This window comes from Serratia sp. 2880STDY5682894 (assembly GCF_001537385.1).
Classification (GTDB): Bacteria; Pseudomonadota; Gammaproteobacteria; order Enterobacterales; family Enterobacteriaceae; genus Serratia; species Serratia nevei.
In genome coordinates this window covers 113,049-170,719 of the sequence record NZ_FCJA01000008.1, presented here as the reverse complement: position 1 = coordinate 170,719, position 57,671 = coordinate 113,049, and the positions used below count along the sequence as shown (strand labels likewise).

The 57,671-nt window shown below is 60.3% G+C and carries 49 protein-coding genes, 1 tRNA gene and 1 pseudogene (2 of these 51 cut by a window edge); 39 read left to right on the top strand and 12 right to left on the bottom strand.

Annotated elements, in window-relative coordinates; genetic code table 11:
- The 3 genes from AWX27_RS24680 to AWX27_RS25475 form a co-directional block, all read right to left on the bottom strand.
- Nucleotides 1-130, bottom strand: partial view of a DUF262 domain-containing protein gene (locus tag AWX27_RS24680; protein WP_080432959.1) — the 5' end (the start) only. It extends 1,619 nt beyond the left edge of the window; only the first 130 of its 1,749 coding nucleotides appear in the window; the start codon lies at nucleotides 128-130; the stop codon falls past the left edge of the window.
- A 2-nt stretch (nucleotides 131-132) separates the two neighbouring features.
- Nucleotides 133-1,473 (bottom strand): DNA cytosine methyltransferase, encoded by a 1,341-nt coding sequence (locus AWX27_RS18395; protein WP_060424287.1) that lies wholly within the window; start codon nucleotides 1,471-1,473, stop codon nucleotides 133-135.
- A gap of 663 nt (nucleotides 1,474-2,136) precedes the next feature.
- Entirely contained in the window at nucleotides 2,137-2,262 is a 126-nt protein-coding gene (locus AWX27_RS25475; protein WP_154618192.1) for a putative zinc ribbon protein, read from the bottom strand.
- 145 nt (nucleotides 2,263-2,407) lie between these two features.
- Between AWX27_RS25475 and AWX27_RS24675 the strand changes: the two are divergent.
- The 4 genes and pseudogenes from AWX27_RS24675 to AWX27_RS24665 all read left to right on the top strand — a co-directional run.
- Nucleotides 2,408-2,605, top strand: a pseudogene (locus AWX27_RS24675) (JAB domain-containing protein); the annotation flags it as partial.
- Nucleotides 2,606-2,613: 8 nt separating this feature from the next.
- Nucleotides 2,614-2,835, top strand: coding sequence for a DUF987 domain-containing protein (locus AWX27_RS24670; RefSeq protein WP_023315134.1), 222 nt, complete (start codon nucleotides 2,614-2,616; stop codon nucleotides 2,833-2,835).
- A 31-nt stretch (nucleotides 2,836-2,866) separates the two neighbouring features.
- Complete coding sequence (locus AWX27_RS18385; protein ID WP_032294516.1) at nucleotides 2,867-3,223, top strand: type IV toxin-antitoxin system YeeU family antitoxin; 357 nt, start codon at nucleotides 2,867-2,869, stop codon at nucleotides 3,221-3,223.
- Nucleotides 3,224-3,264: 41 nt separating this feature from the next.
- Nucleotides 3,265-3,585 carry a TA system toxin CbtA family protein gene (locus tag AWX27_RS24665; RefSeq protein ID WP_061069384.1) on the top strand — a complete coding sequence of 107 codons (321 nt, stop codon included), beginning with the start codon at nucleotides 3,265-3,267 and terminating at the stop codon, nucleotides 3,583-3,585.
- 173 nt (nucleotides 3,586-3,758) lie between these two features.
- On the opposite strand, the gene AWX27_RS18375 is transcribed toward AWX27_RS24665, so the two are convergent.
- Together AWX27_RS18375 and AWX27_RS18370 are read right to left on the bottom strand one after the other, a co-directional pair.
- Nucleotides 3,759-4,118, bottom strand: coding sequence for a TonB family protein (locus AWX27_RS18375; RefSeq protein WP_052133472.1), 360 nt, complete (start codon nucleotides 4,116-4,118; stop codon nucleotides 3,759-3,761).
- Nucleotides 4,119-4,346: 228 nt separating this feature from the next.
- The gene (locus AWX27_RS18370) at nucleotides 4,347-5,249 is read right to left on the bottom strand and encodes a LysR family transcriptional regulator (RefSeq protein ID WP_060424403.1); all 903 of its coding nucleotides are present in this window, start codon (nucleotides 5,247-5,249) and stop codon (nucleotides 4,347-4,349) included.
- A 140-nt stretch (nucleotides 5,250-5,389) separates the two neighbouring features.
- Here AWX27_RS18370 and AWX27_RS18365 point away from each other — a divergent pair, with 140 nt between their 5' ends.
- From AWX27_RS18365 to AWX27_RS18330, 8 genes are all read left to right on the top strand, one after another.
- Entirely contained in the window at nucleotides 5,390-6,925 is a 1,536-nt protein-coding gene (locus AWX27_RS18365) for an MFS transporter (RefSeq protein ID WP_060424280.1), read from the top strand.
- Nucleotides 6,926-6,966: 41 nt separating this feature from the next.
- The gene (locus tag AWX27_RS18360; protein WP_060424277.1) at nucleotides 6,967-8,010 is read left to right on the top strand and encodes an HlyD family secretion protein; all 1,044 of its coding nucleotides are present in this window, start codon (nucleotides 6,967-6,969) and stop codon (nucleotides 8,008-8,010) included.
- Entirely contained in the window at nucleotides 8,007-9,452 is a 1,446-nt protein-coding gene (locus AWX27_RS18355) for an efflux transporter outer membrane subunit (protein WP_060424275.1), read from the top strand. Before AWX27_RS18360 ends, AWX27_RS18355 begins: the two co-directional genes overlap by 4 nt.
- Complete coding sequence (locus tag AWX27_RS18350) at nucleotides 9,433-10,206, top strand: siderophore-interacting protein (RefSeq protein ID WP_060424273.1); 774 nt, start codon at nucleotides 9,433-9,435, stop codon at nucleotides 10,204-10,206. The genes AWX27_RS18355 and AWX27_RS18350 overlap by 20 nt, the downstream gene beginning before the upstream one ends.
- Nucleotides 10,207-10,227: 21 nt before the next feature.
- On the top strand, nucleotides 10,228-10,671 hold the full coding sequence (locus AWX27_RS18345; RefSeq protein ID WP_060424270.1) for a universal stress protein: 444 nt from the start codon (nucleotides 10,228-10,230) through the stop codon (nucleotides 10,669-10,671).
- A gap of 71 nt (nucleotides 10,672-10,742) precedes the next feature.
- The gene (locus AWX27_RS18340) at nucleotides 10,743-11,255 is read left to right on the top strand and encodes an Mpo1 family 2-hydroxy fatty acid dioxygenase (RefSeq protein ID WP_060424268.1); all 513 of its coding nucleotides are present in this window, start codon (nucleotides 10,743-10,745) and stop codon (nucleotides 11,253-11,255) included.
- A 176-nt stretch (nucleotides 11,256-11,431) separates the two neighbouring features.
- Nucleotides 11,432-12,598: an MFS transporter gene (locus AWX27_RS18335; protein WP_039568202.1), complete on the top strand. Its 1,167-nt coding sequence runs from the start codon at nucleotides 11,432-11,434 to the stop codon at nucleotides 12,596-12,598.
- Between the two features lie 192 nt (nucleotides 12,599-12,790).
- Nucleotides 12,791-13,027: a DUF4282 domain-containing protein gene (locus AWX27_RS18330; RefSeq protein ID WP_019452598.1), complete on the top strand. Its 237-nt coding sequence runs from the start codon at nucleotides 12,791-12,793 to the stop codon at nucleotides 13,025-13,027.
- Between the two features lie 51 nt (nucleotides 13,028-13,078).
- Here the strand turns inward: AWX27_RS18330 and AWX27_RS18325 are convergent, their stop codons facing one another.
- Complete coding sequence (locus tag AWX27_RS18325) at nucleotides 13,079-13,828, bottom strand: NAD-dependent epimerase/dehydratase family protein (protein WP_060424265.1); 750 nt, start codon at nucleotides 13,826-13,828, stop codon at nucleotides 13,079-13,081.
- Nucleotides 13,829-13,921: 93 nt separating this feature from the next.
- Nucleotides 13,922-14,785 (bottom strand): LysR family transcriptional regulator, encoded by an 864-nt coding sequence (locus tag AWX27_RS18320; RefSeq protein WP_060424263.1) that lies wholly within the window; start codon nucleotides 14,783-14,785, stop codon nucleotides 13,922-13,924.
- 114 nt (nucleotides 14,786-14,899) lie between these two features.
- Between AWX27_RS18320 and AWX27_RS18315 the strand changes: the two genes are divergently transcribed.
- From AWX27_RS18315 to AWX27_RS18300, 4 genes are all read left to right on the top strand, one after another.
- A complete protein-coding gene (locus AWX27_RS18315; RefSeq protein WP_060424261.1) occupies nucleotides 14,900-15,658 on the top strand; it encodes an SDR family NAD(P)-dependent oxidoreductase in 759 nt (252 codons plus the stop codon).
- A gap of 260 nt (nucleotides 15,659-15,918) precedes the next feature.
- A complete protein-coding gene (gene bglF / locus AWX27_RS18310) occupies nucleotides 15,919-17,781 on the top strand; it encodes a PTS beta-glucoside transporter subunit IIABC (RefSeq protein ID WP_060424259.1) in 1,863 nt (620 codons plus the stop codon).
- A 14-nt stretch (nucleotides 17,782-17,795) separates the two neighbouring features.
- Nucleotides 17,796-19,199 carry a glycoside hydrolase family 1 protein gene (locus tag AWX27_RS18305; RefSeq protein ID WP_038875902.1) on the top strand — a complete coding sequence of 468 codons (1,404 nt, stop codon included), beginning with the start codon at nucleotides 17,796-17,798 and terminating at the stop codon, nucleotides 19,197-19,199.
- 151 nt (nucleotides 19,200-19,350) lie between these two features.
- The gene (locus tag AWX27_RS18300) at nucleotides 19,351-20,721 is read left to right on the top strand and encodes a carbohydrate porin (protein ID WP_369819337.1); all 1,371 of its coding nucleotides are present in this window, start codon (nucleotides 19,351-19,353) and stop codon (nucleotides 20,719-20,721) included.
- Here AWX27_RS18300 and AWX27_RS18295 read toward each other — a convergent pair whose 3' ends face one another.
- Nucleotides 20,722-21,321, bottom strand: coding sequence for an HD domain-containing protein (locus AWX27_RS18295; protein WP_049274352.1), 600 nt, complete (start codon nucleotides 21,319-21,321; stop codon nucleotides 20,722-20,724).
- Between the two features lie 97 nt (nucleotides 21,322-21,418).
- Between AWX27_RS18295 and AWX27_RS18290 the strand changes: the two genes are divergently transcribed.
- From AWX27_RS18290 to dppF, 13 genes are all read left to right on the top strand, one after another.
- Nucleotides 21,419-21,883, top strand: coding sequence for a MarR family winged helix-turn-helix transcriptional regulator (locus AWX27_RS18290; RefSeq protein ID WP_060424257.1), 465 nt, complete (start codon nucleotides 21,419-21,421; stop codon nucleotides 21,881-21,883).
- Between the two features lie 160 nt (nucleotides 21,884-22,043).
- Complete coding sequence (locus tag AWX27_RS18285; protein ID WP_004934114.1) at nucleotides 22,044-22,469, top strand: organic hydroperoxide resistance protein; 426 nt, start codon at nucleotides 22,044-22,046, stop codon at nucleotides 22,467-22,469.
- A 225-nt stretch (nucleotides 22,470-22,694) separates the two neighbouring features.
- The gene (gene eptB, locus AWX27_RS18280; protein ID WP_060424255.1) at nucleotides 22,695-24,389 is read left to right on the top strand and encodes a kdo(2)-lipid A phosphoethanolamine 7''-transferase; all 1,695 of its coding nucleotides are present in this window, start codon (nucleotides 22,695-22,697) and stop codon (nucleotides 24,387-24,389) included.
- A gap of 118 nt (nucleotides 24,390-24,507) precedes the next feature.
- Nucleotides 24,508-25,098 carry a transcriptional regulator UhpA gene (gene uhpA / locus AWX27_RS18275; protein ID WP_004934117.1) on the top strand — a complete coding sequence of 197 codons (591 nt, stop codon included), beginning with the start codon at nucleotides 24,508-24,510 and terminating at the stop codon, nucleotides 25,096-25,098.
- A complete protein-coding gene (uhpB, locus tag AWX27_RS18270) occupies nucleotides 25,095-26,639 on the top strand; it encodes a signal transduction histidine-protein kinase/phosphatase UhpB (RefSeq protein ID WP_049202602.1) in 1,545 nt (514 codons plus the stop codon). The genes uhpA and uhpB overlap by 4 nt, the downstream gene beginning before the upstream one ends.
- A gap of 95 nt (nucleotides 26,640-26,734) precedes the next feature.
- Entirely contained in the window at nucleotides 26,735-28,066 is a 1,332-nt protein-coding gene (locus AWX27_RS18265; protein ID WP_038875891.1) for an MFS transporter, read from the top strand.
- 120 nt (nucleotides 28,067-28,186) lie between these two features.
- Nucleotides 28,187-28,263: transfer RNA gene (locus AWX27_RS18260), tRNA-Pro, on the top strand.
- A gap of 424 nt (nucleotides 28,264-28,687) precedes the next feature.
- Nucleotides 28,688-30,379 carry a chitinase ChiA gene (locus AWX27_RS18255; protein WP_049198206.1) on the top strand — a complete coding sequence of 564 codons (1,692 nt, stop codon included), beginning with the start codon at nucleotides 28,688-28,690 and terminating at the stop codon, nucleotides 30,377-30,379.
- 601 nt (nucleotides 30,380-30,980) lie between these two features.
- Entirely contained in the window at nucleotides 30,981-32,588 is a 1,608-nt protein-coding gene (dppA, locus tag AWX27_RS18250; RefSeq protein WP_047729481.1) for a dipeptide ABC transporter periplasmic-binding protein DppA, read from the top strand.
- Between the two features lie 170 nt (nucleotides 32,589-32,758).
- Nucleotides 32,759-33,778: a dipeptide ABC transporter permease DppB gene (gene dppB / locus AWX27_RS18245; protein WP_043129106.1), complete on the top strand. Its 1,020-nt coding sequence runs from the start codon at nucleotides 32,759-32,761 to the stop codon at nucleotides 33,776-33,778.
- 11 nt (nucleotides 33,779-33,789) lie between these two features.
- The gene (dppC, locus tag AWX27_RS18240; RefSeq protein WP_038874021.1) at nucleotides 33,790-34,692 is read left to right on the top strand and encodes a dipeptide ABC transporter permease DppC; all 903 of its coding nucleotides are present in this window, start codon (nucleotides 33,790-33,792) and stop codon (nucleotides 34,690-34,692) included.
- A 15-nt stretch (nucleotides 34,693-34,707) separates the two neighbouring features.
- The gene (dppD, locus tag AWX27_RS18235) at nucleotides 34,708-35,688 is read left to right on the top strand and encodes a dipeptide ABC transporter ATP-binding protein (protein WP_038874024.1); all 981 of its coding nucleotides are present in this window, start codon (nucleotides 34,708-34,710) and stop codon (nucleotides 35,686-35,688) included.
- Complete coding sequence (dppF, locus tag AWX27_RS18230) at nucleotides 35,685-36,674, top strand: dipeptide ABC transporter ATP-binding subunit DppF (RefSeq protein ID WP_060424251.1); 990 nt, start codon at nucleotides 35,685-35,687, stop codon at nucleotides 36,672-36,674. Before dppD ends, dppF begins: the two co-directional genes overlap by 4 nt.
- Before the next feature lie 299 nt (nucleotides 36,675-36,973).
- Here the strand turns inward: dppF and bcsG are convergent, their stop codons facing one another.
- From bcsG to bcsE, 3 genes are read right to left on the bottom strand one after another with little or no spacing between them, the layout of a single operon-like run.
- Nucleotides 36,974-38,629, bottom strand: coding sequence for a cellulose biosynthesis protein BcsG (gene bcsG, locus AWX27_RS18225; protein WP_060424249.1), 1,656 nt, complete (start codon nucleotides 38,627-38,629; stop codon nucleotides 36,974-36,976).
- Nucleotides 38,626-38,829 (bottom strand): cellulose biosynthesis protein BcsF, encoded by a 204-nt coding sequence (gene bcsF, locus AWX27_RS18220; protein WP_004934139.1) that lies wholly within the window; start codon nucleotides 38,827-38,829, stop codon nucleotides 38,626-38,628. The genes bcsG and bcsF overlap by 4 nt, the downstream gene beginning before the upstream one ends.
- Nucleotides 38,816-40,384, bottom strand: a complete 1,569-nt coding sequence (gene bcsE, locus AWX27_RS18215; protein ID WP_060424247.1) for a cellulose biosynthesis protein BcsE — start codon at nucleotides 40,382-40,384, stop codon at nucleotides 38,816-38,818. Before bcsE ends, bcsF begins: the two co-directional genes overlap by 14 nt.
- A 189-nt stretch (nucleotides 40,385-40,573) precedes the next feature.
- On the opposite strand from bcsE, the gene bcsR reads away from it, so the two are divergent.
- From bcsR to AWX27_RS18170, 9 genes are all read left to right on the top strand, one after another.
- Nucleotides 40,574-40,765 carry a cellulose biosynthesis protein BcsR gene (gene bcsR / locus AWX27_RS18210; RefSeq protein ID WP_033649881.1) on the top strand — a complete coding sequence of 64 codons (192 nt, stop codon included), beginning with the start codon at nucleotides 40,574-40,576 and terminating at the stop codon, nucleotides 40,763-40,765.
- A 3-nt stretch (nucleotides 40,766-40,768) separates the two neighbouring features.
- On the top strand, nucleotides 40,769-41,509 hold the full coding sequence (gene bcsQ, locus AWX27_RS18205) for a cellulose biosynthesis protein BcsQ (RefSeq protein WP_060424245.1): 741 nt from the start codon (nucleotides 40,769-40,771) through the stop codon (nucleotides 41,507-41,509).
- Entirely contained in the window at nucleotides 41,506-44,109 is a 2,604-nt protein-coding gene (gene bcsA, locus AWX27_RS18200) for a UDP-forming cellulose synthase catalytic subunit (RefSeq protein WP_060424243.1), read from the top strand. Before bcsQ ends, bcsA begins: the two co-directional genes overlap by 4 nt.
- Before the next feature lie 62 nt (nucleotides 44,110-44,171).
- Nucleotides 44,172-46,454, top strand: coding sequence for a cellulose biosynthesis cyclic di-GMP-binding regulatory protein BcsB (gene bcsB / locus AWX27_RS18195; RefSeq protein ID WP_060424241.1), 2,283 nt, complete (start codon nucleotides 44,172-44,174; stop codon nucleotides 46,452-46,454).
- Nucleotides 46,455-46,459: 5 nt separating this feature from the next.
- Complete coding sequence (gene bcsZ / locus AWX27_RS18190; protein WP_080432962.1) at nucleotides 46,460-47,572, top strand: cellulose synthase complex periplasmic endoglucanase BcsZ; 1,113 nt, start codon at nucleotides 46,460-46,462, stop codon at nucleotides 47,570-47,572.
- Entirely contained in the window at nucleotides 47,554-51,027 is a 3,474-nt protein-coding gene (gene bcsC / locus AWX27_RS18185; protein ID WP_060424239.1) for a cellulose synthase complex outer membrane protein BcsC, read from the top strand. Before bcsZ ends, bcsC begins: the two co-directional genes overlap by 19 nt.
- Nucleotides 51,028-51,255: 228 nt before the next feature.
- Nucleotides 51,256-53,262 (top strand): biofilm formation regulator HmsP, encoded by a 2,007-nt coding sequence (gene hmsP / locus AWX27_RS18180; RefSeq protein ID WP_060424237.1) that lies wholly within the window; start codon nucleotides 51,256-51,258, stop codon nucleotides 53,260-53,262.
- Between the two features lie 273 nt (nucleotides 53,263-53,535).
- Nucleotides 53,536-54,822, top strand: a complete 1,287-nt coding sequence (locus AWX27_RS18175) for a dicarboxylate/amino acid:cation symporter (protein WP_038874048.1) — start codon at nucleotides 53,536-53,538, stop codon at nucleotides 54,820-54,822.
- Nucleotides 54,823-55,082: 260 nt separating this feature from the next.
- Nucleotides 55,083-56,585, top strand: a complete 1,503-nt coding sequence (locus tag AWX27_RS18170) for a M16 family metallopeptidase (RefSeq protein ID WP_060424235.1) — start codon at nucleotides 55,083-55,085, stop codon at nucleotides 56,583-56,585.
- A gap of 25 nt (nucleotides 56,586-56,610) precedes the next feature.
- On the opposite strand, the gene ppiC is transcribed toward AWX27_RS18170, so the two are convergent.
- A complete protein-coding gene (gene ppiC, locus AWX27_RS18165; protein ID WP_004934175.1) occupies nucleotides 56,611-56,892 on the bottom strand; it encodes a peptidylprolyl isomerase PpiC in 282 nt (93 codons plus the stop codon).
- Nucleotides 56,893-57,001: 109 nt separating this feature from the next.
- Between ppiC and rep the strand changes: the two genes are divergently transcribed.
- Nucleotides 57,002-57,671, top strand: the beginning of a protein-coding gene (rep, locus tag AWX27_RS18160; protein WP_004934177.1) for a DNA helicase Rep. 1,355 nt of this gene lie beyond the right edge of the window; the window shows 670 of its 2,025 coding nt (coding positions 1-670); it begins with the start codon at nucleotides 57,002-57,004; the stop codon falls past the right edge of the window.

The following is a 57,671-nucleotide window of genomic DNA, read 5'->3' as shown; positions in this document are numbered from 1 at the left end:
CCCCTTTAGGAACCTGCTTACAATTGACAGATATAGGAAATGATTCTTCGGAATAGGAGGTGATACTATCAATTTTTCTTATTTCATGCTCGCTGTCAGCACCAAGCCGAATAATAAAATATCCATTCATAATCAACCAATTTTATCTAATTTAGTTTCAACTTCTATAGTAAACTGAATATCATCAGCATCTACAGACTCTATTGTTGCTAATTTTCTGAGTGTTTCATCAAGAGGCGGAAATAGATTTCTTCCTAGCTTATCCACACGACGAAGAATACCTTGCATTGCATTTTCACTAATAAAATAGCGAGATGCAACATGATCTTTCTCAATCAAATCAATAAGTTTTGTACTTATTGGTTTTATAGGACTTGGGGAAACTGCAGTAGTTGCATAGATATTCCCATAAGCAACTCCCCCGGTCTGCCATTTACGCTCCAACGAACCATTGTATAAATTTGAAATCTTTACTTTTGAAGACATAACCTGATGGACTAAATTTTCCATATTCGACGGAGTAGTAACATTTAATCCATCCTTATCTAGGATAGCTTTAATACGTTTTGCAATCCATCTGACAACAGGCACGCAGACAGCATTACCTATTGCATGATACCTGTTAGTCTCGATACCGCGAATTGGGATAACATAGTTGTCTGAGGGAATTGTCCAATCTGGAGGCAACCCTTGAAGTCTTTCACATTCTTTAGGTGTTAAACGGCGGACTTTATCTGGATATGTAACATAAGTACGCGCCCAATCAAGGCCCGTATGTCTACCAGATGTTGCTGATATACAGAAAGAAATTTGTGGCACAGAAATAATAGAATCTTTACATTTTGATTCTTTTAAAAAACCTTCTCTCTCATTTTTTGGTTTAATAGAAATTTCATCTTCATACAAAGAAGCAACTGCATTCTCAATAGAACCGAGCCAAGCACAAATAAAAATACGCGGTCTTGATTGCGGGACCCCAAAATAACGCGCGTTTAATAAACGCCACGACACAGCATATCCTAACTCAGTAAGCGATTGAACCAAAGCAGTAAAATCGGCTCCTTTATGTGAACTCAGTAGACCCGCAACGTTTTCTAACAGCACTACAGGAGGTTTATGAACAGATAAATGCTGGAGGAATGTATAGAACAGTCCTGACTGAGAACCCTTGAGGCCGCTCCGCTTTCCGTGGGGTGTACGTGCCATAGAAAGATCTTGGCATGGGAATCCAGCAGTCCAAACTTCGGCCTCCGGTATCACCTCAGAGCGTAGAGCACTTATGTCCTCTGCATTTTCAACATGCCCCCAGTGACGTTCCAGTACACCTCTACAGAATTCGTTATTTTCGCAGTAAAATGATGGAGTATAGCCCTCCTCTTCGAAGGCAAGGTCAAACCCACCGATACCAGCAAAGAAGGAGTTAACCCGTTTCTTCCTGGTTTTTTTAGCAGATTTTTTTATCGCTCCAGCCATTCATATACCTTTTTATCAATGCCTTACTATTTAAATTGAGGTCTAATTTTCATGAGTTTTCTATGGTAGCATTTAGTTTTTTAAACGCTTAAGCCTTCAAAACCTTTTTACAACGACCCCTAACAGGACTTATCTCTACGCAACAATCAACAAATCCCGAGCATAACCTTTTAATTATATCACAAATTCATTAAGTCCGCATTGTTTATTTTTAAAATCCGAAATATACAAAATGATGTTTACGGTTAGCTCTCACCAAAGAAAAGAAAGTTACTCTTAGATATCCATTAATCAAATACGAGTATCTATAATAAAAATTCAACTCAATACTTTATATCTTTTATTGATTGAAATTAATATCCCACTCAACATTATCGAATAATTTTATCTTCAATAAAAAGGTAGCATTTTAAATGCCAACGGAAAATAATGATACTTTAAAATTCTGACACCAAAAACTGTAACAGATACTAAAGTTAGTTTTGCTTGTTAAGCCCAGCGTCAAATTCTCTCTAATTACAATCATTAATATTCATTAGCCGCCTGGCTGCATAATGTAGAAAGTGGCTATTTGTCAGCGAATTCAGGAGGCCAAATTAATTGAACCACTACATTTTTGTGTCTAGTACTGCCGCCATACCGGCCCATCGGGTGATATCTTCACTAGTTGGGAGTATGCCTACCATCTGTCTCTTGAGCATTTAACACATAAATCCAGTCGCAACATTTCGGACATACCTTGTCACCATGCCAGCTGGTATCACACCAGCAACATATCCATTGCCGTATAGTCGTGTTAGCAGGTAGGAGGCGGTATGGTTTGTGATGAGATTTGCTCCCGTACTATCTGGTGCTTGTTGAATTGACATTTTTTAAGTCGAGCGACATTGTTCATATGCTGCGGCAGGTGCACAAACGTTTTGGTTGCTGTCAGAGGGTCAAACTGAAACATAACGCTGCTGCGGTCATTTTGGCGCATAACCACCCGTCCGGCACGACAGAAATCAGCCAGCAGGATAAACATGTCACTCAGCGAATTGCTAAAGCCTTGGCTCTGGTGGAAGTGCGTGTACTGGATCATCTTGTGGTCGGGAACGAAGTGGTGTCTTTTGCTGAATGTGGCTTGTTATGAGGTGCAGAATGAAAATCATCAGTAAGCGCCAGGCGATGCATATTTATCGTCAGCATCCCGAATCCAAGTTATCTGCCTTCTGTACAGGTCACTACCAGTGGCATGGCAGTGTCTGCCATTACTACGGACGTGAAGTTCAGGATATCAGCGGCGTTCTCGCTGTTTTTGTTGAACGTCGTCAGGACCGGGCAGGCCCGTACGCCATTCTGCGCAGCGTGACAGTGAACTAATCAACCCACTCAGTCATTAAGGAATATATTAATGCAGTCGACCACCTTATCCGGCACATCGGCGGAGAACGCATCCTGCCTTCAGTGGGGTTTAAAACGTAATATCACGCCATGCTTCGGCGCTCGCCTGGTACAGGAAGGCAACCGCCTATACTTTTTGGCTGACCGGGCAGGATTTAATGGCTCATTCAGTGACGAAGAAGCATTGAGTCTGGACCAAGCGTTTCCACTAATGACGAAACAGCTTGAGCGGATGCTGACCACTGGCGAGCTTGATCCTCGCAACCAGCACTGCGTCACACTGCATCACAATGGACTTACTTGTGAAGCTGACACTCTTGGCTCTTATGGATACGTTTATATCGCTATTTATCCCCATCAGCTATAACCAGGTAATACCTTCCTCTACTTTTATCAGGGAATCAACTCATGCATATTTCAACTGTACCGACAACAGTGACGGTTTCGTCACGCCTGTCTTCTGTCCAAGTTTGGCAAAAACTATTAACGTATATTTTAGAGCATCATTACGGCCTCACGATCAACGACACACCGTTCAGTAACGATACGACGATTCAGGAACATATAGAGGCGGGAGTGAATCTTACTGATGCTGTTAATTTCCTTGTGGAACGATTCGATCTTGTGCGCGTTGACCAGAAGGGTTTCTCCTGGCAGGATCAAGAACCCTGGATAACATCTTTGGATGTTCATCGGGCACAGTTCAACCTTGGCTTGAAACGCTCATAAATCAGCCAACTGATCATTAAGGAAAAACATGTGGGGGCATAATCGGGGGCATGTCAGTAAAGCGCATAGGAAAATAATCAATAAATTCAACATTATTAACCACCAAATGCGACTCCTGTGATGTCCTTTTGTGAGAGCACGGCTTGTGTGGGTAGAGAAAATTTAGCGTACGATCAGCGAAACGGAACCCCATTGCCATAGACTGAGTTGTGCGGTTTGGTGGTGAAGTTAAAAGTAAATTCACGATCCTTCACTGGCTGACCGCGTTCAAAGCGCCAGCTTTTCATGGCAGTCAGCACCGGCTCGTCAAAGATCCCGGCGGGTTTCGCCTGCATAATACGCACATGGCTGACCGTGCCGTCGTGCTCGATATCATATTTCACCTTGACGATGCCATTGGTGTTTTTCAACAGGGCCTGTTCAGGGTAAACGGGAGCCGTTTTAATGAGAGCTTTGGGGGACGGTGCGGCACCGAGCGCCAGCGCAGGCGTCAAACACAGTAGCAGGAGGGCGACAAACGTATGTTTTTTCATGTCATAATCCATTGGTTAAAAAGATAGCAAATACAATGTAAGACCGTGAGCTCCTCCTAATAGAGCGGAACTCAAGATACTGATTTTTTAACTAATTGAATAATTAATGCTTTCATCGAATATACCGAGTATGCGCAGGGCTTCGGCAAAATGCCATATTACCGGCTTATCTGGCAGGCGTATTTGGGTTCTGCCGCGAGCGTCTTCTCTCCCCAATACCTAACCCCTTCACTCCCTTTGCAAAAAGAACTGCTTGATGGTCTGCCGCAGCCAGCGGTGCGCCGGATCGCGATCCAGGCGCGGGTGCCAGGCCTGGACGATAAACACCGATTCAAGCTCGAGCGGCAGCTCGATCTCCGCCAACGGCAGGTGGATATTGCTCACCCCCTGCAGCACGTGGCGCGGCAGCGGCAGGATGAAGTCCGATTTCATGGTCAGCATCATCGCTGAATGGAAGCCCGGCAGGGTCAGAGCGACGTTGCGCTGCAGGCCGAGATCGCGCAGCGCATCGTCGATCGGCCCCTGCGTGCGCCCGCGGCGAGAAACGCTGATATGCGGGTAATGGGTCAGGGTTTCGGGCGTTACCTGGCCGATGATCGGGTGACCAGGGCGCACTAGCGCCTGAAAGGTGCTGGTGAACAGGCTCTGCGTCTTGATTTCCGGGTGCCAGTCGCGTGAGGAACCGATCACCAGATCCACCTTGCCGCTGCGCAGCGCGTCATCTTCGCCGTCGCTTTCGGCGATAAACTTCAGGCCGCTTAACGGCGCCATGTCCCGCAGCGTCTCCAGCAAGCCGCCCGCCAGCGCGCCGATAAAAATGTCGTTGGCGCGAATGGTGAAGGTTCGGGTCAGCTTGCCGGGCTCGAAGGATTCACTCGGCGCGATCAGCGCGGCGGCCTGCTCGATGATCTCGCCGAGCTGGCGTTTCAACTCCAGCGCGCGCGGCGTCGGCACCAGATGCTTGCCGGCCCTGACCATGATCGGATCGTCGAACTGCCGGCGGATGCGCCCCAGAATGCGGCTCATCGCCGGGGCGCTCAGATTCATCTTCTCGGCGGCGCCGCTCACGCTCCCTTCTTCCAGCAGCAGATTCAGCGCATAGATCAGGTTGAAATCAATTTTTTGCGGCATGGCCTCTCCGGTGGTGGTGCGCTCAATGGATTGCGTTTTGTGCAACTAGTTAATTACATCATTTCATTTTAAACAATCGAAATAAGCCCGGATACTGCCCACGACAACAAAGATTGAGGCTGAAACAGCAGGAGTGGGGAATGGTTGAGGTGTCTGTTACGCCGCACCACAAAAATCGATGGCTCGCCAGCGCCGGCGAAATCAACGGCCGTACCTGGCTGGGGCTGTTCGGCGTGTTTTTGGCGGTGATGGCCAGCGGCGTGGGGGAAAACGCCAGCAAGTTCGCGCTGGCGGATATACAGGGCGGCATGCTGCTGAGCTTCGATGCCAGCAGTTGGCTGACCACCTGTTACGTCACCGGCTTTGTGATCGGTTCCGGGTTCACGCCCTGTTTTTGGCCGACTTTTTCGCTGCGCCGGGTGGCGTTGACGATGTGCGGTATTTATCTGGCCGGCGGGCTGCTGACGCCCTGGCTGGGAGAACAGTATGGCACGCTGTTGGCGGTGCGCAGCCTGCAGGGCTTCGCCGGCGGCGCGTTGCCGCCGATGCTGATGACGGTGGTGCTGCGTTTTATGCCGCCGCTGATCAAGGTGCTGGGGCTGGGCGCCTACGGCTGGGTCTCGGCCTGGAGCGCCACGCTGGGTGCCACCGCCGCCGCCTTCGCCTTCCACTGGGGCTGGAGCGGGTATTTCTACTGGAACCTGCCGCTGATGGCGATCGCCGCCTTGTGCATCGGCTACGGTCTGCCACAGGATCCGCTGCGGCTGGAGCGCCTGCGGCAGTTCAACTGGCGCGGCCTGCTGCTCGGCGGCATGGCGCTCGGCATGCTGACGGTGGGCATTTCACAGGGGGAGCGGCTCGACTGGCTGAATTCGCCGCTGATCTACGTTTTATTATTGGGCGGCGGCGGATTATTGGCGTTATTTCTGATTAACGAATGGTACCACCCGCTGCCCTTTTTTAATTTACAGCTATTAAGCAAAAGGAATTTGTCCTTCTCCTTAATTACGCTGGGTGGCGTGCTGTTAATTATGGTGTCGCTGGTCAATATCACGTCGGGATATTTATCCGCGATTCAGGGCTATCGTCAGGAACAAACTTCCGACTTAATGCTGTGGGTGGCGTTGCCGCAATTAATTACGCTGCCGATTGTTGCCATGATATGCAATACGCCGCGGGTGGATTGCCGCTGGGTGCTGGCGATCAGCCTGCTGTTGATGGCCACCGCCTGCGTGCTGGCTGCCCAGCTGACGCCGGAATGGAACGGCGACACGTTTCGCGTTATCGCGCTGTTGCAGGCGGTCGCTCAACCGATGGCGATCATCCCGTTGCTGATGCAGGCGACCGGTGGGCTGTTGCCGACCGACGGGCCGTTTGCGGCGGCCTGGTTCAACGCGGTGAAGGGTTTCGCCGCCACCGCAGCCGGCGGCGCCATCGCGCTGCTCAGCCGACAGCGCGGGGACTATCACGCCGACACGATCGCCGACGGTTTTGGCTCGGCCTACAGCCGCGCATCGGGGTCGGCGGAGCAGTTGGCGCAGCTTGCCGCTCGGCAGGGCCACGTGCTGGCCAGCGCCGATCTTTATCTGTTGGTTGCCGGCCTGGCGTTATTACTGACCGCGCTGATTTTATTTATGCCGACCCGTATTTATCCGCCGCGTTCGGTCGCCGCCTGACATTTTATCATCAGAAATAAATATTAAGTGGAGTCACTTTTATGGCTAACAAGAAAGTCGCCGTCGCCGTATTGGCGGTTACCGTCATTACGCTGGGATTATTAATCAATAAATTCCTTATTAAAGAGACACAGCAGAATACCAACGACGCCTATATTCGCGCCGATATCTCGCGTATTTCTCCGCAGATTGCCGGTGAAATTGCGCAGGTGTTGGTCAGGGACAATCAGTGGGTCAAACAGGGGGAGTTGCTGGCGGTGATCGACCCGCGTGAATTCAACGTTGCCCTAGCGCAGGCGACGGCGCAGGAGCAATCGGCCCGCGCCCGGCAGGACGACGCCAGGGCTAACCTCACCCGCCAGAGCGCGCTGATCGCCGCCGCGCTGGCGGAGCGGCAGGCGGCGCAGGCGGAGCTGGCGTTTGCACGCCAGGAGCAGAACCGCTACCAGAGAATGGCCAGCAGCGGCGCGGGTTCGCAGCAGGCGGCGCAGCAGGCGACAACGCGGGTGCACACGCTTTCCGCCAATGTGGCGCAGGCGGAGGCGACGCTCAAAGCGGCGCGAAACATGGAGCAGGTGCTACAAGCCAAGCTGGCGGACAGCGATGCCGAGCTGATGTTGGCGCAGGCGAAGAAAGCGATGGCCGAACTGAACCTGTCTTATACCCGCATCACCGCGCCGATCGGCGGTGTGGTCGGCAAGAAAAGCCTGCGGGTCGGGGAGTTCGTCAAACCGGGCGATGCGCTGCTGGCCATCGTGCCGCAGGACAAGCTGTACATCATCGCCAACTACCAGGAAACCCAGCTGGAAAAAATTGCGCACGGGCAGTCGGTAGACATCCATATCGATACCTTTCCCGGCCAAACGCTGAAAGGGCAGGTGGACAGTATTGCGCCGGCTTCCGGCGTCAGCTTCGCGGCCGTGGCGCCGGAGAACGCCACCGGCAACTTCACCAAGATCGTTCAGCGCATCCCGGTGAAGATTGTGTTCGATATCAATAAAGAGCATGCCGCCTTGCTGAGCGCCCTGCGCGTCGGCATGTCCGCAGACGTCAGCATCAATACGCTGGACGGAGGCGTGCAATGAACAGGGCTGTGATCTCGCTGCTGTTGATTGCGCTGAGCGGCTGCCGGGCGGTAGGGCCGGACTACGCTCGGCCGCAAAACGCGCTGCCCGAGAGCTGGGGTCAGCAGGCCGGCGGCGGGGCGCTGCCGGTGGCCTGGTGGTCGATATTCAACGATGCGTCGCTGACGCAACTGGTGCAGCGCGCGGCGGCCGGCAACCTGGATCTGCAGCTCGCCACGGCGCGCATGCAGCAAAGCCGCGCACTGCTGGGCGTGACCGAGGCGGCGCTGATGCCGGATCTGAGCCTGGACGGCGCCTATCAGCGCCAGCGCGCCACCTCGGTGGGCAGTATGGATCCGTCCGGCAACGGCGGAGAGGCGGATTATAACCTCTGGCGCGGCGGATTCAGCGCCACCTGGGAGTTGGACATGTGGGGCAAGCTGCGTCGCGCATCGGAAAGCGCGCGCGCCGGCTTCGCCGCTTCGCAGGAGAATCGGCGCGCGCTGCTGACGTCGGTGACGGCGGAGGTGGCGAGCGACTATCTGCGTCTGCGCGCTACGCAGCAGCAGCTGGCGGTGGCGCAGGAAAACCGCGCCACGGCGCTGCGCATGCTGCAGCTGACGCAAAGCCGTTATCAAAGCGGTGCGGGCAACGAACTGGATATCGATCAGGCGCAGGTGCAGTTGGCGCAGGTAGATGCCCTGCTGCCGACGCTGTTCGATCGACAGGAACGCTTGAACAACGCCATCAGCCTGCTGTTGGGCGAGCGGCCGGGCGCGCTGAAAGCGATGTTGTCGCCGACGGGGCCGCTGCCGGCGCTGGTGCGCGCGGTGCCGATGGGTGTGCCGTCGGATCTGGCATTGCGCCGGCCGGATATTCGCGAAGCGGCGGAGCGTTTGCATCAGGCGACCGCCGAGATTGGCGTCGCCACCGCCGACTACTATCCGCGCATCACGCTGACCGGCAACGCGGGCTACCAGGCATTGGCGCTGGCGGATATGGGCAGCTGGTCCACGCATACCTTCGCCATCGGCCCCGCCCTGTATCTGCCGCTGTTCGACGGGGGGAAAATCACCCAGCGGGTGCGCCTGAGCGAATACCGGCAGCAGGAAATGGCCATCGCCTACCAGCAAACGGTGCTGCGCGCTTGGCATGAGATCGACGACGCGCTTTCCGGTTACCGCGCCCAGCAGCGCCGCCAGACGCATCTGGCCGAGGCGCTGGCCGCCAACCGACACGCGTTTGCGCTGGCGCGCGACAGCTATCTGAACGGCGCCAGCGATTTTATCCACGTTCTGAGCACGCAGCGCGCGCTGCTGGATCTGCAGTCCGCGCAAATTGTTTCACAGGAGGAGACGGCGATCGCCGTGGTGAATATCTATCGAGCGCTGGGCGGCGGCTGGGAACACACCTACCCGTCTGCGGCGCCACAGGAGAAGGCTGATGCACAACACGCTGAATAAGATTGTCGACGAGATGCTGGAAAGGGATACCCGCCGTAAACGCGAGGCCAGGGTGAGCGCCGTGCGGCAAGTCACCGCCCGGATCCGCCGCATCACGTTGAGCGGCGACGATGTGGATAAGTTTATCGCCGACCCGCGCGCGCAGGAGCCGGCCAGTTGGATCAAGGTGTTCTTCCCGTGGCGCGACACGCTGGCCGGGCGGGCCTACACCCTGAGCGGCATCGACAAACTCGCCCGCACCTTCGATATCGATATGGTGCTGCACGGCGAAGGCCCGGCGTCGAACTGGGCGCACGACGCGATGCCGGGCGACAAGCTGGGGTTCGCCGGCCCTTGCTCCGGCGGCTTCCGGCTGTTGCCGCAAACTCGCTGGCTACTGTTGCTGGGCGATGAGACCGCGCTGCCCGCCATGCGCACTATCCTCGCCTCGCTGTCTACCCCGCTGCCGGTGCTGTGGTTCGCCGAAGTGGGCGATGCGCAGGAGATTCAGGATGTTGATTGCTCCTTTTTGCAGATGAACAGCTGGCAAATACGCACCCGGCATTTCGACAGCGTGATGAACAGCCCGCTGGTGCAGGCCGTCAGCCACTGCGAACTGCCGGCCGGGGAGGGGCAGGTGTGGCTGGCCTGCGAACACCAGGTCGCCGCGTATCTGAAGGCGCGTTTTATCAACGAAATGGGCATCTCCCGCGCCGCCTTGTTTGCCAAAGGTTATTGGAAAAAGGGCGAAGCTAATTTCAAGGGCGCGATGTAACTCGGGCGAATGAGGATGGTTATGATTGAGAGAGTGTTATTGGCGGTGGACTGCTTTGAACACAGCGGCAACGCGCTGGATTTTATGGCGCGTCTGCAAGGCAGCATCGGCGGCGTGATCGTACTGACGGTGGTCGACAATGCCTTCACGCTCAGCCGCAGCGGCCTGCGCTTCGACAGCGACGAGCGCGAAGAATATCCTGCCGCCCAGCGCGAAGAGGCGCTGGCGGAAAAGCAGGTCGGGCAGGTGACGCGGGCGTTGCAACAGATGGGCTTCAACGCCCAGGGCCTGCTGGCTGCGGGGGCGCCCATCGAGGTGATCCCGGACCAGATGGCTTTGTTCAACTGCGATTTGCTGATCATCTCGCACCGCCACCTGTCTTCGTTGGGGCGCTGGCTGAACGCCTCCGTCACGCGCGGCCTGCTGGATGAGATTGGCCAACCGGTCTTGGTGATCCCGCGCTAAGCTATGGGTAAGGGCAGCCGCATGCGGCGGCGCGCGTTCGGCGACGAAGGCCGTACATACCGGAGGTCAACATGCGAAGTCTGGAAGATCAACTTGCCGCTTATGCCGCCTATCACCGCGATGCGCGCAATATCGCCACGCATTTCATCGGCATTCCGCTGATCGTCGTCAGCCTGCTGGCGCTGCTCTCCCGGCCGGCGTGGGACGCGGGATGGCTGCCGTTTTCGCCGGCCTGCGCGGTGGTGCTCGTCGCGGCCTTCTATTACCTGCGGCTAAATCTGCGCCTTGGCGCCATGATGCTGGCGTTGTTGCTGGTGTGCCTCGTGTTCGGCGCCTGGGTGGCGTCGCTGTCGACGGCGGCGTGGCTGAGCGTCGGCATCGGCGGCTTCGTCATCGGCTGGCTGTTTCAGTTTGTCGGGCATTTCTGGGAGGGGAGAAAACCGGCGTTTATGGACGACGTGACGGGCCTGATCATCGGCCCGCTGTTCGTACTGGCGGAAGCCTGCTTCCTGGCCGGCGGGCTGCGCGAACTGCAGCGGAACATCGAAATGCGCTCGGGCAAAGTGCGCAATGGGAGGGCATGAGGTGGGCTTGATTCCTACGGTGACGGACGCTGATGTCCGCCCCCACCCGCCGCACTTTTAACAAATTTGCAAAAGTCTTTTAGCCTCCCGCCTGCTTATCTTTGTTGTGATCAATGTCATACTTTCGGCATCTTAACTGTTCCCGCGCTTCGGCAGCGGTAAACCGGAGTTGTTGCATGAAAGTGAATTATCCCTTGTTAGCGCTGGCGGTGGGGGCGTTCGGCATCGGCACCACCGAATTCTCTCCCATGGGCTTGCTGCCGACCATCGCCAAAGGGGTGGACGTCTCCATTCCGATGGCCGGCATGTTGATCAGCGCCTACGCCGTCGGCGTGATGGTCGGCGCGCCGCTGATGACGCTGCTGCTGTCGCACCGGGCGCGCAGAAGCGCGCTGATTTTCCTGATGGCGATCTTTACCCTGGGCAACGTGCTGTCGGCTATCGCGCCGGATTACACCACCCTGATGCTGTCGCGCATCATCACCAGCCTGAACCACGGCGCCTTCTTTGGCCTCGGATCGGTGGTGGCCGCCAGCGTGGTGCCGAAAGAGAAACAGGCCAGCGCCGTGGCGACCATGTTTATGGGGCTGACCATCGCCAATATCGGCGGGGTGCCCGCCGCGACCTGGCTGGGTGAAACCATCGGCTGGCGCATGTCGTTCCTGGCGACGGCCGGGCTGGGCGTGATCGCCATGCTGGGGCTGTGGTTCTCGTTGCCGAAAGGCAGCGCCGGCGCGCGCCCTGACGTGAAACGCGAGCTGTCGGTGCTGGTGCGGCCGCAGGTGCTGACCGCGCTGCTGACGACCGTGCTGGGGGCGGGCGCGATGTTCACGCTCTATACCTACATTTCGCCGGTATTGCAGCACATCACCGAGGCGACGCCGCTGTTCGTGACGGTGATGCTGGTGCTGATCGGCGTCGGTTTCTCGATCGGCAACTACCTCGGCGGCAAGTTCGCCGACCGTTCCGAGAGCGCGACGCTGAAGGGCTTCCTGCTGCTGTTGGTGGCCATCATGCTGCTGATCCCGCTGCTGGCGCGCAGTGACATCGGCGCCGCGGTGAGCATGGTGATTTGGGGCGCGGCGACCTTTGCCGTGGTGCCGCCGCTGCAGATGCGCGTGATGCGCGTGGCCAGCGAAGCACCGGGGCTGTCGTCTTCGGTCAACATCGGCGCTTTCAACCTGGGCAACGCGCTGGGCGCCGCCGCCGGTGGCGCGGTGGTCTCCGCCGGTCTGGGCTACAGCTTCGTGCCGGTGATGGGGGCGATTATCGCCGGGCTGGCGCTGCTGTTGGTGTTGTTCACCAGCCGCACCGCGGCAAAAGTCGTTTACGCCAACGGCTAAGCGACAGCGTGCGGCGGTTTTTTATCCGCCGCACGCCGTTAGCCGCATAAAACATAAACGCTTATCCTCTCCCGCCCCCATTTATCTGTTCGGCATCAACTCTTAGCCGCTATCATTAACCATGTATATACATGGTGGCCGCTTGCACGGCACCTCTGGGATAATGAAAGACCTGCCTAAGGAAAGATCCACATGAGAAATATCTTCTTCTTCGACGCGATGCTGACGCCAAAAATCATCACCGCCGTTTACTGGCTGGCGCTGTTGGGCGTGTTGATCAGCGGCATCGGCATGATGTTCTACGGCGAGTTCTTCCGTGGCCTGTTCGGCATCATCGTCGGCGGCGTGTTCGTGCGCGTGGCGTTCGAGATGATCATCATTGCGTTTAAAAATAACGAATATCTGCGCAAGATCGCCGAAAAACCGTAATGCTGTCCCAACGCCGGGTTCCTCCCGGCGTTGTTTCCCTTTCCGCCCAGGCTATTCGAAGCCGAGCAGGCTGAACGCATCGTCCTGCGGGGCGTAACCCAACAGGCGACGGGTCTCTTCCAGCGATAAACGCGTGTAGCGGTTATTGGAAACCCCGTGCACCACCGCATATTGCACCCCTTCGAAACGAATGCAGCGCTCCAGCAGATCGGCGGCGTCGCGATGGCTGAGAAACGCGCTCATGTCGCGAGCGCTGAGCCGATCGCCTGGGCTGAGGGAGGTGAAGTTGGCGATGCGCACCGACAGGGCAGAAAGCCCTTCCTGATGGGCGAAGTAGGCGGCGATGCCTTCGCCGAAGGCTTTGCTGGCGCCGTACAGGTTCTTCGGTTTCGGCGCGTCATCCGGGCGGATTTGATAGTCGAGCGGATAGCCTTCCACCGCCTGTGCGCTGCTGGCGAACACCACCCGGCGGCAGCCGGCGTCTTTCGCCGCGCGGAAGATATTGAAGGTGCCGAGAATGTTGTTGTCCATCAACGAGCCGCAGAAGTCGGCGTCGGGGGAGGGATCGGCCGCCAGATGCAACACGGTGTCGATATTGGTGCAGGCCGCGCGGCAGGCGTCGAGATCGGCGATGTTGAAGCTGATGACTTCGTCGCCGGGTTGCAGATCGTTCAGCAGGCTGATGTCGCGTTCCGCCAGGCGCAGCGCGTAGCGATCGCCCATTGCCTGACGAAACGCCGTGGCTACCCGGCCGCCGGCGCCGGTGATCAGAATCCGTCCTACATCAGTACGCAACACCATGATGACTGCCATCCCTACTCTCGATTAAGTGTTGACCAGTAATAATCCCCCGCGTGACTTTTGTCCAGTATTTATATTAGTCATTCTGATGCTTTATGCCGGTAATGGGCACGTTTTGCCGAGCGTTTCGACCAGGAAATTCATCACCGCGCGCACGGCAGCGGTGCGCGCCAAATCGGGATACGTCACCAGCCAAAGCTCGCGCGTTGGCGCGGCATTGGCCGTGGGCAACGGGACCAGATCCGGATCGCCATCGGCGACGAAAGTCGGCAAAACGGCGGCACCCAGCCCTGAACGCGCCGCTTGTTGCAGTGAAAACAGATCGCTGGCCTGAAAGACCACCGGACGCCCCTGCAACAGCTGTTGCAGCCATTGCTGATGCGGCTGCTGTTGGTAGTGATGGTCATAGGCGAGAAAGCGGCGCGCCGCGTCGGGCAGTGCGGCGTGCTCCGGTGCGGCATACAGCGCGTAGCGCATCATGCCGATGCGCTGCGTCAGCAGCTCTGGCTGCTGCGGGCGCACCATGCGCACGGCGATGTCGGCTTCGCCGCGATCCAGCTCGGCGAACGCCGATTCACCCGACAGCGTGACGACGATCTGTGGAAAAGCCTGGTTAAATGCGGCAATGCGCGGCGCGAGAATATGCGCGGCGATCGACGGCGGCGCACTGATGCGCACGCCGGCCTGGGGCGCTGCGCCGGCGCTGCGCGCATGGCGGGCAATAGCCTGGCTTTGCGCCTCGATCTCCGCCGCCAGCCCGGCAATCGCCTGTCCGTCCTGGGTCAAGGGCGTGCTGCGCGGCAGTCGTACGATCAAACGCAGGCCGAGCGCCTGTTCCAGTGCCGCTACGCGTCGCCCGACGGTGGCGTGATCGCAACCCAGCTCCCGCGCTGCCGCCGACAACGAACCGGTGCGCGCCAGCGCCACGAAGTGTTTTAAATCCTGCCAGTCAAACATCGGTGAATTCCTGCACATTGGTGATGCGATTTTCGGGAATATTCACACGAATAACGGTGTGATTCAATGTGTGAACGTTTCCTCTTAAATTGAATTATTCAATTAAGGTTTCTTATGAATTTGCAATTACAGCAACGCACGGCATTGGTCACGGGCGCCAGTGAAGGGATCGGTGCCGGCATGGTCAGGGTATTGGCCGCTCAAGGGGTCACGGTAGTGGCCACCGCACGACGCGGTGACCGGCTGCAGGCCTTGGCGGATGAGGTGGAACGGCAAGGGGCGGTGCGTCCGCAGGTGATCGTTGCAGACGTGACCGACCCTGAGGCGATAGCCCGTTTGGCGGCGCAGGCACTGCGCCAGGTGGGGACAGTTGATATCCTGATCAACGCAGTAGGCGCGTTTCACCCCACGACGCTGAACGACAGCGATCGCAGCTGGGATGACGCTTTCGCTTTGAACTTCACGCCGGCCCGCAGATTGACTCAGGCGCTGTTGCCGGCCATGCAGGCGCAAGGCTGGGGCCGGGTGATCAACATCAGCGGATCGATGGAGCCGCGCAGCCTGAGCGCCGCCAGCGCCGCCAAGGGCGCATTGCATCTGTGGGCCAAAGGATTGGCCAGCGACGTGGCTGCTCAGGGGATTACCGTCAATACGCTGCAACCCGGACGTATCAACAGTGAACAGATCCGTGAGCGCTTATACGCTTGCGATGAAGCGCGCCAGGCGTTCATTGCGCAACATATCCCGATCGGCTACTTCGGCGAACCGGAAGACATGGCCTATCTGGCGGCGTTTCTTTGCTCCCCGCTCGCGCGATATATCATCGGCGCGGTGATCCCGGTAGATGGCGGCATGCATTATTTCGCGCATTGAGGCCGTTTTGCCCCCGCGATCACAGTTCGGCAATTTGCCGGCGCAAAGGCTTGCCTCGGCAAAATCTGCGGTGTTAACGTCATAACTCAACCGATTTAGGGTTGTTACTGCTACGGCAGGCAAAACCTAAACCTTGCGTTTCTGTTCCCCGATGGGGCAGAGGCCGCGAGGTTTAGGTTTTTTTTTGCGCCGAATTCCGCCTCAGCGCCAGGCCAGTGCGGGGAGGGGAGCGGCAGAACGCGAAGTCTAAGGATAACCGTATGAAATATGACACATTAGCCAGTGAGATTTTGGCCGGCGTCGGTGGCCGCGACAATGTGAAAAGCCTGGTGCACTGCGCCACCCGCCTGCGTTTCAAGCTGCGTGACGACACTCGCGCCAACGCGGCAGCGCTGAAGAAAAACCCCGGCGTCATCATGGTGGTGGAGAGCGGCGGCCAGTTCCAGGTGGTGGTGGGCAACCACGTGGCGGAGGTGTTCGACGCGGTTAACCGCGTTGGCGGGTTGGCCGAGGGCGCGCCGAGCGACGATGCGGGCGGCAAAAAAGACAACCTGCTCAGCCGCTTTATCGATCTGGTGTCCGGTATTTTTACCCCGCTGCTCGGGGTGATGGCCGCTTCGGGGATCCTGAAAGGCTTCCTGGCGCTGAGCCTGGCCTGCGGCTGGCTGCTGGAGAGCGGCGGCACCTTCAAAATGCTGTTCGCCGCCAGCGACTCGCTGTTCTACTTCTTCCCGATCATGCTCGGCTACACCGCCGGGAAAAAATTTGGCGGCAACCCCTTCGTCACCATGGCGATCGGCGGCGCGTTGACACATCCGCTGATGATGGCGGCGTTCGAAGCGGCGCAGCAGCCGGGTGCGGTGCGCGAATACTTCTTCGGCATTCCGCTGACCTTCATCAACTACAGTTCGTCGGTGATCCCGATCATCTTTGCGGCCTGGGTGTCCTGCCGCCTGGAGCCGTTGTTTAACCGGGTGATCCACAGCGCGCTGCGCAATTTCATCACGCCGCTGCTGTGCCTGGCGATCACCGTGCCGTTGACCTTCCTGCTGATCGGCCCGGCGGCGACCTGGCTCAGCCACCTGCTGGCCAACGGCTATCAGAGCATTTACGCCTTTAACCCGATCATCGCCGGCGCCTTTATGGGGGCGATGTGGCAGGTGTGCGTGATCTTCGGCCTGCATTGGGGATTGGTGCCGTTGATGATCAATAACCTGAGCGTGCTGGGGCGCGACACCATGGTGCCGCTGCTGCTGCCGGCGGTAATGGGGCAGGTCGGCGCCACGCTGGGCGTGATGCTGCGCACCCGCGACGCCAAGCTGCGGGCGCTGTCCGCTTCGGCCATCGGCGCCGGGATTTTCGGCATCACCGAACCGGCGGTGTACGGCGTTACGCTGCCGAACAAACGCCCGTTCATCTTCGGCTGCATCGGCGGCGCGCTGGGCGGTGCGGTGATCGGCTACTTCCATACCTCGGTCTACTCGTTCGGCCTGGTGAGCGTATTCACCTTCGCGCAGATCATCCCCGGCGGCGGCATCGACGCCACGGTATGGGGCGCGATCGGTGGCACCCTGCTGTCGTTCGTGTTTGCCGCGCTGGCCAGCTACCTGTTCGGCGTTGCGCCGGCGGAAGACGCGGCGCAGCCTGAGGCCGCCGCGCCGCTTAACCGCAAGCAGGCCATCCTCAGCCCGATCGCCGGCGACATCGTGCCGCTGGATCAGGTGAACGACGCGACCTTCGCCAGCGGCCTGCTGGGGAAAGGGGTGGCGATCGCGCCGCAGCAGGGGCGCGTGGTGGCGCCGGTGAGCGGCAGCGTGGCGTCGCTGTTCAAAACCAAACACGCCATCGGCATCGAATCGGACGACGGCGCGGAGATTCTCATCCACGTCGGTATCGATACCGTGAAGCTGGACGGGGCGCATTTCACCGCCCACGTGCGGGAAGGCGAGCGGGTTGCCCCGGGCGATCTGCTGATCGAGTTCGACCAGGCGGCGATCCATGCTGCCGGCTATGACACCACCACGCCGATCATCATCAGCAACAGCGATGACTACGTGGACGTGTTGACCAGCGGCCTGTCTCCGGTGCAGGAACAGGCGCCGCTGCTGACTTTATTACGCTAATTGAGGAGCAAGCGATGAACGGCAAGTTTCCGCAACATTTTCTGTGGGGCGGCGCGGTAGCGGCGAACCAGGTAGAAGGCGCATATCAGGCCGACGGCAAGGGGCTGTCGACCTCCGATCTGCAGCCGCAGGGCATCTTCGGCGCCATTACGCCGCGCACGGCGGGCGACAGCGGCATCAAGGATGTGGCGATCGATTTCTATCACCGCTATCCGGAGGACATCGCGCTGTTCGCCGAAATGGGCTTTAAGTGTCTGCGCACCTCGATCGCCTGGACGCGCATTTTCCCGCAGGGCGACGAAGAGACGCCGAATGAAGCCGGGCTGGCGTTTTACGATCGGCTGTTCGACGAGATGGCGAAGTACGGCATTCAGCCGCTGATCACGCTGTCGCACTATGAGATGCCTTACGGCCTGGTGAAGCACTACGGCGGCTGGGGCGATCGGCGCACCATCGATTTCTTCGAGCGCTATGCGCGCACCGTGTTCGAACGCTACAAGCACAAGGTCAAACACTGGCTGACCTTCAATGAGATCAACATGTCGCTGCACGCGCCCTTCACCGGCGTCGGCCTGCCGCAGGAGAGCGACAAGAGCGCCATCTATCAGGCGATCCACCATCAGCTGGTGGCCAGCGCCAGAGCGGTGAAGGCCTGCCACGAGATCGTGCCGGAGGGCAAAATCGGCAACATGCTGCTGGGCGGCATTCTGTATCCGCTGAGCTGCAAGCCGGAAGATCTGCTGGAAACCCAGCGGCAAAACCGCGACTGGCTGTTCTTCGGCGACGTGCAGGCGCGCGGCTATTACCCGGCCTATATGCAGCGCTTCTTCCGTGAAAACGGCATTCAGGTGGCGATCACCGAGGAAGATCGGCAAACGCTGCGCGAAACCATCGATTTCATCTCGTTCAGCTACTACATGAGCGGCTGCGTCACCGCCGACCCGGCGCAGTACGAGACGGCGCGCGGCAACATTCTCGATATGGTGCCGAACCCGCACCTGGCCAGCTCGGAGTGGGGATGGCAAATCGATCCGATCGGGCTGCGCTACCTGCTCAACGTGCTGTACGACCGCTATCAGAAGCCGCTGTTCATCGTCGAGAACGGGCTGGGTGCCAAAGACCGCGTCGAGGCCGACGGCAGCATCCACGACGACTACCGCATCAACTACCTCAATGACCATCTGGTGCAGGTGGCGGAAGCGATCGACGACGGCGTCGAGGTGATGGGCTACACCAGCTGGGGGCCGATCGATCTGGTCAGCGCCTCGAAGGCGGAAATGTCGAAGCGCTACGGCTTCATTCACGTCGACAGGGACGATGCCGGCAACGGCAGCCTCGAGCGCCGCCGCAAGAAGAGTTTCTACTGGTATCGCGATGTGATCCACAGCAACGGCGCCAGCCTGAAAGACCGGCGCTAGCCTCTAAGCCCGGCGGCAAGCGCCGGGCGTTAACCTAACGTTATTCGCTGCTGTTCATGATGGGAAATTCTCTCCCAGGGAATGCTGTTGCCCGCAGTCAGCCGTTATGCGGAGAAATATAATAATGATGAAAAGCTTATTACCTCGTTCCATGACCCTGGCGGCGCTGGTGCTGCTCTGTAGCCAGGCGCAGGCAGAAACGCTGCAAACCGGCAAGGACGTCGAAGCCCCCACCGCCAAATGGGAAGGGGTGGCGCTCGGCTTTGAGCCGCCACAGCCCGGACTGTTGGGGGATATGCTGGGGATCAGGCCGATCCTGGAGGATCACGGCTTCCACTATAACCTCGGCTACCTCAGCCAGCTGTCGTATAACGCCGGCGGCGGTTACAACCACGACAAACAGGCGTCGTACATCGACCAGTTCTCGTTGACCTTCAGCCAGGATTTGCAGGCGCTGACCGGCATTCCGGACGCGGCGATCGAAGGCAATATCGTCAACCGCAACCATGACAACAACCTGACCCGCGATCGCTTGCAGGATCCGCGCGTCGGCCTGACCGATCTGTCGCAGGAGAGCTTTGGCGGGCAGTCGATTACCCGGCTGGGTTGGTTGACCTTCAGCCGTTCCTTCCTCGATCGCCGGCTGCAGTGGCGCATCGGCATGATGAACAAGGTGCAGGATTTCGATCAGATCATTCCCTGCGATTTTCAGACGCTGACGCTGTGCGGCGGCAAGTCCGCCAACTCGTTGACCTGGTATAACTGGAACGTGCATTACTGGGGCACCACGCTGCAATACAAGCTGACCGACGGCCTGACGCTCAAGGGCGGCGTGATGGAGCAGAACCCGAGCGCCCCCAGCCGCAGCCACGCCTGGAGTTGGTCCACCAAGGGCAGCAAAGGCTTCCTGTTGCCGATGGAGCTGGAGCTGAAAACCCACGCCGTCAACCAGCTGCCTGGGGTGTATAACCTGGGCGTGCTGTTCACCAACGCGCGCCAGAGCGATCTTTATGAAGGGGTGTCCGGCGGGCCGGGCGCCAGCGATCCGCAGGGCTATCGCAGCCACGATCGCACCTGGTTCCTGTATACCGGTTTCAACCAGCAGGTGACGCGCCATGCGGATGACGTCAACCGTGGCCTGAGCGTGTTTTACAGCCTGGGGCTGGGAGATCAGCGCAGCAACTACCTGCACTGGTCTACCTCGACCGGCATCCGTTACCGCGGGCTGTTCGATGCGCGGCCGGACGACTGGCTGGGGCTCGGTGTCTCGGTGGTGAAGCTGAGCGACCGCTACAAAGACAATCAGCGTTATCTCAACCAGATGAGCGGCATCAGCGATTATCACGATCCGAACTACCGGCCGGTGCCGGGCCACTCGGTGACGGCGGAGCTGTATTACCGGGTTAACGTCACGCCGTGGTTGCAGCTGCAGCCGGGCCTGCAGTACTGGCATCACCCGGCGGGCGTCAGCGAGACGCAGGACGCCTGGGTGACGGCGTTGAAAACGGTGGTGACCTTCTGATCAGGCCGCGTCGCTCTCGCGGTAGCGCCGGCGGGCGTGTTCGAACCAGCTGGCGGGCACGTTGTGCGGCGGCTGCTGCAACCTGAGCAGCCCCTGTTCAACGATATGGCTGGCCTGGCGCCACAGCGTCGGGTCGCCTTCGGTCAGCACCTCCAGCAGGCGCTGTTTCTCGATCAGGTAGGTCTGGGCGAAGTGGCTGTCGTAGTCCAGCAGCGAGCGGGTGTTGTCGATAAGATCCGCCAGCTTGATGGTTTTGGCCTGCGGCGATGCGCCGGCGCTGTGGCGCCGATCGCGGTTTTTGCGCTCAAAGCGGTTGCCGTCCTCGGCGTGGCTGACGTTGGTTAACATCCGCACCAGCTCTGCCACCTTCGGCCCGAAATGGCTGTCGATGTCGCCGAGGGTGGTGGGCGTGTCTTCTACCGTATCATGCAGCCAGGCGGCCGCCAGCATCTCTTCGGTGTGCGGTACGCTGCGCACCAGCTCCATCACCGCCTGCGGGTGGACGATGTACGGATCGTCGGTGTATTTGCGGCGCTGATCGATGGCCGCATGCGCCTTGGTGGCGTAGCGGCGCGCGCGTTCTGCAAGCGTGTTCGTCATTTCCTTTCCCTCCGAGCATCCTCTGCATGAAAAAAATGTAGCATACCTCACAAGAAATAGCTTGCGATTACATCGTGCGCTATCTATATTCACACACATGAAAAGCACCGAGACCGAACAACCCAAGGCGAAGAACCTGCTGCAGCTCGATCAGCAGCTCTGTTTCGCGCTGTACTCCGCCAACCTGGCGCTGCACAAAGTTTATCGCAAGCTGTTGAGCCAGCTCGAACTCACCTACCCGCAATACCTGGTGATGATGGTGCTGTGGGAGCGCGATCGGGTGACGGTATCGGATATCGGCGAGCGGCTGTTCCTCGATTCCGCCACGCTGACGCCGCTGCTGAAGCGGCTGGAAACCGCCGGTTTGCTGGTGCGCTATCGCGCCACCGCCGACGAGCGGCAGGTGATCATCGCCCTGACCGAAGCCGGCCGCGCGCTGCGCGAGCGGGCGCAATCGGTGCCCGAGGCGGTGATGTGCGCCACCGACTGCAGCCTGGACGAGATCGTCTCGCTCAAACAGCAGCTGGAAAAGCTGCGCGGTAGCCTGATCGATCAGATTTGACCCGCCGCCGCCGGACGCAAGAACGGCGCGGGTGGTCTACACTGGTTAATAAGTGTCAAAAATAAGTAGTGCACGATTTAATCGCAAAAGATAAATATGTGACCGGCTTTACCTCGTGGAAGCCGTAGTCATCTCGCCAACCAGCAAGAAGGAATGAACGATGTCTATTGAGAAAGTGGTTTACCGCGCTCACGCCACCGCAACCGGCGGCCGCGACGGCCGTGCGACCTCCTCCGACGGCGTGTTGGACGTGAAACTGGGCGTGCCGAAAGAGATGGGCGGCGCCGGCGGCGAAGTCACCAACCCTGAGCAGCTGTTCGCCGCCGGTTACTCGGCCTGCTTCCTCGGCGCGTTGAAGTTTGTCGCGGCGAAAGAAAAGGTCAAAATCCCGGCCGAAGCCAAGATCGACGGTACCGTCGGCATCGGTGAGATCCCGAACGGCTTCGGCATCGAAGTGCAGCTGGATATCTCGCTGCCGGGCATCGAGCGCAGCGTGGCGGAAGATCTGGTGAAAAAGGCGCACGTGGTGTGCCCATACTCCAACGCTACCCGTGGAAATATCGATGTGACGTTGAACGTTAAGTAAGATTTTTGCCGAAATCTGGAAAAAATGGAGGGTTTATCCCTCCATTTTCTTGCGTGCCCTGCCTAAAAATCGTTCGAAAAAACGGTAAATTTTGTCCGTTTTGTGAGAATTCTCTTGATTATTACCCGCAAAATAACGCTTATTGCCGGTTGGCTGAACCAGAAGCCGCAATCAGTGTCTGACTGAGTCAGAACCGCTACACCGTCCCCGGAGCCACCGCGTTACATGAACAAAGTTAAATCGCTATCACAGCAGAATTTATCGTTATTGTTAGCGATCTATATCGGCATATTTCTAAACCTGTCCGTTTTCTATCGCCGTTTTGATTCGCTGGCGCACGGCATTCAGGGCATTAAGCTTATTTCGGCGGTGACGGAAGTCATCGCTATCGTCCTGTTCACGTTCTTCATCATGCGGCTGGTATCGCTCGGCGGCCGGCTGTTTTATCGCATCGTCGCCTCGCTGCTGGTGTTGATTTCGGTGGCCGCCAGCTACTACATGACGTTTTTCAACGTGGTGATCGGCTACGGCATCGTGGTGTCGGTGATGACCACCGACATCGATCTGTCGAAAGAGGTGGTTGGCCTGCACTTCGTGCTGTGGATGGTGGCGCTCAGCGCCTTGCCGCTGTTGCTGATCTGGAAAAATGGCCTGCGTTACACCCTGATCGAACAGCTGAAAACCCCTGGTCATCGCATCAAACCGCTGCTGGTCTTGCTGGCGGTGGTGGCGCTGGTCTGGCTGCCGCTGCGCATGCTGGACGATGAGCAAAGCGTGCAAGAGAAGCTCGCCAACGTCGATCTGCCGAGCTACGGCGGCGTGGTGGCACACTCGTATCTGCCGTCCAACTGGCTGTCGGCGCTGGGGCTGTTTGCCTACACCCGTTATGACGAAAGCCAGGACCAGAGCACGATGTTCGATCCGGGCAAACACTTCACTTACGTACCGCCGGCGGACATCGACGACACCTACGTGGTGTTCATCATCGGCGAGACCACGCGCTGGGATCACATGGGCATGCTGGGCTACGAGCGCGATACCACGCCGCGGCTGTCTAAAGAGAAGAATCTGGTGGCGTTCCGCGGTGAGTCGTGCGACACCGCCACCAAGCTGTCGCTGCGCTGCATGTTCGTGCGTGAAGGCGGCACCGAAGACAATCCGCAGCGCACGCTGAAAGAGCAGAACGTGTTCGCGGTGCTGAAGGATCTGGGCTTCTCTTCCGAGCTGTTCGCCATGCAGAGCGAGGTGTGGTTCTACAACAACACCGAGGTGAACAACTATTCGTTCCGCGAGATGATCGCGTCCGAGAAGCGCAACGACGGCAAGGCGGTCGACGATATGCTGCTGGTGGATGAAATGAAGGAGTCGCTGGCGCGCTATCCGAAGGGCAAACACCTGGTGATCCTGCATACCAAAGGCTCGCACTACCTGTACTCGCAGCGTTATCCGCGCAGCTATGCGCGCTATCAGCCGGAGTGCATGGGGGTGGACGACTCTTGCACCAAGGCGCAGCTGATCAACGCCTTCGACAATACCGTGCTGTACACCGACAGCTTTATCAGTAATGTGATCGACCAGGTGCGCGACAAGAAGGCCATCGTGTTCTATGCCGCCGATCACGGCGAATCGATCGGCGAGAACACGCACCTGCACGGCACGCCGCGCGAAATGGCGCCGCCGGAGCAATTCCGCGTGCCGATGATCGTATGGGCGTCGGACAAGTTCCTCGAGAACCCGCAGCACCTCAGCGCCTTTGAGCAGCTGCAGGCGCAGCAGCGCATCGGCAAAACGCATCGCCACGTCGAGCTGTTCGACACCATCCTCGGTTGCCTCGGCTACACCTCGCCGAACGGCGGCATCGTGGATAAAAACAACTGGTGCTCTCTGCCGCAGCATAAAACGGCGCCCGCCCGCCTGTAATCCTTCCCGCCGGGTGCCTTGCGCACCCGGTAATTTCACTCAATACATTCTCTTCATCAATTATTCCGGTGTGTGCATACGGTATACTTGCGCACTTCCCTTCTAACCGGAGATTTCCATGACCCTGCGCGTGGCGTTTATCGACGATCATGACATTGTGCGCTCGGGCTTTGTGCAGCTGCTGTCGCTGGAGGCCGATATTCAGGTGGTGGGCGAGTTCAGCAGCGCGGCGCAGGCGCGCGCCGGCCTGCCGGGGCTGGAGGCGGAAATCTGCATCTGCGACATTTCGATGCCGGACGGCAGCGGGCTGGATCTGCTGGCGGACATTCCCTCCGGCATCCGCGTGGTGATGCTGTCGATGCACGACAACCCGGCGCTGGTGGAAATGGCGCTGGAACGCGGCGCCAGCGGCTTCCTCTCCAAGCGCTGCAAGCCGGAAGATCTGATCACCGCGGTGCGCACCGTCGCCGGCGGCGGCGTCTACCTGATGCCGGAAATCGCCCAGCAGCTGGCGCGGGTGAGGGTCGATCCGTTGACCCGCCGCGAGCGCGAAATCGCGCTATTGCTGGCGCAGGGCCAGGAGGTGCGCGAGATCGCCGCCGCCTTGGGGCTGTCGCCGAAGACGGTGCATGTGCATCGCGCCAACCTGTTCGCCAAGCTGGGTATCAACAATAACGTCGAGCTGGCCAGACGGATGCTGAACCTGTGACGCAGCGCCTGATCACCCAGCTGGCGCTGTTTTTCATCTACGCCGCCAGCGCCTTTTGCCTGTGGGGCATCGGCACCGCGCTGATCGACCCTCCCTGGCAGGCGCTGCTGCTGTTCCCGTTCGGCCTGCGCATGGGCATTTTGCTGCAGAGCCCGTACCGTTTCTGGCCGGGGATCCTGCTGGCCGACCTGCTGCTGATGGCGCTGCTGGCGGACCAGTTCGGTTACGGCCCGGCGCTGTGGGCGTCGGTGGCGGTGCTGGTGTTGACGGTGCTGCTCAGCCTGCTGGCCTCGCCGTGGCTGTTGCGCCATCAGCAGAGCGACAGCGAATGGCGGTGGCCGCTGTTGCAGGGCGCGGTGGTGGCCGCCGCCGCCTTGCTGCAGGCCCTGGTATGGCAGCTGGTGAGCGGCGAAGGCGCCCGCGCGCTGCTGCTCGGCCTGACCGGCGGTTTCACCATCGCGCCGACCTGCCTGCTGTTGTGGCACTATCTGGCGCGCCAAATCTGGGTGCCGCTGGAGCCGGGGCTGATCCACAAGCCGGTGGAGCTGCGCCTCGGCCACTTGGCCAGCTATCTGCTGTTGTTTGCGTTCAGCATCTGGCTGCAGCAGCAGGTGAACGCCGCCGAGCTGCGCCGTTTCGCGCCGTTCTGCCTGGCCATTCCTATCGTGTTCATGTCTTACCGCTACGGCTGGCAGGGCGCGCTGTTGGCGACGCTGCTCAACGGCGTGGCGCTGATGGTCAACGAGCCGCCGCAGCCGGAGTCGCACCGCGATCTGCTGCTGTCGCTGCTGGCCCAAAGCCTGACCGGGCTGCTGCTGGGCGCCGGCATTCAGCGCCAGCGCGAGCTGAATCAGCAACTGCGGCTGCGGCTGGCGGAGAACCGCCAGCTGGCGCGGGCGCTGGTGACGGCGGAGGAGCAAACCCGGCGCGAGGTGGCGCGCGAGCTGCACGATGAAGTGGGGCAGACCATCACCGTGATCCGCACCCAGGCCAGCATCGTCAAACGCCTGGCGCCGGAGCCGGCGGTGATCGGCTGCGCCGACGCCATCGATGCGTTGGCGCTGCGGGTCTACGACGGGGTGCACGACGTGCTGACCCAGCTGTGGCCGGCGGCGCTGAACAACCTGCCGCTGTCGGCGGCGGTGGCGGCGATGCTGCGGGAGTCGCTGCCGCAGGACGCGTCGCTGGTGAGCAGCCTGCAGTGGCAGGTGCCGGACGAGCTGCTGGATGAAACGCTGAAAATCACGCTGTACCGGGTGTGTCAGGAAGGGGTGACCAATGTGTGCCGCCACGCCGGCGCCAGCCGCCTGGAGCTGGACGCGCGCCTGCAGCCGCGCAAAGGCGCTGCGCCGCTGATCGCCCTGACCATCCGCGACAACGGCGTGGGTTTCGATGCGGAAAACCATCAGCCGGGGTATGGCCTGCGCGGTATGCAGGAGCGCATCAGCGCCCTCGGCGGCAGCCTGCGGTTCACCGCTGAACGGGGCGCCTGTTTGAGTGTGATCTTGCCCACAGTTTCACCGGCGCAAGCGCCAAACTAGGAAAAACTCCTAGCCGCGTCGGGAATCCGGCGTAAGCCTCCCGCGCGCGCGAGGAGCATCATAGCGGCACTTTATTCAATCCTCTGAGGTTCCACATGTGGTCTTTCCTTAAAAGCCGCTCGGACGCGCCGCAGGTCACCGATCAACGGCAGATCGACGCCAGCTACAAATACTGGCGCATCCAGCTGATGTGCACCATGTACATCGGCTACGCCGCGTTTTACTTCACGCGCAAAAGCTTCAACTTCATCATGCCGGCGATGCTGAGCGATCTGGGCCTGACGATGTCCGACGTCGGCATCCTCGGCACGCTGTTCTACATCACCTACGGCTGCTCGAAATTCATTTCCGGCATGATCAGCGATCGCTCCAACCCGCGTTACTTTATGGGGCTGGGCCTGATCATGACCGGGGTGCTGAATATCTTCTTCGGCCTCAGTTCGTCGCTGCTGATGCTGGGCACGCTGTGGATCCTCAACGCCTTCTTCCAGGGCTGGGGCTGGCCGCCGTGCTCCAAAATCCTCACCAGCTGGTATTCGCGCTCCGAGCGCGGCAGCTGGTGGGCGATCTGGAACACCTCGCACAACGTCGGCGGCGCGCTGATCCCGCTGCTGGTGGGCTTTATCTCGCTGCACTTCAGCTGGCGTTACGGCATGATCATTCCCGGCATCATCGGCGTGGTGCTCGGCCTGCTGATGTGCTGGCGCCTGCGCGACAAGCCATCCACCCTGGGGCTGCCGAGCGTCGGCAAATGGCGTAACGACGCCATGGAGCTGGTGCAGGAATCGGAAGGCCAGGGGCTGAGCAACCGCGAGATCATCAAACGCTACGTGCTGACCAACAAGTACATCTGGCTGCTGGCGGTCTCTTATGTGCTGGTGTACATCGTGCGCACCGCGATCAACGACTGGGGCAACCTCTACCTGACGCAGGAAAAGGGCTATTCGCTGATGACCGCCAACTCGGCCATTTCGCTGTTTGAAGTGGGCGGCTTTATCGGTTCGCTGGTGGCCGGTTGGGGCTCCGACAAGCTGTTCCGCGGCAACCGCGGCCCGATGAACCTGATCTTCGCCATCGGTATCTTCCTGTCGGTGGCGGCGCTGTGGCTGATGCCGGGCGTGACCTACCTGCTGCAGGCCTGCTGCTTCTTCGCCATCGGCTTCTTCATCTTCGGCCCGCAGATGCTGATCGGCATGGCGGCGGCGGAGTGCTCGCACAAGGATGCGGCGGGTGCGGCGACCGGTTTCGTCGGCCTGTTCGCCTACCTGGGCGCGGCGCTGTCCGGCTACCCGATTGCGCGGGTGATGGAGATCTGGCACTGGAACGGCTTCTTCGTGGTGATTTCCATCGCCGCCTGCCTGTCGGCGCTGTTCCTGCTGCCGTTCCTGCGTGCGCAGACGCCGGCGCTGAAAACCGCCAACGCCTGAGTGAAATACGCTGCGCAACCCCCGGCGCAGCGCATTATGGCGCTTTTATCACCACTTGAAATGCAGGGGCAAAAAAGTGATTGACGCCTATAACCGCCAGCAGTAAGATGCGCCCCGCATCGGCGAGTAGCGCAGCTTGGTAGCGCAACTGGTTTGGGACCAGTGGGTCGGAGGTTCGAATCCTCTCTCGCCGACCACCATTCGAAAACCTGCTTTTTAAAGCAGGTTTTTTTTCTTCCGTCGTTTATGAGGATGAGTACCTCCTCCGATACGGTCGGCTGCGCTTTATGGCGTGCCTCAATCTGCCGTCCTCGTGAAATATATTTATCCTTTACGCTTAATTAATTCACACTCCTTATTCCCATTAGGTTCTTATTTTTATATTTAAATAAATTCATGCTTGCCAAATAAAACCCGGTTGATAGCGCTCTTGTTTTCACGTTTTTTTTACCTATAGTCTGAATGGACAACGCGGGAGCTCTTATTCCCGCTGCGTGGGAAATACCGTGATTATTTATTAACGTTAATCTTCGTGGATTATTGCGGGATCATTTTGCTCCGGCAATGCGTGGCGTCGATTAACTCTTTTATGTTTATCCTCTCGGAATAAAGGAATCAGTTATGCGCAAATTTAATAAACCGCTGTTGGCGCTGTTGATCGGCAGCACGCTGTGTTCCGCGGCGCAGGCCGCCGCACCGGGCAAACCGACCATCGCCTGGGGCAACACCAAGTTCGCTATCGTCGAAGTCGATCAGGCGGCCACCGCTTATAATAATCTGGTGAAGGTAAAAAATGCCGCCGACGTTTCTGTCTCCTGGAATTTATGGAATGGCGACACCGGCACGACGGCAAAAATTTTATTAAATGGCAAAGAGGCGTGGAGCGGCCCTTCAACCGGATCTTCCGGTACGGCGAATTTTAAAGTGAATAAAGGCGGCCGTTATCAAATGCAGGTGGCACTGTGTAATGCCGACGGCTGCACCGCCAGCGACGCCACCGAAATTGTGGTGGCCGACACCGACGGCAGCCATTTGGCGCCGTTGAAAGAGCCGCTGCTGGAAAAGAACAAACCTTATAAACAAAACTCCGGCAAAGTCGTCGGTTCTTATTTTGTCGAGTGGGGCGTTTACGGGCGCAATTTCACCGTCGACAAGATCCCGGCGCAAAACCTGACCCACCTGCTGTACGGATTTATCCCGATCTGCGGCGGCAACGGCATCAACGACAGCCTGAAAGAGATCGAAGGCAGTTTCCAGGCATTGCAGCGCTCCTGTCAGGGCCGCGAGGACTTCAAAGTCTCGATCCACGATCCGTTTGCCGCGCTGCAAAAAGCGCAGAAGGGCGTCACCGCCTGGGATGACCCCTACAAGGGCAACTTCGGCCAGCTGATGGCGCTGAAGCAGGCGCGCCCTGACCTGAAAATCCTGCCGTCGATCGGCGGCTGGACGCTGTCTGACCCGTTCTTCTTCATGGGCGACAAGGTGAAGCGCGATCGCTTCGTCGGCTCGGTGAAAGAGTTCCTGCAGACCTGGAAGTTCTTCGACGGCGTGGATATCGACTGGGAGTTCCCGGGCGGCAAAGGCGCCAACCCGAACCTGGGCAGCCCGCAGGATGGGGAAACCTATGTGCTGTTGATGAAGGAGCTGCGGGCGATGCTGGATCAGCTGTCGGCGGAAACCGGCCGCAAGTATGAGCTCACCTCCGCCATCAGCGCCGGCAAGGACAAGATCGATAAGGTGGCTTATAACGTCGCGCAGAACTCGATGGATCACATCTTCCTGATGAGCTACGACTTCTACGGCGCCTTCGATCTGAAGAACCTGGGGCACCAGACCGCGCTGAATGCGCCGGCCTGGAAACCGGACACCGCCTACACCACGGTGAACGGCGTCAATGCGCTGCTGGCGCAGGGCGTCAAGCCGGGCAAGATCGTGGTCGGCACCGCCATGTATGGCCGCGGCTGGACCGGGGTGAACGGCTACCAGAACAATATTCCGTTTACCGGCACCGCCACCGGGCCGGTTAAAGGCACCTGGGAGAACGGCATCGTGGACTACCGCCAAATCGCCAGCCAGTTCATGAGCGGCGAGTGGCAGTACACCTACGACGCCACGGCGGAAGCGCCTTACGTGTTCAAGCCTTCCACCGGCGATCTGATCACCTTCGACGATGCCCGCTCGGTGCAGGCCAAAGGCAAGTATGTGCTGGATAAGCAGTTGGGCGGCCTGTTCTCCTGGGAGATCGATGCGGACAACGGCGATATTCTCAACAGCATGAACGCCAGCCTGGGCAACAGCGCCGGCGTTCAATAATCGGTTGCAGTGCGTTGCCGGGGGATATCCTTTCGCCCCCGGCTTTTTCACCGCCGAAAGTTTTTTTACGCCGCACAGATTGTGGCCCTCGCCGGCGCAAAGCGCGGCCATCGGACTCACCCTTTTGGGTAATCCTTCAGCATTTCCTCCTGTCTTTAACGGCGATCACAAAAATAACCGTTCAGATATTCATCATTCAGCAACAAAGTTTTGGGGTTTTTTAACGGAGTTAAAAACCAGTAAGTTTGTGAGGGTCAGACCAATGCGCTAAAAATGACCGCTTAGCATAAATTTTCATGCTGGAACTGTTAACAAAAGGTTTTTTTTATGTTTGTTTGCTGTTTCTCACAGTCTGCGTAAATCCCCACTGGTTATATTGACGACACCCCAAACAGTTGGCAACTTGATAGCCTCAGGGGTAAGAGCGAGAGTTGTTTGAGTGAATTCCACGCGCTCAGACGTCCCCGCCGCGATGCGTTCCATCCGGCATTCTCTCCTCGTACGCCTTCTGCCTTCGGGCGCCGATCGCACAGGCCACGCAATAAAAAATACAGGTCTGGCGGCAATTACACACATCACATCACACAATGGAGCACTAACGATGACACGTTCCTTGGGTAAATCGGGGGTTCTGAAATTCGGCATTGGGCTGATCGCGCTGACCGTGGCGGCCAGCGTTCAGGCCAAGACGTTGGTTTACTGTTCTGAAGGTTCCCCGGAAGGGTTCAACCCGCAGCTGTTTACCTCCGGCACCACCTACGACGCCAGCTCGGTACCGATCTACAACCGCCTGGTCGAATTCAAAATCGGCACCACCGAACTGCAGCCGGGCCTGGCTGAGAAGTGGGACGTCAGCGAAGACGGCAAAACCTACACCTTCCACCTGCGCAAAGGCGTGAAGTGGCAGAGCAGCAAAGACTTCAAGCCGACGCGCGACTTCAACGCCGACGACGTGGTGTTCTCCTTTGAGCGCCAGTTGGATGCGAACAACGCCTACCACAAAGTGTCCGGCGGCAGTTACGAATACTTTGAAGGCATGGACATGCCTAAGCTGATCGCCAAGATTGAAAAAGTGGACGACAACACCGTGCGCTTCGTGCTGAACCGCCCGGAGGCGCCGTTCCTGGCTGACCTGGGCATGGACTTCGCGTCCATCCTGTCCGCCGAATATGCCGACGTGATGATGAAAGCCGGCACGCCGGAGAAAGTCGACCTGAATCCGATCGGCACCGGTCCGTTCCAGCTGCTGCAATACCAGAAAGACTCCAAGATCCTGTACAAGGCATTCGACGGTTTCTGGGGCACCAAGCCGAAGATCGATCGCCTGGTGTTCTCCATCACGCCTGACGCCTCCGTGCGCTACGCCAAACTGCAGAAAAACGAATGTCAGGTGATGCCGTACCCGAACCCGGCCGATATCGCCCGCATGAAGCAAGACAAGTCCATCAACCTGATGGAACAGCCGGGCCTGAACGTGGGTTACCTGTCGTTCAACGTCGAGAAAAAGCCGCTGGATAACCTGAAGGTGCGCCAGGCGTTGACCATGGCGGTCAACAAGCAGGCGATCATCGACGCGGTTTATCAGGGCGCGGGCCAGGCGGCCAAGAACCTGATCCCGCCGACCATGTGGGGCTATAACGACGCGGTGCAGGATTACGCTTACGATCCGGCCAAGGCGAAAGCACTGCTGAAAGAAGCGGGCATGGCCGACGGCTTCAGCATCGACCTGTGGGCGATGCCGGTACAGCGTCCTTACAACCCGAACGCGCGCCGCATGGCGGAAATGATCCAGGCCGACTGGGCCAAGATCGGCGTGAAAGCCAAAATCGTGACCTATGAGTGGGGTGAATACCTCAAGCGCGCCAAAGCGGGCGAGCACCAGACGGTGATGATGGGCTGGACCGGCGACAACGGAGATCCGGACAACTTCTTCGCCACGCTGTTCAGCTGCGCGGCGGCGAAAGACGGCTCCAACTACTCCCGCTGGTGCTACAAGCCGTTTGAAGATCTGATTCAACCGGCGCGCGCCGAATCCAACCACGACAAGCGCATCGAACTGTACAAGCAGGCGCAGGTGGTGATGCACGATCAGGCTCCGGCGCTGATTGTCGCACACTCCACCGTGTACGAGCCTGTGCGTAAGGAAGTGAAAGGCTACGTCGTGGATCCACTCGGTAAGCATCACTTCGAGAATGTCTCTGTAGACTGATTTCGACCGCTTTACCGGAGACGCACGAATGGACTTGCAGGGGCGCAACAGGTTTGCGCCCCTGCTGACCAGTCTCCGGCGTATGGCCGTCGAATCGTTCAAAGGCATGTGAGCGTTAATAAGCCTGGCGGACGATGAGCTGCCGGGCATTGATACAGAGAGTTCGGGATATGTTGCAGTTCATACTCCGACGTTTGGGGTTAGTTATCCCAACGTTTATCGGCATTACGTTGCTGACTTTTGCATTCGTCCATATGATCCCCGGCGACCCGGTGACCATCATGGCCGGGGAACGCGGTATCTCCGCCGAGCGCCACGCGCAGCTGATGGCGGAAATGGGGCTGGACAAGCCGCTCTATCAACAATATTTCTCCTACGTGTCCAACGTGCTGCACGGCGATCTGGGCACCTCACTCAAAAGCCGCATCTCCGTCTGGAGCGAGTTCGTTCCGCGCTTTCAGGCCACGCTGGAGCTGGGCTTCTGCGCGATGCTGTTCGCGGTGCTGGTAGGCATCCCGGTCGGGGTGCTGGCGGCAGTCAAGCGCGGCTCGGTCTTCGATCACACCGCGGTGGGCATCTCGCTGACCGGCTATTCGATGCCGATTTTCTGGTGGGGCATGATGCTGATCATGCTGGTGTCGGTGCAGCTTAACCTGACGCCGGTGTCGGGCCGCATCAGCGACACGGTCTTCCTCGACGACAGCCATCCGCTGACCGGCTTCATGCTGATAGACACTCTGATCTGGGGCGAGCCGGGCGACTTTATCGACGCAGTGATGCACATGATCCTGCCGGCCATCGTGCTGGGCACCATCCCGCTGGCGGTGATCGTGCGCATGACCCGCTCCTCGATGCTGGAAGTGTTGGGTGAAGACTACATCCGCACCGCGCGCGCCAAGGGCGTGAGCCGCATGCGGGTGATCGTCGTCCACGCGCTGCGCAACGCGCTGCTGCCGGTGGTGACGGTGATCGGGCTGCAGGTCGGCACCATGCTGGCCGGCGCCATCCTGACGGAAACCATCTTCTCCTGGCCGGGACTGGGCCGCTGGCTGATCGACGCGCTGCAGCGCCGCGATTACCCGGTGGTGCAGGGCGGGGTGTTGCTGGTCGCCTGTATGATCATTCTGGTTAACCTGCTGGTAGACGTGCTCTACGGCGTGGTCAACCCGCGTATTCGCCACAAGAAATAAGGGGCGCTCTCATGTCTCAAATCACTGAGTCTGCAGTTAAAGGTGCGCCGAAGCCGATGACCCCGTTTCAGGAGTTCTGGCACTATTTCAAGCGCAATAAAGGGGCCGTGGTCGGCCTGGTGTATATCGTTCTGATGCTGGTGATCGCGCTCGGCGCCGGGGTGCTGGCGCCGCATGCGCCGGCGGATCAGTTCCGCGACGCGCTGCTCAAGCCGCCGGTGTGGCAAGAGGGCGGCAGCTGGCAATACCTTCTCGGCACCGACGATGTGGGCCGCGACGTGCTGTCGCGCCTGATGTACGGTGCGCGCCTGTCGCTGCTGGTCGGCTGCCTGGTGGTGGTGCTGTCGCTGATCATGGGCGTGGTGCTCGGCCTGCTGGCCGGCTACTTCGGTGGCGCGGTGGATGCGGTGATCATGCGCGTCGTCGACATCATGCTGGCCCTGCCGAGCCTGCTGCTGGCGCTGGTGCTGGTGGCGGTGTTCGGGCCGTCGATCGTCAACGCTTCGCTGGCGCTCACCTTCGTCGCGCTGCCGCACTATGTGCGTCTGACGCGCGCGGCGGTGCTGGCGGAAGTGAACCGCGATTACGTCACCGCTTCGCGGGTGGCGGGCGCCGGCGCGCTGCGCCAGATGTTCGTCAACATTCTGCCTAACTGCCTGGCGCCTTTGATCGTGCAGGCTTCTCTCGGTTTCTCGAACGCCATTCTGGACATGGCCGCTCTCGGCTTTCTGGGCATGGGCGCGCAACCGCCGACGCCGGAGTGGGGCACCATGCTCTCCGACGTGCTGCAGTTCGCGCAAAGCGCCTGGTGGGTAGTGACCTTCCCCGGCCTGGCGATCCTGCTGACGGTGCTGGCATTTAACCTGATGGGGGACGGTTTGCGTGACGCTCTCGACCCCAAACTCAAGCAGTAACAGAGGACGAGAGAGATGGCGTTATTGAATGTAGACAAGCTTTCGGTGCACTTCGGTGACGAAGGCACCCCGTTCCGCGCGGTAGACCGCATCAGTTACAGCGTGGAGCAAGGCCAGGTGGTCGGCATCGTCGGTGAATCCGGCTCCGGCAAATCCGTCAGCTCGCTGGCGATCATGGGCCTGATCGATTTCCCCGGCAAGGTGATGGCCGACAAGCTGGAGTTCAACGGCCAGGATCTGCGCAAGATCTCCGAAAAAGAGCGCCGCCAGCTGGTGGGTTCTGAAGTAGCGATGATCTTCCAGGATCCGATGACCAGCCTGAACCCGTGCTATACCGTCGGTTACCAGATCATGGAGGCGCTGAAGGTGCATCAGGGCGGCAACCGCCGCACTCGCCGCCAGCGCGCTATCGATCTGCTGACCCAGGTGGGCATTCCCGATCCGGCCTCGCGGCTGGACGTGTACCCGCACCAGCTTTCCGGCGGCATGAGCCAGCGCGTGATGATCGCCATGGCCATCGCCTGTCGGCCGAAGCTGCTGATCGCCGATGAGCCGACGACCGCGCTCGACGTGACCATCCAGGCGCAGATCATCGAACTGCTGCTGGACCTGCAGCAGCGCGAAAACATGGCGCTGGTGCTGATCACCCACGATCTGGCGCTGGTGGCCGAAGCCGCGCACCACATCATCGTGATGTATGCCGGCCAGGTGGTGGAATCCGGCAAGGCGGCGGAGATTTTCCGCGCGCCGCGCCATCCTTATACCCAGGCGCTGCTGCGCGCGCTGCCGGAGTTCGCCGCCGACAAGGCGCGCCTGGCTTCGCTGCCGGGCGTGGTGCCGGGTAAATACGATCGCCCGACCGGTTGCCTGCTCAACCCGCGTTGTCCCTATGCCAACGAGCGCTGCCGTAACGAGGAGCCGGAACTGCGCAGCATTCCCGGCCGTCAGGTTAAATGTCACACACCGCTGGATGATGCGGGGAGGCCGACCGTATGAGCCAGAATCAACCTTTACTGCAGGCGATCGACCTGAAGAAGCATTACCCGGTGAAAAAGGGCCTGTTCGCGCCGGAGCGGCTGGTCAAGGCGCTGGACGGCGTCTCCTTCACCCTGGAGCGCGGCAAAACGCTGGCGGTGGTCGGCGAGTCGGGCTGCGGCAAATCGACGCTCGGCCGCCTGCTGACGATGATCGAAGTGCCGACCGGCGGCGAGCTGTACTATCAGGGGCAGGATTTGCTGAAGCCGGACGTCTCGGCCGAGAAACTGCGCCGCCAGAAGATCCAAATCGTGTTCCAGAATCCTTACGGATCGCTCAACCCGCGCAAGAAGGTCGGGCAGATCCTCGAGGAACCGCTGTTGATCAATACCCCGCTCAGCGCCGCCGAACGGCGGGAAAAAGCGCTGGAGATGATGGCGAAGGTCGGCCTGAAGACCGAGCATTACGACCGCTACCCGCACATGTTTTCCGGCGGTCAGCGCCAGCGTATCGCCATCGCCCGCGGGCTGATGCTGAACCCGGACGTGGTGATCGCCGATGAACCGGTGTCGGCGCTGGACGTGTCGGTGCGCGCTCAGGTGCTGAACCTGATGATGGATCTGCAGCAGGAGCTGGGGCTGTCCTATGTGTTCATCTCGCACGATCTGTCGGTGGTGGAACACATCGCCGACGAGGTGATGGTGATGTACCTCGGCCGCTGCGTGGAAAAGGGCAGCAAAGAGGCGATCTTCAACAATCCGCGCCATCCTTATACCCAGGCGCTGCTGTCGGCGACGCCGCGGTTGAACCCGGATATGCGCCGCGAGCGCATCAAGCTGACCGGCGAACTGCCCAGCCCGATGAACCCGCCGCCGGGCTGCGCGTTCAACGCCCGCTGCCGCCGCGCCTTCGGCACCTGCGTGCAGCTGCAGCCGCAGCTGAAACAGTACGGTGAGCAGATGGTGGCCTGCTTTGCGGTCGATCAGGACGAGCATCCGGGGACGTAAAGCGTCGGATTTTCCTGCTTAAACCAAACGCCGGCACTGCGCCGGCGTTTTTTATTATTCAATCAATGTGTTAGTCAGTAAACGATCGCGACAACCCGTTTTTTAAATTCTGCCCTTAACGCTATTCTGACAAATCGTTATTTTTTTAAGAATCTTCGTATGGAAATAATAATCGAATAATATAATTCAACGATTTGTTGTTAATAACATTCTTTCGGTCGAGCGGTTTCACTGTTTTTATTATAAAAACCCAATAAAAAAGCACGCCGGCGGCGTGCTTTGGGGGGATGAGGCCGCGCTTATTGTGGGTAAGGCACCCAGTCACCGCCGTTCAGGCGAATGTAGGGCTTGCCCTGATACTGCATCACAATGGCGTTGTCGTTTTCGGAGATGACCGGGGTCTGCGGCAGCCCCTGGGTCAATGCCTGCCAATCGACGCTGGACTCGCTGAAGACCTTGCCATCCACCAGGCGCGACACCAGTTCAGACAGCGCCAGATAGCTGCTCGGCGTTTTGATCTGCAGCGGGCTGCCCTGATGCGGCGCCTTCATCCCAATCAGTTTGATGCCGACCGGCGTATGGGTGATGTTTGGGCTGGGAATATCGCGCAGGCCGGACATCTGCATCTTGTCGCCCACCAACGCCGCGCCGTGCTCCGGCACGATCACCACCACCACTTTGCGGCCGGATTTCTCCAGCTGGTCAAGGAAGGTGTTCAGCTGATCGAACAGTTTCTGCGCGCGCGGTTGATAGTCGGCGCTCTTGCTGGAGCCGACGAAGCGGTTGCCGTCGTGCAGCGGAATGATGTTGAAGAAGGTGGCGGTGCGGCCGTCACCGCCTTTTTGCTGTTGATCCAGCCAGCGGGTCAGCAATTCGAGATCGTTATAAATCGGCTCGCCGTCGAACGAGGTCAGCTCGTTGCCGATGCCGGCCTGTGACATCAGCGGTGCCTGCATGTCGCCCTGTTCACGCAGTTCTTTCAGGAAGTTGCCGAATACCCCGGAGTGATCGAGCATCAGCTGTTCCTTGAAGCCGAGCTTTGCCAGGTTATCGAACAGGTAACACTGCTGGTTCACCGGTTGATACAGGTCGTGATGCGAAAGCTGGCCGCAGCTGGCGCGCAGCAGGCGGATGGCCGCCGGGCCGCTGTAGGCGGTGGCCGAGTTGAAGCTGTCGAACATGATGTCCATCTTCGACCACAGCGGGTGATTCTGCAGGTTGACCGCCTCCATATCGGCCCAGGCCAGCGAACAGATGTTGATCACCAGCAGATCGAACGGCTGGGCGTCGGCGGGCAAGGTGGCCGGGAACGCGGTGACGCGGCCTTTTTCCCGCTCGTAGAACTGATTCAGGTAGGCCGTCAGATTGGCGCTGGTCGGCGGCAGGCTGTCTGCCGGGGCAGCATCCCCCGCCGCTGGCACCGACGTGGCCGGCGTATTGGCGCCCCCGGCCGAGGCCGTGGAGGTGGCGGGCAGCAGTGAGACCGCCGGCCCGGCGATGTTGACGATATTGAGCCACACCAGCGCCGCCACGGTGAACACCGTGACGCGCACCCACTGCGCGACGAACAGATAGGCGATAAGCAGCACGAAGGCCGCGCCGACCATCTGCCAGTTGATAAAGCGGTTGATCAGCTCCAGCAGATACTGGGCGCTGAAGCCGGCCAGCTGCGAGCCCTGGCTGAGAATGCTGTTGATGCCCGGCAGCCAGGTGTCTTGGTAGAACAGCGCGATGCCAATCGGGATAGCGAGGTAATGGCGCCAGCGGTGCAGACGCTGTGAGGGGATCGGCATCAGCAGAAATGCCATGAACACCAGGTTCGGCAGCGCGTGGAAATTCAGGTAGCCGAACCACAGCAGGGCGAATTTGGCCAGAAAGTAGAGGTTCCAGCCGCCCAGCCCGCGCCAGTAGCGCCACAGAGCGTTATCGGATTGCGTCTTCGAGTTTGGATTCATGGCTGCTTCTTACGTTTAATCTGAGATGAGGAGCCTGTGCGCACCCACAAACCGGCGGATTTCAAATAGCGCGGCGATAACAACAGGTTTTGCCAGTATTGACGCAAATGCGGAAAACGCCGGTGAAAGGCGTAGCCCAGCGGAATGAAGATCAGCGCGCACAGCAGGATCAGTTGCACGATGTCGTTAAGGTTCAGCATGCGGTTCCTCCTGCGGGCCGAGCGGCAGCGTGAAGGCGACCGGCTGCCGCCGTTCTGTGGGCACCTCGGCCGCTTTCACGCTGGGGCGCGGCGCGGCGCCGGCGGTGCCGGTGGCCGAAATCTGCCAGCGCCCCTGGGCCATGCGTTTGATTTCCGAAATGATATCGACGTCCTGGTGCCACACCACCCGGTTACTGAAGGCTTCATCCACCGGCAGGCGGAAGATGAACTTCAGCGCGGTATCCAAATCGTTGATGCGGCAGGTGGAGAGGAACAGCACCAGCCGCCCCTGCACGACGGTCATCACGTCGCCGAAGCGCCGCAGGTGGCACAGGGTCATCGCTTGTTCGGCGCGCAGGCCGGTGGCCGGTCGCAATGCCACCATCACCCCTTTGCCGTCCTCGGGCAGCAGCGTGTTGCCCATCAGCGACAGCACCGCCTGGCTGAACGGTTCCGGCCGCATATAGCCTTTGAGCTGCAGCGGGCGCAAGCCGGCCAGCAGCGCATCGATGTCGGCGGGGACATGGCGCGAGAAGCGCTGCCCCTGAATGCCTTCGAGCATGGTCAGAAAACGCGACAGCGGCGCGACGTGCGGTACGATCAGGTTGGCGCCGCAGGCCAGCAGCAGCCGCTCGTCGCTGTAGCGCAGGCTGGCGCTCATCTCGCGCACCGCGATTTTCAAGCCGTTGCCGCGGCTGCGGCGCAGGGTGTGGATTTGGTGCGCCAGGTGATCGATTTGGTCGCTTTGGTACAGCGCGAAAATCAACGTCGCCGAGAGTCTCAGCATGCCGTGCTGCGCCAGTTCGTCGTTGCTCTCCAGCAGCTGCCAGTTGGCGGACAGCGGCGGCGCGCCTTCCAGGATGCTGCGCTCGGCCAGATACAGGCCTTCGTCGCTGCGCAAGGCGGTGGGGGAGGGTTGGCTATTTTCATCCTCACCCTGCCAGCCGCCTTCCGCGGCGTACAGCGTCAGCAGCTGATTGGCATTGATGCCGTTTTCGGTGCTCCACCAGTTAACCAGATACTGCGCGCTGTCCTGCTGCCATTGCAGGCTGGACAGGCCGTTCAGGATGCGATGCTGCGCGCTGAGCTGCCCCTTGAGCTTATTGATGCCGCCGCCGTGGCTGAGGATCAACAGCGTACACCCCTGCCGCCGCAGCCAGGCGGCGAGGGTACGGGTCCACTCGCGCAGCTCTTCGGTGGTGAAGGTTTGCCACAGGCTGGCGTGGGCCAGCAGGATAAGTAAGCGATTTTGCGGCCGCAGGGCGCGCATCAGATCGTCGCTCAGCTGCGTCAGCGCGGCTTTTTTCTCCGGTAATTGATACAGCGGCAGCTTCTGCAAAGCAGGCGAAGCCAGCTCGGCCAGCAGGCGATCGGGTTTATCGCCGCTGCAGATCAGGGCGACTTTATGGGTGGCCGGCTGGGCGGCGATGACCTGGCGACACAGCAGCGCGGCGTCGCTTTGCCTGTCGATATTGATCCAATAAAGCCCGGGGGCCTGCATCACCGACAGCTCTTCCCAAATCTGCCGAATGCCTAGAGAAAAAGAGTGCGCCATAGGATGTGTTCTACTTTCGTTGAAAGCCGACTAAAGGCGTTTATATTTAAAGATAGCCATTTTTACTCTGGCAATAACAAATATCCGACGCTCTGCAACAATATTTGTTGAGAATCATCTTATTGCCTCTCTCTTTTTGTATCGTTGCTATAGTTAATTAACATAGCCTATTTTCGCCAAGGCGGAAGAATGAATAACGCACCCACCCATTTTCGTGCAGCGGCACCTGGGGAGAGCCAGGATGACCTGCAGGCGCTCAGCCAGGCTTTTTCATTGCCGAAATTAAGCTATGTCGATATTTCGCGGCAGGAGCGGTTAACGCAAATGATGACGCGCTGGCCGCTGTTGGCCGAATTGGCGCAGACCACGGGGAGCCACTGATCTATGCCGGTGATCGCGCTGCAAGGGTTGCGGGGTGGAATGGGGACGACGTCGGTCACGGCGGCGCTCGCCTGGGCGTTGCAGCAGCTGGGCGAGTCGGTGTTGGCGATCGATTTCACGCCGGACAATCTGCTGCGCCTGCATTTCAACACGCCGTTCGAGCTGGCGCGCGGCTGGGCCCGCGCGGAGCGGGACGGCGGGCGCTGGCAGGAAGGGGCGCTGCGTTACTGTGAAAACCTCAACTTTCTGCCCTTTGGCCGCCTGAATGCAGCGGAACGGCTGGAAGTGCAGCGCCAGTGTCAGCAACAGCCGGAACGCTGGCGCGACAATGTGCGCCAGCTGATCGCCGGCGATCCGCTGCGCTGGATCCTGCTGGATGTTCCGGTCGGGGACGGCGTGCTGGCGCAGCAGGCGCTGCAGCTTGCCGACAGCGTGTTCGTGCTGTTGAACCCCGACGCCAACTGCCAGGTACGGCTCCATCAGCAGACGCTGCCGAACGACTGCCGTTTCTTGGTCAATCACTACTCCTCCGCCAGCCAGCTGCAGCAGGATCTGCATCAGCTGTGGCTGCAAACGCTGAGCGGCCTGTTGCCGGTGGTGATCCATCGCGACGAAGCGTTGGCGGAAGCGCTGGCGGTCAAGCAGCCGTTGGGCGAGTACCGCCCCGAGAGTCTGGCGGCGGATGAAGTGCTGACGCTGGCCAACTGGTGCCTGATCAACCTCAAGCGGGGCGTTGCGCCATGAGCCGGGTGCTGAGCCTGCTGCTGGTGCCGCCGGTGCGTCAGGCGGTGCAGACGCGCTACCGCGGCTATCGGCGCAACGGCGCGTCGGCGCTAACCGCCTTTTTCGCCACGCTGCTGGTGGCGTTGGGCTGGCTGCTGCTGCGCTTCGAATCGCCGGCCTGGCAGCGCGTGCGCGCCGGCCGCGCTTATTGGTTCCCGCATCTCTCCGCCGACCGCCCGCGCCCGGCGGATGCGCTGCGTTATCTGCTGCAGGGGCTGTGGCTGCTGCTGTTTCGCAGCGGCCGCGCGCCGGTGCAGCGCGACTATTTCGCCGGTTGGCGCCGCCTGCAGCAGCGCTATGCCGACTGGCTGCAGGGCCTGCCGCAACGGCTGAAGAACGCCGGCGTGGAGCAGCGCTCGGTGGAGCGCCTCGGCCGCATGAGCCGCGGCATGCGGCGCGCGCTGTTTATTCTGGTCAGCGTGCTGGCGGCGATCCTCGCCATGCTGTGCATCTCGCAACCGTTCGATCTGCCGGCGCAGTTCGTGTTCGTCCTGCTGCTGTGGGGGATCGCGATGGTGGTGCGCCGGGTGCCGGGGCGCCTGCCGGGGTTGATGCTGATCGTGCTGTCGCTGACCGTATCCTGTCGCTACCTGTGGTGGCGCTATACCGCCACGCTGAACTGGGACGATCCGCTCAGCCTGGTGTGCGGCCTGTTGCTGCTGGTGGCGGAAACCTACGCCTGGGTGGTGCTGGTGCTGGGCTATTTCCAGACCGTCTGGCCGCTTAACCGGCAGCCGGTGCCGTTGCCCGCCGATAGCGCCACCTGGCCGACTATCGATCTGATGGTGCCGACTTACAACGAAGATCTCGGGGTGGTGAAGCCCACCATCTACGCGGCGCTGGGCATCGACTGGCCGAAAGAGAAGGTGAACATCTATATCCTCGATGACGGCAACCGTCCCGAATTCCGGGCGTTCGCTGACGAAGTGGGGGTGAAATACATCGCCAGGCCGACCCACGAACACGCCAAGGCCGGCAACATCAACAATGCGCTGAAGCAGGCCACCGGCGAGTTCGTGGCGATTTTCGACTGCGACCACGTGCCGACGCGCTCCTTCCTGCAGCTGACCATGGGCTGGTTCTTCAAAGACAAAAAGCTGGCGATGCTGCAAACCCCGCACCACTTCTTCTCGCCGGATCCGTTCGAGCGTAACCTCGGCCGCTTCCGCCAGACGCCCAATGAGGGCACCTTGTTCTACGGGCTGGTGCAGGACGGCAACGACATGTGGGACGCCACCTTCTTCTGCGGCTCTTGCGCCATCCTGCGCCGCAGCGCGCTGGACGAGATCGGCGGTATCGCGGTGGAAACCGTCACCGAAGATGCCCACACCTCGCTGCGCTTGCACCGGCGCGGGCACACCTCGGCCTACATCCGCATTCCGCAGGCCGCCGGGCTGGCGACCGAGAGCCTGTCGGCGCACATCGGCCAGCGCATTCGCTGGGCGCGCGGCATGGTGCAGATCTTCCGGCTGGACAACCCGCTGCTGGGCAAGGGGCTGAAACTGGCGCAGCGCCTGTGCTACGCCAACGCCATGCTGCACTTCCTGTCGGGCATTCCGCGGCTGATCTTCCTCACCGCGCCGCTGGCGTTTTTGCTGCTGCATGCCTACATCATCTTCGCACCGGCGCTGGCGATCGCGCTTTATGTGCTGCCGCACATGATCCACGCCAGCCTGACCAACTCACGTATCCAGGGGAAATACCGCCATTCGTTCTGGAGCGAAATCTATGAAACGGTGCTGGCCTGGTATATCGCGCGGCCGACGACGGTGGCGCTGTTCAATCCGCACAAGGGCAAATTCAACGTCACCGCCAAGGGCGGGCTGGTGGAGGAGGAGCACGTCGACTGGGTGATCACCCGGCCGTACATGTTCCTGGTGATCCTGAACCTGGCCGGGCTGGCGTTCGGCGTTTGGCGGTTGGCCTATGGCCCGACGGACGAGGTGATGACGGTGATCATCAGCCTGGTATGGGTGCTGTACAACATGACGATTCTCGGCGGCGCGGTGGCGGTGGCGGTGGAGGCCAAGCAAGTGCGTCAGGCGCACCGCGTGGAAATCGCCATGCCGGCGGCGATCGCGCGTGCCGACGGCCATCTGTATCCCTGCACGCTGCGCGATTACTCCGACGGCGGCGTGGGCATCGAGATGCGGGTGGAAAACGCGTTGAAAGACGGCGACAAAGCCTCGCTGCTGCTCAAGCGCGGCCAGCAGGAGTACAGCTTCCCCTGCGTGGTAACGCGCGCCTTCGGCAACAAGGTGGGGGTGCGCCTGGTCGACCTCTCCACCCGTGAACACATCGATTTCATTCAGTGCACCTTCGCCCGCGCCGATACCTGGGCGCTGTGGCAGGACGGGTTCCCTGAAGACCGGCCGATCGAAAGCCTGCGCGATGTGCTGGCGCTGGGCTTCCGGGGGTATGTGCGCATGGCGGACTACGCGCCGCCGCTGGTGCGCGGTCTGCTGGTCGGGGTCACTTCGCTGACCGCCTGGGTAGTGTCGTTTATTCCGCGCGGCGTCGGCAGGGATCCGACCTTGGGTCAACAAGAAACAGTGGGTTAGCTGCGAGTTCAACCGCCCGCTCACTCGCCCGGTGAACAGGCTCCAACATTGATGATGATACGATGACGAGAAAAATAACCTGGTTAACTGCTCTGGCCTTAGGCATCAGCACCCTGTCGCAGGCCGAAACCGCCACCGCGCCGACCGTGGCGGCCGATGCGGCGATCGCGCCACCGCCGGCCGCCGCGCCGCAGGATCCGAATGCGCCGGTGCGCGACGTGTCGCTGCCGTTTGCGCAGATAGCGCCGCCGCCGGGCACTTTTGTTCTGCGCGGCACCCGGCCGGACGGGCAGATCGAATTCGGCGTGCGCAGCGATGAGGTGGTCTCGCAGGCGATGCTCGATATGGAGTTTACGCCGTCGCCGGCGCTGATCCCGGTGGAGTCGCACGTCAAGGTTTACCTGAACGACGAGCTGATGGGGGTGACCACGATCGCCAAGGAGCAGCTGGGTAAGCCCAATCGCATCCAGATGGCGATCGATCCGCGCTATATCACCGATTTTAACCGCGTCCGGCTGGTGTTCGTCGGCCATTATCAGAACATCTGCGAAAACCCGGCCAGCACCTCGCTGTGGCTTGACGTCAGTAAATCGAGCGCGTTGAAGCTGCGTTTCCAGACGCTGCCGGTGAAAAACGAGCTGTCGCACTTCCCTGAGCCGTTCTTCGACAGTCGCGATAATCGGCCGCTGACGCTGCCGATGGTGTTCGCCGGCCAGCCTGATCTCGCCCAGCAGCGCGCGGCGGGCATTCTGGCGTCCTGGTTCGGCAGCAAGGCGCAGTGGCGCGGGCAATCCTTCCCGGCGCTGTACAACGCGCTGCCGACGCAGCACGCGGTGGTGTTCGCCACTAACCAGCAGCGCCCGGATTTCCTGCGCGATTATCCGGCGGTCAACGGCCCGACGGTGGAGATGATCAGCCACCCCGATAACCCGTACGTTAAACTGCTGCTGATTCAGGGGCGCGACGACAACGATTTGATCACCGCGGTGAAGGGCATCGCGCAGGGCAACATCCTGTTCCGCGGCCAGAACGTGACGGTGGACAAGGTGGAACAGCTCGCGCCGCGCCAGCCTTACGACGCGCCGAACTGGGTGCGCACCGATCGGCCGATGACCTTCGCCGAGCTGCAGCAATACGCCGAGCAGCTGCAAACCAGCGGCATCGAACCCGGCCCGATCTCGCTGACCATGAACCTGCCGCCGGATCTGTTCCTGATCCGCAGCACCGGCATCGACATGCACCTGAAATACCGTTATACCGCGCCGCGCATTCAGGACGGTTCGCGGCTGAGCGTCAGTCTGAACAACCAGTTCGTGCAGGCTTACTCGCTGGTGCCGGAACACGAACAGGGCGCACAGCTGCTGCGCCTGCCGTTGACGCAGGGGCTGCTCGATTCCGACAAAAACGTCAGCATTCCGGCGCTGCGGCTCGGGGCCACCAACCAGCTGCGCTTTGACTTCGATTACACCACGCTGCTGGCCAGCGGCGCGGAAGGGCGCTGCGAAACCTACTCCTTCACGCAAAACCACGCGGTGATCGACGGTGCGTCCACCATCGATTTCTCCGGCTACCGCCACTTTATGGCGATGCCGGACCTGCGCGCCTTCGCCAACGCCGGCTTCCCGTTCAGCCGTCTGGCGGATCTGTCGCAAACGCTGGTGTTGGTGAACCAGAAACCGCAGCCGGCGCAGGTCAGCGCGCTGCTGAACGCGCTGGGGGTGATCGGCGCGCAAACCGGCTACCCTGCGCTGGCCTTCACGCTCAGCGACGACTGGTCGCAGGCCAAGGATCGCGACGACGATATCCTGATGGTCGGCACCATCCCGCCGGAGCTGCGCGACGACAAGAAAATCAGCCTGCTGGTGGACGCGACCCAAAGCTGGGTGAAACAGCCGACGCGGCAGCCGCCGCTGCCCAGCGCGGAAGTGCTGGCGGAAGATACCAAACCGGATAGCAAGACCACCGTCAGCTCCGAGGGGGCGATGTCGGCGATCATCGGCGTGCAGTCGCCGTTCAACGACCAGCGCAGCATCGTGGCGCTGCTGGCGGACAGCCCGCGCGGCTATGAGCTGCTGAACGACGCCCTGCTGGACAGCGGCAAACGCGCCGCGGTGTTCGGCTCGGTGGCGGTGATCCGCGAATCGGGGGTCAATAGCCTGCGCGTCGGCGATATTTACTATGTCGGCCACCTGCCGTGGTGGGAGCGGCTGTGGTATGCCCTCTCCACCCATCCGGTGCTGCTGGCGGTGATCGCGGTAGTGCTGGTGGTGATCCTGGGGTTGATGCTGTGGCGCGGCCTGAAGGCCTTCAGCCGGCGTCGTCTGGCGCCTGAAGATCGGGATTGACGGCGGTGAGCGCGATGCTGCAACGCCTGTCGCTCGGCATGCTGCTGCTGTGCGCGTTCAGCGCGGCGGCGGCCTGCGAGTGGCCGGGCTGGCAACAGTACAAGCAGTACTACATCAGCCCGCAGGGGCGGGTGATCGATCCGAGCAGCCCGAACAAAATCACCACCTCAGAGGGACAGAGTTACGGCCTGTTCTTCGCCCTGGTGGCCAACGACCGGCCGACCTTCGATCGGCTGCTGGCCTGGACGGAGAACAACCTGGCGGCGGGCGATCTCAGCGCCCGTTTGCCCGCCTGGCTGTGGGGCGAGAGCGACGACAAGCAGTGGAAGGTGCTGGACGCCAACTCAGCGTCGGATGCCGATCTGTGGATAGCTTACAACCTGCTCGAAGCCGGCCGCCTGTGGAAAAGCCGGCGTTATCAAACCCTGGGGACGCTGCTGCTGCAACGCATCGGCCGTGAGGAAGTGGCCGACATTCCCGGCCTGGGCCTGATGCTGTTGCCGGGCAAAGTCGGGTTCGTGGCGGAAGATCGCTGGCGGCTGAACCCCAGCTACCTGCCGCCGCAGCTGCTGGCGCGTTTTGCGGCGCTGAACGGCCCGTGGCGCGCGATGCGCCAGGTCAATCAGCGGCTGTGGCTGGACACCGCGCCGCACGGCTTCTCACCGGACTGGGTGGTGTGGCGGGTCGGTGCCGGCTGGCAGCCGGATACCGTCAAGCCGAACGTCGGCAGCTACGACGCCATTCGGGTTTATCTGTGGGCCGGCATGCTGGCGGACGACGATGAGCACAAGGCGGCGCTGCTCGAACGCTTCCAGCCGATGGCGCAGCTCACCGCCAAACAGGGCGTGCCGCCGGAAAAAACCGATACCGCCAGCGGCAAAACCACCGGCACCGGCCCGATCGGCTTTTCTGCCTCGATGCTGCCGATGTTGGCGACGCAGGCCGAGGCGCTGACGACACAGCGGCAACGCATCAGCGAACATCCGCCGGGTGACGACGCCTATTTCAGCGCCTCGCTGACGCTGTTCGGTCAGGGGTGGGATCAACAACGTTATCGCTTTAATCGTCAGGGTGAATTGCAACCCTCGTGGGACGGCCAATGCACAACTTCAAAATAAACTGGCTGAATTTGATTCCGCTGAGCCTGGCGATGTTGCCACAGGCACGCGCCGCGGAGGCCGTGGCCCCGGAGCAGTGGCTGCTGGAGCAGGTGCGTATTGGCGAGGCCGGCAACAAGGACGATCTGGTGCGCCAGTCGCTGTACCGGCTCGAGCTGATGGATCCGAACAACCCGGACGTGATCGCCGCGCGCATGCGTTTGGCGCTGCGGCAGGGCAACATGGCGCTGGCGCAGCAGCAGTTGGACAAGCTGAAAACCCTCGCGCCGCAGTCCAGCGCCTATCGCCAGGCGCAAATGAACATGCTGCTGACGCAGCCGGAAACCCGGCAAAAGCTGCAGCAGGCCCGCCTGATGGCGACTGCCGGCCGGTTGCCGGAGGCCAAGGCGCAGTACGATGCGCTGTTCCACGGCGAGCCGCCGACGCTCGATCTGGCGGTGGAATATTGGCGACTGGTGGCGCGTTTGCCGGGGCAGGAGGCGAAGGCGTTGAAGCAGCTGCAGGCGCTGGATCAGCAATATTCCGGCAACGTGGCGCTGCGTATGTCGCTGGCGCGCATGCTGTTCAGTCAGAACCAGGACGCGCAGGCCTATGAGCTGCTGCAGAAGATCGCCGCCGATCCGGCCGGGCGCGGCGATGCCGCCGATCTGTGGCTGGACAAGGTCAAAGCGATGCCGGTCAGCGCGCAAAGCGTGGCGGCGCTCAACCGCTTCCTCGGCGTGTTCGACACCGGCGATCAGGCGACCAGCGCCCGCGAAGAGCTGGCCAGACAGCAGAAACTGTTGGCCGATCCGGCGTATCAGGCACGGGTACGCGGCCTGGCACAGGTGGATAAAGGCGGCAGCCGGGCGGCCATTCCGGCGTTGCAAAAGGCGTTGGCGGCGGCGCCGAACGACGCCGAGGTGCTGGGCGCGCTCGGCCAGGCCTATTCGCGCGCCGGCAACCGCCCGCAGGCGCTGAAACTGTTCCGCCAGGCGCTGGCCGCCGACAAGAACGGCTACGACAGCGGCAAGTGGCAAAGCCTGATCAAGAGCACCGGCTACTGGCTGGCGATCGACGAAGGCGACAAGGCGCTGAAGGCCGGCAATCTCGCGCTGGCCAGGCAGAAATACCAGCAGGCGCGCCAGCTCGACGACAGCGACGGCGATGTGTTTATCGGCCTGGGCGATGTGGCGGTGGCGAGCAAGGATGACGCCGCGGCGGAAGGATTTTATCAGCAGGCGCTGCGGCGCGACCCCGGCAACGGCAGCGCGCTGCGCGGCCTGGTGAATCTCTATCAACGGCAGTCGCCGGAAAAAGCGCTGGCCTACCTCAACGGCCTGCCGCGCAGCCAACAGGCCAAGCTGCGTAGCACCCTCGACGGGCTGCGGCTCGATATGTTGAAACAGCAGGCGGAGGCGCTGGCGGCGCAGCAGCAGTGGCAGCAGGCGGCGGAAATCTATCGCCGCGCTCAGCCGATGGATCCCGACGATGTTTGGCTGACCTATCGCTACGCGCAGGCGCTGCGTCAGGCCGGGCAGCCGCAGCAGGCGGACGCTCTGTTCCGGCAGCTGGCGCAGCGTCAGCGCGTCAATCCGCAGTTGGCCTATGCCTATGCGCTCTACCTTTCCGGCAGCGATCGCGACGACCAGGCGCTGGCGCAGCTCAATACGCTGCCTGTGGCGCAGTGGAACGACAACATGCGCGAACTGGCGCAGCGGCTGAAAATGCAGGCGGTGATCGCGCAGGCCGAACGGCTGCGGGCGGCCGGCGACGAACCGGCGGCGGAAGCCTATCTGCGCCGGCAGCCGGCGGACACCCGCATCGATTTACTGCTGGCCGACTGGGCGCTGGCGCGCGGGGAGTATGCGGCGGCGCTGGAGGATTATCAGCGGGTGAAACGGCGCGAACCGAACAACCCGGATGCGCAACTGGGCGAGATCGAAGCCTATGTCGCGCAAGGGGATCTGGACGCGGCGCGCCAGCGGCTGAAAACCGAACCGCAGCCGCAAGACGCTTCGCTCAATAGCCAACGGCGGGTCGCCAATGCCTGGAGTGCGATCGGCGATCCGCAGCAGGCCGAAGCTATCTTCGACCGACTGAAAACGGCGGCGGCTTCGGAGCCCGTGGGGCAGACCAAGGCGCTGATCTACCGCGACGCCGCCCGGCTGGAAAGGGCTCAGCAACAGCCTGAGCGAGCACAGCAGGATTACCGCCAGGCGATGGTAGCCGGCGGCATCACGCCGACGCTGCCGCAGGACAATGACAGCTACACCTATTTGACGCGCAATAACCCGAGCGACGACTGGTTGAAACGCGGCATCCGCTCCGACGCCGCGGATCTGTATCGGCAGCAAGACGTGAACGTCACGCTCGATCACGATTACTGGCGCTCGAGCGGCACCGGCGGCATTTCCGACTTCAACGCGCACGACACCATGCTGCAGGTGGACATGCCGCTCTATGACGGGCGCGCCTTCTTGCGCACCGACACCGTGCAGCTGGACGCCGGCCGCTTCTCGACCGACGGCAGCGGCAAGTACTACGAGACCTTCGGCACCTGCAATACGCAAGGGTGCCGTGGCGATGAACACCAGAAAACCACCGGCACCAGCGTGGCGGCCGGCTGGAAAAACGACCGCTGGGCCGCCGACATCGGCACGACGCCGATGGGCTTTGAGGTGGTCGACTGGACCGGCGGCCTGGCCTACAGCGGCGACTGGAACCACATCGGTTGGACGCTGGCGGCCTCGCGGCGGCCGATCTCCAGCTCGCTGCTGGCGTTCGGCGGTGCCAAAGATCCGAACACCGGCACCACCTGGGGCGGCGTGCGCGCCACCGGCGTCAGCCTGAGCGCGAGCTACGATCGCGGCGAGGCGAACGGCGTGTGGGCCGATCTCAGCGCGCACCAGATTACCGGCAAGAACGTGGCGGACAACCAGCGGCAGCGGTTGATGGCCGGCTACTACTACAAGCTGATCAACGAAGACAATCGCCGTCTGAGCGTCGGGCTCAATACCATGCTGTGGCACTACCAGAAGGATTTGAGCGGCTACTCGCTGGGGCAGGGCGGCTATTACAGCCCGCAGCAATATCTGTCGTTGTCGCTGCCGGTCAACTATCGCCAGCGCACCGAGAACTGGTCGTGGGAGCTGGGCGGTTCGGTTTCGCTGTCCCATTCGAAAACCGACAGCCAGCGCCGCTATCCGCTGCAGGGGCTGATCCCGGATTCACTGCCCGATAAGTTCGCCGTCGAGGACGGCAGCGCCTCGAGCGGCGTCGGTTATACGCTGCGGGCGATCGTCGAACGCCGCCTCAGTTCGCACTGGACGCTCGGCGCCGGCATCGACATTCAGCAGGCGAAGGACTATACGCCGAGCCACGCGTTGATTTATCTGCGTTATTCCCTGGCCGGCTGGCAGGGAGATCTCGATTTGCCGCCGCAACCGCTGACGCCTTACGCCGACTTCAAGTAACCGGGAGGGGAAAGATTCGGAGTGTCGGACACCGGGGAGTTTTGTTACCCTGTGTCCGGGTCGCGTTTGTTCGCTTTAGGAAAAGACTGAAACCCGCGATTTTCTTGGCTTTGCCTGCGGCATAGCCAGATTAAAACAGCCGATGATCGAGTATACTCAGCCCGGTTCGAGGGGGCGGGTGAGAGTCAGCCCCCTTTTTGTTTCAGCCCGATTTCACGGAGAGCAGGTTTGCGGGTCAGGCGTTCGTTAACGATTAAGCAGATGGCGACGGTGTCCGGCGTGGCACTGGTCACGATCTGTATCTTTATCGTGATCCAGTTATTCCACTTTGTGCAGCAGCGCAGGGATGACTACGCCCAGCAACTGGAGAATATCGCTCATTCCGTGCGCCAGCCGTTGGCGGAAGCGGTGCTGCGCATGGACGTGCCGGAAGCCAAAAAGGTGCTGAATACGCTGCTGCCGGTCGGCATTTTGAGCCGGGCGGATATCGTCTTGCCGAACGAGTTTCAGGCGCTGCACGCCAATTTCCCGCCTGAGAGGCCGGTGCCGACGCTGATCGCCCGGCTGTTTGAACTGCCGATCCAAATCTCCGTACCGCTCTATTCGCTGGAGCGGGTGCCGGCCAACCAGCAGCCGCTGGCCTATCTGGTGCTGCAGGCCGACTCGTTCCGCATGTACCAGTTTATCCTCAGTATTTTGTCGACCATGTTGTCGACCTACCTGCTGCTGGCGCTGATCCTGTCGGTGGCCATCACCTGGTGCATGAACCGGCTGATGGTGCATCCGCTGCGCGCGATGGCCAAGGAGCTGGAAAACATCTCGCAGGACGAAGCGCCCTATCACCAGCTGATGCTGCCGGCGCTGCACCAGGACGACGAGCTCGGCCTGTTGGTGCGCAACTACAACCGCAATCAACAGACGCTGGCCAAGGCGCATGCCGACATGAGCCGCCTCAGCACCCGCCATCCGGTGACCGAACTGCCGAATCCGGCGTTGCTGAACGCGTTGCTGGAACAGCATATCGCTTCCAGCCTGCGCCCCGAGCGTTTTAACCTGCTGGTGATCGGCATCGAGACGCTGCATGAGGCCTCGGGCGTGATGAGCCCGGCGATGCGTGAAGCGTTGCTGTTGGCGCTGGCGAAGAAGCTGCGCGGCTGCATCGACGAAAACGGCGTGCTGGCGCAGCTGAGCAATACCGAATTCGCCATCCTGGCCAAGGGCATCGAGCGGCCGTTCCACGCCATGCAGCTGGCACGGCGCATCATGGCGGAGATCAACGCGCCGTTGACGCTGGAAGGCTTGGCGCTGCGGCCCAACGCCAGCATCGGCATCGCGCACTACCTCAATCAGGGGGAAAGTGCGGAACAGCTGCTGCGCAGCGCCACCTCGGCGATGATGTCCGCGCACCGCGAAGGAAAAAATCAGATCCTGTTCTTCGAACCCAGCCTGACGGAACGCACGCAGAAGCGGCTGACGCAGGAGAGCGAGATCTTGCACGGCATCGAACAGCGGCATTTTACGCTGTTCCTGCAGCCGCAGATCGACATGCAGTCCAACGAGGTGATCGGCGCCGAAGCGTTGCTGCGTTGGCAGCAGTATGACGGCAGCTATACCCTGCCGGCCGACGTTATCCCGCTCGCGGAAGAGCTGGGCGTGATCGTGCCCCTCGGCAACTGGGTGCTGGAAGAGTCCTGCCGTATCCTGGCGGACTGGCAGCAACGCGGCATTGAGCTGCCGCTGGCGGTCAACGTTTCCGGTATTCAGATGCAGGATGAGGCGTTCGTTCCGCATCTGAAAAACCTGCTGGCGCAGTATCGGATCGATCCGCGCAAGCTGCTGCTGGAGATCACCGAGACGGTACGCATCGACGATCTCGACCGTGCGCTGGCGCTGCTGCGTGAGCTGCACGATCTGGGATTGTCGATCGCGCTGGACGACTTCGGGATGGGCTACTCCAGCCTGGAGTACCTGAACCGCTTGAAATCCCTGCCGATTGACCTGATTAAAATCGACCGCAGTTTCATTCAGGGGCTGCCGGCCGACGATGCGATGGTGCGCATCGTCAGCTCGATCTCTGAAGTGCTGGCGTTGCCGGTGATGGCCGAAGGCGTGGAAAACGCCGAGCAGCGCGACTGGCTGCTGAAGCACGGCATTCGCAGCGGGCAAGGATTCCTGTTTGCCCGGCCGCTGCCGCGCGAAGCGTTCGAAGCCGAGTTTTGCCGCGCGGCGCCGTGAGCGTCGCGTTACCTTTCCGGTACTTTTCCCCGTCCGAAAATCGCCATTCTCTACCTACCTCTTTTGCGTTAGTGCAAACAAAGGCTTACGCAATTTTCAGCTTTGCACCCAGACTGACGCGTTTCAGCTCTTAAATTCACATCAACCCCGTGGGGCGGGTGCAACAAATTATTTCCATGTTGTTAAGTGGGTGTTATTTTCCGCGCAAGCGATGAACAGGCTGGATGTTTAGACTGCTGCCTGGTGCGTGTCTTCCCCCCATAGGACGTTCATATGAAAACAACAATCTTTAAGAGCCTCTATTTTCAGGTGCTGACGGCGATCACGCTGGGTATCCTGCTTGGCCATTTCTACCCTGACCTCGGCGCCGAGATGAAACCTCTGGGCGATGGCTTCGTCAAACTGATCAAGATGATTATCGCCCCGGTGATCTTCTGCACCGTGGTGACCGGCATCGCCGGCATGGAAAGCATGAAAGCGGTGGGCCGTACCGGCGCCATCGCGCTGCTGTATTTTGAAATCGTCAGCACCATCGCGCTGATTATCGGCCTGGTGATCGTCAACCTGGTGCAACCGGGCGCCGGCATGAACGTCGATCCCGGCACGCTGGACGCCAAAGCGGTAGCGGTCTACGCCGAGCAGGCGCAGCAGCAGGGCATCATTCCGTTCCTGCTGGATATCATTCCCGGCAGCGTGATCGGCGCGTTCGCCAGCGGCAACATTCTGCAGGTGCTGCTGTTCGCGGTGCTGTTCGGCTTCGCCCTGCATCGTCTGGGTGAGAAAGGGCAGCTGATCTTCAACGTGATCGACAGCTTCTCGCGGGTGATTTTCGGCATCATCAACATGATCATGCGCCTGGCGCCGCTGGGGGCCTTCGGCGCCATGGCGTTTACCATCGGTAAATACGGCGTCGGCACCCTGGTGCAACTCGGCCAGCTGATCGTGTGCTTCTACATTACCTGTATCCTGTTCGTGGTGGTGGTGTTGGGCAGCATCGCCCGCGCCAACGGCTTCAGCATCTTCAAATTCGTCAATTACATCAAAGAAGAACTGTTGATCGTGCTGGGGACCTCGTCGTCCGAGTCCGCGTTGCCGCGCATGCTGGATAAAATGGAGAAGCTGGGCTGCAAGAAATCGGTGGTGGGCCTGGTGATCCCGACCGGGTACTCCTTTAACCTGGACGGCACGTCTATCTACCTGACCATGGCCGCGGTGTTTATCGCGCAGGCGACCAATACCCACATGGACATCATGCATCAGGTTACTCTGCTGGTGGTGCTGCTGCTTTCCTCCAAAGGGGCGGCGGGCGTGACCGGCAGCGGCTTTATCGTGCTGGCCGCCACCATCTCCGCCGTCGGCCATCTGCCGTTGGCCGGCCTGGCGCTGATCCTCGGCATCGATCGCTTCATGTCGGAAGCCCGCGCGCTGACCAACCTGGTGGGCAACGGGGTGGCGACCGTGGTGGTGGCGAAGTGGTGCGACCAACTGGATGAGAAACAGCTGAAAGACACGCTGAACAACAAAAACGCCGGCGCGGACAAAACGCAGCCTTCCGCCTGATATTGGCGGCGAATCACCGGCCGCAGCCGCGGCCGGTGAGGGAAACCCCCTGCCTCGTAACGATTTCTTGCATTAAAAACCCCGCTATCTATTATTTTTCACTCTAATGAGTGACATCCGCAAAGGCGCGCGGTCTAACACGATGGTACACTTTCTGCTTTCCGCCCCACTGTGAAACTCAGGGCGTATTTTTATGATTCCATTGAATGGAATACACGCATTTGCATAAGAAATTGGATAGTCATTAAGTAGGGGTTCACATGCAGGGCACCAGAATTCATCTTATAGTTGGTGGGCTGCTATTGGCTGCCGCCAGTAGCAGCGTGCAGGCTGAAGCACTACAACCCGATCCTGCCTGGCAGCAGGGGTCGTTGGCCAACGGGTTTTCATGGCAGATTCTCGATACGCCGCAGCGGCCAAGCGACCGCGTGGAACTGCGGCTGATCGTCAATACCGGCTCCCTGGTGGAGTCTTCGCAGCAGACCGGCTTCGCCCATCTGCTGCCGCGGCTGGCGTTGGCGCGCAGCGAAAGCTTTACCGCGCCGCAGCTGCGCGCCCTGTGGCAACAGAGCGTGGATAACGAGCGGCCGCTGCCGCCGGCGATCATCTCGTATGATTTCACCATGTATAACCTCAGCCTGCCGAACAACCGGCCCGACCTGCTGAAAGAAGCGCTGGCCTGGCTGGCGGACACCACCGGCAAACTGGCGATCGACGAGCATACGGTGCACGCGGTGATGAATTCCAGCATCAATCCGGTCGGCACTTTCCCGCCCAATACCAAAGACGCCTGGTGGCGTTACCGCCTGAAAGGCTCGACGCTGCTGGCGCACGATCCGGCGCAGCCGGCGAAACGGCCGGTCAATCTCGAGCAGCTGAAGAAATTCTATCAACAGTGGTATACCCCGGACGCCATGACGCTGTTCGTGGTCGGCAAGGTGGACAGCCGCAGCCTGGGCGAACAGATCAACAAGGCGTTCTCGCCGCTGCAGGGCAAACGTGAAACCCCGGCCCCGATGCCGACGCTGACGCCGCTGCCACAGCAGCCGGTAAGCCTGATCAGCGAGCAGGTGAAGCAGGATACGCTGTCTATCATGTGGGATTCGCCGTGGCATCCGATTCGCGATTCGCAGAGCCTGCTCCGCTATTGGCGTGGCGATCTTGCTCGCGAGGCGCTGTTCTGGCATCTCCAGCAGACGCTGGAAAAAAGCGACCAGAAGAACCTGCATCTGGGCTTTGACTGCCGCGTGCAGTACCAACGCGGGCAGTGCGCCATCCATCTGGATACGCCGAACAACAATCTGAACGGCAGCTTGGGCTTTATCGCCCGCGAGCTGGCCAACGTGCGTGACAACGGCCTGTCCAAAGAGGAATTCGATGCGTTGCTGGCGCAGAAAAACGATCAGCTGAGCAAGCTGTTCGCGACCTACGCCCGTACCGATACCGACGTGCTGATGAGCCAGCGCCTGCGTTCGCAGCAGAGCGGGGTGGTGGATATCGCGCCGGAGCTGTATCAGAAGCTGCGTCAGGAGTTCCTGTCCAGCCTGACGCTGGAGACGCTGAATCAGGCGCTGAAGCTGCAGCTTTCTCAGGAGGCGACGCTGGTGCTGATGCAGCCGAAGGGCGAGCCGGAAATGAGCATGAAGCAGCTGCAGGAAACCTATGACGGCATCATGATGCCGGCGCCGGCGGTGGTGACGGAAGAAGCCAAACCGGCCGACACCGCGGTGGCTGCGCCGGCGACGGACGCCGGCGCGCAGTAATGCACAGCAGGGGGCTCAGGCCCCCTCAGTTGCGGTACAGCACCTTGATGATGTGGTAACCGAACTGGGTTTTGACCGGGCCGTAAGGTTTGAGCAGTGGGATGCTGAACACCGCTTTATCGAACGCCGGCACCATCGCGCCCTTGTTGAATTCGCCCAGCGAGCCGCCGTTGCGTTTTGACGGGCAGCTCGAGTATTTGCGCGCCAGCGTGTCGAAGCTGACGCCGCGCTTCAGCTTGGCCAGCAGCTCGTTGGCCAGCTTTTCATTGTCTACCAGAATGTGCAGGGCGCACGCCGTTTTTGCCATGGTAATGCCTTTGTCGATGCGAAAATTGCGCTGATTATACCCGCTAAATCTCATCGGCGCTTTCTGCTACAATTCCCTTCCACGTTTTACAGTCGAGCAAGCCAGCACCATGCGATTAAACCCCAGCCAACAACAAGCCGTCGAATTCGTTACCGGGCCCTGCCTGGTGTTGGCCGGTGCCGGTTCCGGCAAGACGCGCGTTATCACCAACAAGATAGCCCACCTGATCCACCACTGCGGCTATCAGGCGCGGCACATCGCCGCCGTGACCTTTACCAACAAGGCCGCACGCGAGATGAAAGAGCGCGTGTCGCAAACCCTGGGGCGTAAAGAGGCGCGCGGGCTGATGATTTCCACCTTCCATACCCTGGGGCTGGAGATCATCAAACGGGAATACGTGGCGTTGGGGATGAAGTCCAACTTCTCGCTGTTCGATGACCAGGATCAGCTGGCGCTGTTGAAAGAGCTGACCGAAAAGTGGCTGGAAAGCGACAAAACGCTGGTGGCGCAGCTGATCTCGACCATCTCCAACTGGAAAAACGACCTGATCGATCCCCAGCGGGCGGCGGAGCTGGCGCGCTCGGAGCGCGACAAGCTGTTCGCCCACTGCTACGGCCTGTACCACGCCCATATGCGGGCGTGCAACGTGCTGGACTTCGACGACCTGATCCTGTTGCCGACGCTGTTGCTGCAACGCAACGAAGAGGTGCGCGAACGCTGGCAGCAGCGTATTCGCTATCTGCTGGTGGATGAGTACCAGGATACCAACACCAGCCAGT

Coding starts and splice junctions, on each gene's coding strand:
- AWX27_RS18395 (WP_060424287.1), bottom strand. CDS start 1,473: ATGGCTGGAGCGATAAAAAAATCTGCTAAAAAAACCAGGAAGAAACGG.
- AWX27_RS24670 (WP_023315134.1), top strand. CDS start 2,614: ATGAAAATCATCAGTAAGCGCCAGGCGATGCATATTTATCGTCAGCAT.
- AWX27_RS18385 (WP_032294516.1), top strand. CDS start 2,867: ATGCAGTCGACCACCTTATCCGGCACATCGGCGGAGAACGCATCCTGC.
- AWX27_RS24665 (WP_061069384.1), top strand. CDS start 3,265: ATGCATATTTCAACTGTACCGACAACAGTGACGGTTTCGTCACGCCTG.
- AWX27_RS18375 (WP_052133472.1), bottom strand. CDS start 4,118: ATGAAAAAACATACGTTTGTCGCCCTCCTGCTACTGTGTTTGACGCCT.
- AWX27_RS18370 (WP_060424403.1), bottom strand. CDS start 5,249: ATGCCGCAAAAAATTGATTTCAACCTGATCTATGCGCTGAATCTGCTG.
- AWX27_RS18365 (WP_060424280.1), top strand. CDS start 5,390: ATGGTTGAGGTGTCTGTTACGCCGCACCACAAAAATCGATGGCTCGCC.
- AWX27_RS18360 (WP_060424277.1), top strand. CDS start 6,967: ATGGCTAACAAGAAAGTCGCCGTCGCCGTATTGGCGGTTACCGTCATT.
- AWX27_RS18355 (WP_060424275.1), top strand. CDS start 8,007: ATGAACAGGGCTGTGATCTCGCTGCTGTTGATTGCGCTGAGCGGCTGC.
- AWX27_RS18350 (WP_060424273.1), top strand. CDS start 9,433: ATGCACAACACGCTGAATAAGATTGTCGACGAGATGCTGGAAAGGGAT.
- AWX27_RS18345 (WP_060424270.1), top strand. CDS start 10,228: ATGATTGAGAGAGTGTTATTGGCGGTGGACTGCTTTGAACACAGCGGC.
- AWX27_RS18340 (WP_060424268.1), top strand. CDS start 10,743: ATGCGAAGTCTGGAAGATCAACTTGCCGCTTATGCCGCCTATCACCGC.
- AWX27_RS18335 (WP_039568202.1), top strand. CDS start 11,432: ATGAAAGTGAATTATCCCTTGTTAGCGCTGGCGGTGGGGGCGTTCGGC.
- AWX27_RS18330 (WP_019452598.1), top strand. CDS start 12,791: ATGAGAAATATCTTCTTCTTCGACGCGATGCTGACGCCAAAAATCATC.
- AWX27_RS18325 (WP_060424265.1), bottom strand. CDS start 13,828: ATGGTGTTGCGTACTGATGTAGGACGGATTCTGATCACCGGCGCCGGC.
- AWX27_RS18320 (WP_060424263.1), bottom strand. CDS start 14,785: ATGTTTGACTGGCAGGATTTAAAACACTTCGTGGCGCTGGCGCGCACC.
- AWX27_RS18315 (WP_060424261.1), top strand. CDS start 14,900: ATGAATTTGCAATTACAGCAACGCACGGCATTGGTCACGGGCGCCAGT.
- bglF (WP_060424259.1), top strand. CDS start 15,919: ATGAAATATGACACATTAGCCAGTGAGATTTTGGCCGGCGTCGGTGGC.
- AWX27_RS18305 (WP_038875902.1), top strand. CDS start 17,796: ATGAACGGCAAGTTTCCGCAACATTTTCTGTGGGGCGGCGCGGTAGCG.
- AWX27_RS18300 (WP_369819337.1), top strand. CDS start 19,351: ATGACCCTGGCGGCGCTGGTGCTGCTCTGTAGCCAGGCGCAGGCAGAA.
- AWX27_RS18295 (WP_049274352.1), bottom strand. CDS start 21,321: ATGACGAACACGCTTGCAGAACGCGCGCGCCGCTACGCCACCAAGGCG.
- AWX27_RS18290 (WP_060424257.1), top strand. CDS start 21,419: ATGAAAAGCACCGAGACCGAACAACCCAAGGCGAAGAACCTGCTGCAG.
- AWX27_RS18285 (WP_004934114.1), top strand. CDS start 22,044: ATGTCTATTGAGAAAGTGGTTTACCGCGCTCACGCCACCGCAACCGGC.
- eptB (WP_060424255.1), top strand. CDS start 22,695: ATGAACAAAGTTAAATCGCTATCACAGCAGAATTTATCGTTATTGTTA.
- uhpA (WP_004934117.1), top strand. CDS start 24,508: ATGACCCTGCGCGTGGCGTTTATCGACGATCATGACATTGTGCGCTCG.
- AWX27_RS18265 (WP_038875891.1), top strand. CDS start 26,735: ATGTGGTCTTTCCTTAAAAGCCGCTCGGACGCGCCGCAGGTCACCGAT.
- AWX27_RS18255 (WP_049198206.1), top strand. CDS start 28,688: ATGCGCAAATTTAATAAACCGCTGTTGGCGCTGTTGATCGGCAGCACG.
- dppA (WP_047729481.1), top strand. CDS start 30,981: ATGACACGTTCCTTGGGTAAATCGGGGGTTCTGAAATTCGGCATTGGG.
- dppB (WP_043129106.1), top strand. CDS start 32,759: ATGTTGCAGTTCATACTCCGACGTTTGGGGTTAGTTATCCCAACGTTT.
- dppC (WP_038874021.1), top strand. CDS start 33,790: ATGTCTCAAATCACTGAGTCTGCAGTTAAAGGTGCGCCGAAGCCGATG.
- dppD (WP_038874024.1), top strand. CDS start 34,708: ATGGCGTTATTGAATGTAGACAAGCTTTCGGTGCACTTCGGTGACGAA.
- dppF (WP_060424251.1), top strand. CDS start 35,685: ATGAGCCAGAATCAACCTTTACTGCAGGCGATCGACCTGAAGAAGCAT.
- bcsG (WP_060424249.1), bottom strand. CDS start 38,629: ATGAATCCAAACTCGAAGACGCAATCCGATAACGCTCTGTGGCGCTAC.
- bcsF (WP_004934139.1), bottom strand. CDS start 38,829: ATGCTGAACCTTAACGACATCGTGCAACTGATCCTGCTGTGCGCGCTG.
- bcsE (WP_060424247.1), bottom strand. CDS start 40,384: ATGGCGCACTCTTTTTCTCTAGGCATTCGGCAGATTTGGGAAGAGCTG.
- bcsR (WP_033649881.1), top strand. CDS start 40,574: ATGAATAACGCACCCACCCATTTTCGTGCAGCGGCACCTGGGGAGAGC.
- bcsQ (WP_060424245.1), top strand. CDS start 40,769: ATGCCGGTGATCGCGCTGCAAGGGTTGCGGGGTGGAATGGGGACGACG.
- bcsA (WP_060424243.1), top strand. CDS start 41,506: ATGAGCCGGGTGCTGAGCCTGCTGCTGGTGCCGCCGGTGCGTCAGGCG.
- bcsB (WP_060424241.1), top strand. CDS start 44,172: ATGACGAGAAAAATAACCTGGTTAACTGCTCTGGCCTTAGGCATCAGC.
- bcsC (WP_060424239.1), top strand. CDS start 47,554: ATGCACAACTTCAAAATAAACTGGCTGAATTTGATTCCGCTGAGCCTG.
- AWX27_RS18175 (WP_038874048.1), top strand. CDS start 53,536: ATGAAAACAACAATCTTTAAGAGCCTCTATTTTCAGGTGCTGACGGCG.
- AWX27_RS18170 (WP_060424235.1), top strand. CDS start 55,083: ATGCAGGGCACCAGAATTCATCTTATAGTTGGTGGGCTGCTATTGGCT.
- ppiC (WP_004934175.1), bottom strand. CDS start 56,892: ATGGCAAAAACGGCGTGCGCCCTGCACATTCTGGTAGACAATGAAAAG.